Here is a 54,766-nt window from a genome sequence, read left to right as displayed (position 1 = left end):
ACGAAGTGACGCTAGTCGGGCGCGATCCGCACGTCCGGACAGTCGCCGAGTCAGGGCTGGTGCTGTCGAACCGCGTGGCGGACAGCGTCAACCCGGACGCCACGACCGACGGACGGGGGCTCGACGCCGATGTCGCCGTGGTAACGGTCAAATCCTATGACACCGAGCAGGCGGCCAGAACGCTCGAAACGGGATCGTTCGACGCCGTGCTATCACTGCAGAACGGACTGGGCAACGAAGAACGCCTTGCAGCCCATCTCGACTGTCCGGTGCTCGCGGGGACAGCGACCTACGGGGCACGGTTGGTCGATCCGGGACACGTGGAGTGTACCGGCGTCGGTGAGATCGTGCTCGGACCGACAGAAGGCGGCGCGTCGACGCTGGCCGACCACGTCGCCGAAGCGTTCGATGACGCCGGCATCCGGACGCGCGTAGCCGGAGATATGCCCCGACGGCTCTGGGAAAAGTTGGCCGTCAACGCCGGCATCAACCCCGTCACCGCACTCGCTCGCGTTCGAAACGGTGCGCTCGACGGCGGCCCGATCGGCGGCGTCGCTCGGAGCGCTGCTCGGGAAACGGCGCGAACCGCCCGTGCCGAGGGCGTGGAGTTGTCGGACGACGCCGCGCTCGAAGCGCTCGAAACAGTGATCGAAACGACCGCCGAGAACCGATCGTCGATGCGACAGGACATCGAGACGGGACGCCGTACCGAGGTCGACGCCGTCAGCGGGGCTGTCGTCGACCGCGCGGCCGATCACGGACTGGACGTGCCGACCAACGAGACGCTCGCGGGGCTGGTGCGAGGGTGGGAGCGAAGCCAAGGGCTCCGAGAGGAGAGTTACCAATAATCAAGCAGGTGCTGCGCCACTGGCATCGAAGAGAGAGGGGAGAAAACGCCGACGCGGCGCCGATCAGAACGGGGCCTGCGGGCCTTCGTCGGAGTCGGCGTCGTCCTCGGAAGATTCACCGGGGAACGACGGACTCATGCCGCCGCCACCGCCCATTCCACCGGACTCGCCGGTGTTGGCGTGGACCTGCTCGATCTCGGGGATCTCCTTGACCATGCGGCTCTTGATAGCCTGAATCGTCATCGGGGAGATGCCACAGCCGCTGCAAGCGCCGCCCAGCTGGATCGAGACTTCGCCGGTCTCGCGGTCGAGATCCTGAATCGCCGCGTTGCCGCCGTGCATCTGGATCTGGGGGAAGTTCCGGCGCAGGAAGTTCGCGACGCGATCTTCGAGGTCGTCGCCGTCGTCGGACGTGTCCGTGCTCATGCCCGGAGGTTGGTGGCGACCGGTCTTAGGCCTTTGGTCTCCGGTGTTGGTAGTGCGAGCAAGCCATCGAGAGTCACGAGGGCCACGCTTAGAGACAATGCAGAATATACGCGCTCATCCGGCTCTACGTCGCCTCACCTCGTGGTTCGTCGCTACGACTGGTCCTGCGTTCTCCCGGTGGGCAGCATGGGAAACGGCTGAGTCGCATACGCGGCAGCGGGGTTTTCGCTCACACTAGTGAAAGATAAAAATCATAAATTAATAACGCTTAATGATTATGTGTGGATCTTCGGTATGGTAACATGTATGTACGAGATGAACGGGGAGGAGATCTTCGTCATCGATGGGCACGTCCATCTGTGGGACGCCCGGACGGAGAACATCATTCACGAAGGGGGAGAGCAGTTCATCCAGTGCTTCCACGACTATCACACTGGATTCACACCGGAGGAGGAGCAATGGGAGATGGAGGAGTACCGCCATTACGGCGCCGACCGGATGACCCGAGATCTCTTCGGGAACGCCGCGGCCGATATGGCGATCTTCCAGCCGACGTATCTCTCCGAGTTCTACGACGAGGGGTTCAACACGACCGAGCAGAACGCGGAGCTGGCCGAGAAATATCCCGAGCGGTTCGTGCTCAACGGGAGTTTCGATCCACGTGACGGTGACGAGGGACTGGAGTACCTCGAACACCTCAGCGAGGAGTACGATATTCCGGGCGTGAAGCTATACACCGCAGAGTGGCGCGGCGACTCCAAGGGATGGCGTCTCGACAGCGACGAGGCCTTCGAGTTCTTAGAAAAGTGCGCGGAGCTCGGGATCGAGAACATCAACGCGCACAAAGGGCCGACCATCCGGCCGCTGAACCGCGACGCATTCGACGTCAAAGACGTCGACGATGCGGCGTCGTCGTTCCCCGAGCTCAACTTCATCGTCAATCACGTCGGATTGCCGCGTCTCGATGACTTTTGCTGGATCGCCGCACAGGAGCCCAACGTCTACGGCGGACTCGCGGTCGCCTCAGCGATGTCGACGAATCGCCCGCGGAAGTTCGGTGAGATCATGGGCGAACTGCTGTACTGGCTCGGGGAAGATCGCATCCTGTTCGGCTCCGACTACGCGCTGTGGAATCCCGACTGGCTCGTCGAGACAGTGATGAACGCCGAACTCACCGACGAGCAGAAAGACGAGTACGGCGTCGAACTCGACGCCGACGTGATGAAGAAGGTCATGGGCGAGAACGCCGCACGGCTCTACGACATCGATATCGAAGAGAAGAAACGACAGTTCCGTGACGATGCGATGACCGAACGATTCGATCTGGCCGACCACTACGCTGGCAGCGCGGGGGCAGCCGATTGATGTCCGGTGGACGAACCGACGACACCAGCGATTTGGCGGCCGGTTCGACCGCCAACGGCGTCAGCGATCCGGCTGACGGTTCGGCGCGAGTCTCGGCGGTGAGACGCCGACTCGACCGCGTCGAGGACCCGGAGTTGGCACGGTCGATCGTCGAACTCGATTACATCGACTCGATCGGGATCGACGACGATCGGGTCCACGTCCGGTTCACACTACCGACCGCGTGGTGCTCGCCGGCGTTCGCGTGGATGATGGCAGCGGACGCCCGCGACGAGGTCGAGGCCCTCGAATGGGTCGGGGAGAGCCACATCGAACTATGCGACCACATGCACGGCGAAGAGATCACCACGGGCGTGAACGACCGCGACACGTTCGACGAGACGTTTCCGGATGCTGACGGCGGCGTCGAAGCGGTCCGAACAGCGATCGCCGACAAAGCCCGGATGGCACGCCAGCGTGATGCGATCAAGACGTTGTTGGAGGCGGGACTCACCGTCGAGCAGATCGTTGCACTCGAGCGGTGTGATGTGGCATTGACAGGCGAAGAGGCCCACGTCGATCTCGGCGGGTTATCGGTCGTCACCGATCGGGAGCCGATTGCGGCCTACTTGCGACGTGCCCGCGATAGCGGCCACGTGACGGCTGTCGACGACACGCTGTTCCTGACGCCGGAGGGCGACCCGATCGCTGCCGACCGGCTCGACGTGGTCCAGAAGCGCTCACGGCTCGCCGACGTGAACATGGACGGGCAGGGAGCAGTGTGCGACGCGCTCAACCGTGCTCGTCACGGTGCGGACGGGCCGGAATAAGCGCGGCGGCGGCATCCTTTCTACGGCGACCGAGGAACGAATCTACTGGAGAGGCCCAAGACCGCGTAGTCCGCCACCGATAGCGCCTGTCGTTCCGTCTTCGGGCGGTTCGCCGTGGCCTTCTTTCTCTAATCCGTGGCGACCACGATCCGCCCACTCGTCGCAGCACCAGCCACAGTCGGGGCACGTGCCGTCGTCCCAGTCGAAGGGCTCGCCACAGCCGAGACAGGCGGTATCCGTGTTCATACGTCGGATTATGCACGAAATGCTAAAAAGTATGCATGGCACGGCATCCGTCGAAGCCCCGTGGACGGCGACAGTTCGGGCGACGAACAAGCTGTGAACCGCCTCGGGGTCAAGCCCCGAGACTTCCCGTGGTTTAGTCGGACACTCCCATCCGACCATCGGCCTGATAGCCTCGGGCGGTCGGGTGGGTCACGGTCGGGGCGTCCACGGCCCCCGATGCCCGCCGTCGCACCTTCTGAACTTGAGGAAGGCTGTTGAGAGCGGGCACATTCCACTTCTGATGCTTCTTGATGCTTTTCACGGCGATGTTGACGCTTGCACCACGGTCGCTGTGGCCTTGATGGGAACAGTCCTTGCACTTGAACCGCTTCTTGTTCCGATTCGCCCGTTCCGTATGCCCACATATCGGACACCGCTGACTCGTGTACTCAGGATTAATCCATCCTGTCGGAATGCCCTCGAACGATGCTTTGTACGACGTACAGAACTGAAGGGCGCGGAACGGGAGGTGATGCAAGCGTCGGTTCATCCGAGTGCCGTAGTCGATACTGTCGCGCATCTCTTTGAGGTCTTCAAAGACGATGCACGGCTTCTCGAACTGCTGGCTCCACTCCACGATGTGCCGAGATACCTTGTGGAGTCTGTCACGGACAAACCGTTCTTTGTGCCCTTCGAGCGTGTCGTGGGTACTGTCTTTCCCCGCGTTCTGGACGCGCTTCCGCATCGTGAAGTAGCGGTGGCGCTCGAACTTGATTTCAGGGAAGCCAATAACTAATGTGTCCTCGACACCATCCTCAGAGAGTGCAGTGAGAGCCACGTTGTCCTCGTTCACGTCCACGCCGACGACCGTTCGTGAGTCCAGCTTGCCTCGAACGGTCTGCTCGGTGTTGGTGACGTTGACGTGCAACTCGGCGTTGTCGTTGTGGAACAAGGCTTCTGCCGTCCCAATCTTCCACCCGTCGCTTTCGAGTGCGCTCTTGAGAATATCGAGGTGAACGTCACTCCCTTCGAGGACGCCCTTGACGTGGTTGTACGGTTTCGCGCTGATTCGGAACGCCACGTCGCCATCGTCGGTGAGCGACAGATTGTACCCCTCCTTGTAGTTCGCTCGGAGCGGGTACGCGCCGTCTTTGGTGTGGCTCGGCAGTCCGAAGTCGTCGTACTCGTAGTAGTTCTCCATCGCGCCGAGAGCCTTCGCAACGATGCGCTGAGTCGTGTTCTTCACGAGGTGGGCGTCGTCGGCCACGCGGTCAGGAATCGCGTTCCAGTCCACGCCTTCTTTGGCGAGACGGATGGTTTCGTTGTACACTCGGCGGGCTTCGAGCGTGGCGTCGTACAACAGGCTCTCGTTGTCACTCTGGATATTGAGTTGGAAGTCCAGCGTCTTGACGAGAGCCTGTGCGTCGGTCATTCTTCGTCTTGTTCGGTGGGTTCTGTGGTTCGGACGACTTTCACGTCGGCTCCACGCCAGCGTTTGGGGACGGTGACGTGGGCACTGTTCCCGAACGGTTTGACTTCACCGTCGAGAACTTCCTCGCCGTCGATTTCAAAGCGATTCGCCATATCTGAGTATATCCTTTGGATATACTTAACTGTGCTGGTGGAGTGGGTACGATATGGGCGAGAAGCGGTCGAACCACACGGTGTACAACGTCAACTACCACTTCGTGTGGTGTCCCAAGTACCGACACGGCATCCTCGAACCAATCGAGAACTCGTTGGAAGCGAGTTTCCGCGACGTGTGCGACAAGTACGGCTACGAGATACTGTCGTTGCACATCTCCCCCGACCACGTACATCTGTTCCTTTCTGCCCACCCGAAACACGCGCCAAGCGAGATTGCACGGACTGTCAAGAGCATTACGGCGCGAGAGATGTGGGGCCAGCACGAATCGTACTGAGAAGAATATCTGTGGGGTGGTGGATTCTGGGAGCAATCGTACTACATCGGAACGGCAGGACAGGTATCAAGCGAAACGATTGAACGGTATATCGAACGAACAGAACACGTCTAAGTGTCGGCTTCACCCTTCGGGGTCAAGCCCCGAGGCACTCGCCTTGTTTATCTGTAGACCGCGACTCGGCCACTGCCCCGGTCGCAGGAGTCACCACTCGCTGGGCACTCGGCGATTCGGTGCGGACATCGATCTACAGCCGGATTGCTGCGAAAGCTCGCCCTCGGCGAACGCATTCGGAGAAACGTCGGTGATTCTAGCTGCATCTCGGCTGTCGCTTGCTGGAACAGTGCTAGGCTACCGACGGTCGGCGGGACGTCAGTCCTCGAACTCGAAGACGCGCTGGAGTTCGGCCTCGATCTCGTCGACGTACCGATCCATCGTCGCCTCGAACTTCTCGCGGTCGACCAGAACCGCGGTCAGCCGGTCGTAGGGGTCCTCGGGGAGTTCGATCCGAAACTGGCCGTCCCCTTCGTAGAACGGCTCGCTCTCGTTGAGCACCTGCTGGTCGATGCCGTGAATCAACTGGGAGTCGTACTCGTCGTTCATCGTCTCGAACGCGTTCTTGTAGGCGCGCTGGAGTTCGGGGAAGTAGTTCGCGTACTTGTCCTCGAACTGCTCGGCGTCGAACTCGGTCATGGTCGGCCGAACGGGAGAGACACACAAAAGTCAGCCGAATAGCGATCGTGACAACGGCGTCCAGTCAGGAACTGCATCTGTCGGGACAAACGGGTGCAGACAAGTAATAAATCACATAGCGCGATATAAAACTGTGCCAAGTAGGGTTGGGACTACAACGAGTGCAGCGGGGCTGTGATGTGTAGTTCGGACAAATAAGACTCTGACCTGCGTTTTCGACGCAGACGAACTCAAGGCGAAGGTGGTCGAGAATTCGAGAGATGATGACTTCGGGAAGTCCTATCGTCAGTCGTCTTCAGCGGGCGTGTTGGCGGGCGCGGTGCCGAGCTTCCCGGTTGTAGCACCAGTCCAGTCGAACTCGCGCTGGAAGTACAGGGCGACATTGACCAGCGCAAGAAGCACCGGTACTTCGATAAGCGGGCCGACGACGGTTGTGAACGCGACGCCGGAACCGACGCCGAACACCGCAACAGCGACCGCGATTGCGAGTTCGAAGTTGTTCGAGGCGGCGGTGAAGCCGATGGCCGTCGTCGTCGAGTAGTCCGCGCCGATACCTTTGCCCATCCCGAAGCTCACGAGGAACATCACGACGAAGTAGATCGTCAGCGGAACGGCGATCAGGAGCACGTCACCGGGCGAGGCGACGATATTCTCGCCTTGCGTGGCGAACATCACGACGACCGTAAACAGTAACGCGACGAGCGTGAGTGGGTCGATCTTTGGGACCAACTTCTCGTCATACCATTCCTCGCTCTTGGCTCGCGTGCCGACGTACCGGGTCAGGAACCCGCCGGCAAAGGGGATCCCAAGGAAGATAACGATCGCTTGGAACACCTGCATCGGCGTCACGTCGAATGTCTCGATGCCGGCGACGAGCGTCTCCATACCGAGCAGCGGCGGGAGGAATAGCCCGAAGAACCAGACGTACACCCCGTAGGTGATGATCTGAAAGAGACTGTTGAACGCGACCAAGCCGGTGACGTACTCGGTCGATCCTTCCGCGAGTTCGTTCCAGACGAGGACCATCGCGACACACCGGGCCATCCCGATGAACACGAGACCAAGGAAAAACTCAGGGCGGGCAGGCAGTCCGGGCACGAGCCCGCTGAAGAAGATCACAGCGAGCCCGAACATGAGCGTCGGGCCGATCAACCAGTTCTGAATGAGGCTCACTCCGAGGACACGCCAGTTGCTGAACACCGCGCGAAGCTGTGAGTAATCAGCTTTCGCCAGCGGAGGATACATCATTGCGACGAGGCCGATTTCGACGAGATGGAAGTCCTGAATCGGTTGGGTTACCGACGGAGCAACGAACCCGAGTCCCACACCGACAGCCATCGCACCGAGGATCCAGACAGTGAGATACTTGTCGAGGAAGTCCATCGACCGCGGGTCACCACAACTCTCGCAGCCACAGTCGGGGCCGTGGTCGTGGGCGTCGACGTTACTCATCGGCGACCCTCGGTTTTCGAGCAGCAAGGAGAACAGACTCCGTCGAGGAGTCGCTCGTTTTAATCACTCGTGGTCACCGCTTGTTCGATGTCGTCGAAAAGCGCACTCACACGATCTCGGATCTCATCGCCGATTTCTCGAACCCGGGCGGGTTCTTTCCCGTCGGGATCGTCCAGCGCCCAATCTCGGATATCGACCTCGGAGTCGTCCGCATCGAGTTCGAGTGTCGAACAGCCCATCGTAGCGACGTAGTCACACGACTCGAGTTCGTCGGTGGAAATCCGTCGCGGCGTCCGATCAGAGAGATCGAACCCCTCCTCACGCATCACCTCGACGACGGCTTCGTGCACGTGCTCAGCAGGATGGGTGCCGCCGGTGAGAATTTCGATGGCGTCATCGAGACCGCGACGCCCCCGCTCGCGTTCGGCGAATGCGGTCGACATCTGTGATCGCCCGGCGTTCTGGACGCATATGAACGCGACACGAACCGGTGTTTCAGTCATCGATCACCCTCTCGCGTCTCGTCGAGAGCAGTCAGAAGCGCTTCGGCCCGGCCGGTCGTCTCGTAGTATCGCCAAGTACCGTCTTTTCGTCGCGTGACGAGCCCGGCGTCGTAGAGGTCCGAAAGGGCGTGACTGATCGCACTGTCACTGACATCGACGATCGGGTTGATCTCGCAGACGCACAGCTCCCGATCTGCGGCCTTCAGCAATCGGACGATATTGTATCGTGTATCGTTCCCCAATGTCTTGAGTGCGGTGAGGTCGGCGTCGGGGTCGGTGTGTGCCTCCGATTGATACGAGCGTAACGAATCGAGCCGTTGCTCTAAGTCGGCTTCGCAGCAGTCGCCGCTTTCCTCGGAGATGAGCCGTTCGAGTCGGTCCGTTTGCGATCCCATAGATGATTGATTGAGCAATCGTTCATATAACTGTACCGAGATCGAGAGGGCGGTGCAGTGTAGCGCTAAACAACCCTAAGGAACTTGCCGTAACACGCGGTGGGGCAATCAGTCTCAGCGACCGGGGACCGGGATTCTGTATAGCAATATGCGATACACAACGATGGAGGACAGTACAGTCTGACCTAGTCCGAAAACCGGCGACGGCGCGTGCTACGGTCGAAAAAAGGCGGCAGAGCCATTGCGAAAATGGCTCCCGAGAAGAGTAGAAAGTTCAGCTAGGCGTCGTCTTCGTCCTCACCGCGACGCCGCGCCGCGAGCGCACCGCCGGCCGCACCGACGAGACCGACGCCGAGACCGAAGCCGGGGAGGCCGCTATCGGAACTCCCGTCGTCGGAGCTCCCGTCGTTGTCCGAGCTGCTTTCGGAGCCGCTGTCGTCGGAGCTGCCGTCATCCGAACCGCCGTCGTCGGAACTGCCGTCGTCACTGGATCCTCCGTCATCCGAGCCACTGCCATCATCGGAGCTACCGTCGTCAGAACCGCCGTCGTCCGAACTGCCGCCGTCGGAGCTGCCGTCATCCGAGCCGCCATCGGAGCTACCCCCGTCGGAACTCCCGCCGATCGAGAGGTACGGGACGGACGCTTTGGCGTCGCTGGAGTACGACAGCGCGTCGCTCTGGCTGGTGCCTTCGGGCGTGACGAGGTCGATAATTACGGGCGCGTTGTCGTTTTTGGCGCCGCCGAACGACCACTCGCCAGCGCTCTCCTTGAGCGCGCGGATACCGCCGGTGCCGTAGCCGTCCCAGCCGGCGACGATCGGGACGAGGCTAGCACTCTCGAGATAGCCGATCACGGACTGGGGAATCGACACCCGGATCGTACTGGCGTCGGTCGTCGAGATGGACACGTCCTCGCTGACGACGTTGCCGCTTGCATCCTCGACGACGGCAGGAACCTCGCTCGGGAACGGCGTCACCATCAAGCGGTGGTGGTAGTTGGACTCGAGCGTCGCGTTGATGCCCTTCCGCATCTCGGTCGAACCGCCGCTGCCGTCTGGGTTCTTGAAGTACACTTGGAGCACTTGGTGAGAGAACCCGTTCGCGCCGTCCCAGTTGTTCGTGAGTTCGCTGTGGAACGAGAAGTCGAACGTGTATCGGTCGCCGTCGGTGCCGATGGTGAACGACGCCAAGTCGAGTTCGCCTTCGGGAATCTCGCTGCTCGTCGGGTACGTGTAGTTCCCGGGTCCGGCGTCGTCGCCCTGGGGATCTTCCCAAGACGCGATCGCACTCGACTGTGCGGCCGTCGTGGAGACGCCCGTAACCGCCAGTCCGCCCGCTGCAACCAGCCCGCTCAGGTACTGTCTTCGGTCCATGATACCACACTCCCAAGATGAGCATAAAAATATTATGAATTATTTCGACACAGATGCAGCAGCAACGCCGGTGAGCACGGAAGACAGGTGCGGGTCAGGACTCGGTGCTGTCGTCGCCGGTGACGGCAGCGAGGCCGTCCTCGGCGTCGAACTCGCGGGCGTCGTCGGAGTCGCCGGCGTCAAGTTCGGGACCGGTTGCGGGCGGCTCGTCGGCTTCGAGAACGGCCACCGTTTCGACCTCGAACTCGATCAGTCCGTCGTCGCGTTCGGTCGGCGAGAGCTCGGCGTCGGTCAGCAGATCGGTCGTCTCGACGTACGAGCCGAGGCGCACGGTGCGAGAGCCCTCCGCGAAGTTGAGGACGACGACGACGCGCTGATCGTCGGCGACCCGCGAGAACGCGAGCACGCGATCGGACTCGGAGTAAAACGGGACGCGCTCGATGCCGGCGTCACTGCCAAGCGCCGGAATCGACTTGCGTGCGTCGACGAGCGAGCGGTAGAAGTCGTACAGCTCCTCGTCGAACTCGCCCCAGTTCATCGGATCGCGGTAGCCCTCCAGACCGGTTTCCTGCCCGTAGTACAGCATCGGGTTGCCGGGGAGCGTGAACGTCGCGGCGCCGGCGGCCATCTGGGCTGCCCGGCCGTGCTCGGCGAGGAAGCGATCGAGGTCGTGGTTCTCGGCGTACTGGAGGAAGGGTCGATACGAGGGGACGCCGACGTTCGCGCGGCGTTCGACGGCGTCGAGCACGGCGTCGGCGTCGCCATCGGCAGCCATGCCGAGCGCCTCGTGGAGGCGGTCGTCGTGATGGATGTGGAACTCGCCTTCCGAGAAGTCCGCGAAGTACGGCACCGACTCGTCGAGCATCAGGAAGTCCTCGTCGACCGACTGGACGCGATCGTACACTTCCTTCCAGAACGAGTGCTGGACGCCCCACGCCACGTCGCAGCGGAACCCGTCGACCTTGTCGACCCAGAAGTCGACGATCGACAGGACGAACTCCCGGACCTCGGGATTCTCGTAGTTGAGGTTCGGGATGTTGCTCCAGCCGAAGTACGTGTCCGGAACGAGTTCGTCCTCGTCTTCCCAGCGGTACCAGTCGCGGTAGCGCTCGTGGTCCTCGTGGTCGGGGTCAGAAGCGGCTTGGAAGAACTCGTGGCGGATCGACGTGTGGTTGACCACGAGATCGAACACGACCTTGATGTCGCGTTCGTGGCAGGCGTCGACGAAGGCCTCGAAGTCGGCCATCGTCCCGAGTTCGGGATCGACCGAGAAGTAATCGAGCGCGTCGTACCCGTGGGGGCCGCCCATGTCGTCGTCGGTGCCGAAACTGCTGTAGGCGTCGACGAAGGGCGTCAGCCAGAGCGCGTCGACGCCCAGTTCGTCGAGGTGATCGAGATGCTCGGCCATCTGGTCGAACGTCGGATCGTCCTGATCGGGGAACCGGCGGGTGAAGATCTCGTAGAAGACGGCGTCGTCGAGCCACGACGGCGGGTCGTAGGGACGTTCGACTGACACCGAGTCGCCGTCGGGAACCAGCCGGATCGAGTCGGCGACGCTGTACCGGCGGCCGGCGGCGACGGCGTGGATCCGAACCGGCTCGTCGATCTCGGCGGCCGAGAGGACGCTGCCGGCGTCGGTCAGCGCGTCCCGGTCGCGGTCGTCGACGTACAGCTCCACGTCGATGTCGGGATCGAGCTGGGAGTTGGCCGGCGGCGTCGTTGCGGTGGCAGTGAGCACGACCTGCTCGCCGACCACGTCGGCGTCAAGTTCGACGCGAGGTCGCGGGTCGTCCTCATTTTCGGGGGGAAACACCCGGACGGTCAGTTCGTGGCGCCCGTCGTCGGCGTCCAGCGCGAGCGTGTACTCGCCGGGAACGTCGGGATCGAAGCCGACGATCGGGTCGTCACCGACGGTCGCCTCGCTGTCGGCGGGCGCGTCGACGACGGACCACGAGTAGGTCGCGTCGGCGACAGGGTTCCGCGGCGCCAGCGCGTCGCGGTCTTCCTGATCGTTGCCGTTGGGATCCTCGATCGTCTCGTTGACGGCCACGAACTGCGGCGGTCCGGGATGTGAGGACGGCGTTGCGTCGTCGACGGTCGCCTCGTCGGCGTCGGGACGCCGCCGACCACCGTCGGCGATCGGCACGTCGACGAGCGAGTCGAGCGTGGCGACGTGCGTACTACGTCTCATGTCCTCACACCACCTATCTGAGTATAAAACATTCACGAAGTATTATTTCTTCTAATTTTAGACAGATTCCAATGGGATCGGCGTCGCTACCGGACGACGGCGGCGAGACAGGAACGGAGACAGCGTCGAGACGCGTCCGGGGAACATAGGTGGGTCGGGCCCGAACCCGGACCCATGACCGACGAGCAGACCGACGACGACGCCGAATCGACGGTTCGATGCTGGCTGGTCGAGCGCTCGTTCGACCAGCGAAACCTCGTCACGCTGGTGTACGCGACGCCCGACGGCGAGCGCTACCAGCAGCGCGAGCTATCGGCCCACGCACTCTCCCAGATCGACGTGACCGCCGCCAAAGCGGTGCCAGAGGGCGACCTCGAATCCGTGGAGGACGACGACCAACGCGAGCGCTACGCCGCCGAGGTCGCCACGATGGCCGAGGAGCACGAACCGGACGAAGAGCTGTGATCGGCCGACGAAGGACATAAGCGTCGATGCCCTGAACCCGAAGCCATGGCAGCGATCGAACTGGACGGCGTGACCAAGCGCTACGGCGCCGTCACGGCGCTGTCGGGGCTCGATCTCGCCGTCGAGGAGGGCGAGATCTTCGGCTTTCTCGGGCCCAACGGCGCCGGAAAGTCGACGACGATCAACGTGTTACTCGACTTCGCGCGCCCGACCGAGGGCGTCGCGCGAGTGTTCGGGCGCGACTGTCAGGCCGAGCCGGTGGCCGTCCGCGAGCGCGTCGGCGTCCTGCCCGACGGCCTCAGCGTGTGGGACCGGCTCACCGGCCGTCAGCACGTCGCGTTCGCCTGCGAGTCCCGCGAGAGCGACGCCGACCCGGGCGCGATCTTAGAGCGGGTCGGCCTCGCTGATGCCGCCGACCGGCCGGCCGGCGACTACTCGAAAGGGATGGCCCAGCGCCTCGCGCTCGGGATGGCGCTGGTCGGCGAGCCCGACCTACTGATCCTCGACGAACCGACGACCGGGCTCGATCCCAACGGCGCGCGTCGACTGCGCGAGGTGCTCCGGGAGGAGCGCGATCGGGGCGCGACGATCTTCTTTTCGAGCCACGACCTCGGGCAGGTCGAAGCGATCTGCGACCGGGTCGCCATCCTGCACGGCGGCGAGCTCGTCGCCGAGGACACGGTCGAAGGGCTGGGCGACGCCGCCGGCCGGGGCGCTCGACTCCGAGTCACGGTCGATCGAGCCGACGACGACGCGGTGACAGCCGTCGAATCGGTCGACGGCGTCGCCGCGGTCGACCGCGACGGCGACGCGCTCGTGGTGCGCTGTGACGCCGATGCGAAACAGGCCGTGATACGGACGCTCGAAGACCACGGCGTCGCAGTGGCAGACTTTCGGACCGAAGAAGCATCGCTCGAAGCGCTGTTCCGACAGTACACGGAGGGCGAGGCGTGAGCTGGCGCGTCGTCGCACGCAAGGAGGTCAAAGACGCCGCGCGATCACGCGTTCTGCAGGGGCTCTCGGGCGCGATGGCGCTGATCGCGCTCGCGCTGATGGGTGTCTACATCGCGGCGCCGCGGCTGCTCGGCGCGCCGGCCGGCAGTGCGTCGTTCCAGACCTTCGTCGCCGTGCTCGGCCCGGCGTCGGCGTTCGTGCCGATCATCGCCGCGATGCTCGGCTACAAATCGATCGCCGGCGAGCGCGCGAGCGGGAGCCTCGCGCTGTTGCTCTCCCAGCCCCACAGCCGGGACGACGTGGTCGTCGGCAAGTTCGTCGGCCGGACGGTCGTGCTCGCAGTACCGGTCGTGCTGGCCTTCGCCGCCGGGTTCGGCGTCGTCGTGGTCGCGTTCGACGCCTACTCCATCGTCGGCTATCTGGGCTTTCTGGGCGCGCTGTTGCTCGTCGGGATCGCCTACGTCAGCGTCGCCGTCGCCGTGTCGGCCGCGACCGCGTCGCCGACGTGGGCGGCCGTCGGCGTGCTGGCGTACTATCTGGTGTTCAAACTGCTGTGGGGGGCGCTCGTGCTGGCGTCGAACGCGATCGCAAATCGGCTGACGACCGGCGAGTGGGTGCTTCAGGTCGGCGGGTTTCCGGAGTGGGTCAACATTCTGTTCATGCTCAGCCCGCACAACGCCTACCAGCTCGTGCTCCGTGACCTCGTGCTGACCGAGTATCCGCCGGTCTGGTACGCCGAGCCGTACATGACCGCGTGGACCGGCGCGATCGTGCTGGCGCTGTGGACCGTCGCGCCGCTGACGATCGGGCTCTGGCGGTTCGACGCCGTCGATCTGTAGGGGCGCCGAGCAGCTGGACAGTCCGGTGACGCCGTTACTCGATGTCGATACCACGCTCTTCGAGCAACTCCTCGAACTCGGCTTCGTCGATGACCGGGACACCCTCGTCGTCGGCGTCCGATCGCTTCGACTGCCCCGGATTCTCCCCGGCGACGAGGTAGTCGGTGTTGCCCGAGACGCTGCTGGTCGCCGAACCGCCGTGGTCCTCGACGAGTGCTTGGGCCTCGCTGCGGGTGTGCTCGGAGAGGCTGCCGGTGAACACGACCGTGAGTCCGGCGAGTTCGTCTCCGCCCTCCACGTCGGCGTCCTGCGGGTCGACGCCGTGGTCGCGCAGGTCCGCGACGACCGCTCGGTTCGCCGCCGAGTCGAAAAAGTCGCGGATCTGTCCGGCGACGACCGACCCGACATCGGGCACGGCTTCCAGCGCCTCGGCGTCGGCGTCGATCACGGCGTCGAGCGTGCCGAACTCGCGGGCCAGTTCGCGGGCCGTCGCGGCGCCGACGTGGGGGATGCCAAGCGCGGCCAGAAAGTCCGCGAGCGGGGGCTCTTTGGTCGCGTCGAGTTCCGCCAGCAGGTTCTCGGCGCTGCGCTCGCCCCAGCCCTCCAGCGCGACCAGTTCGTCGGCGTCGATCTCGTAGAGATCCGCGACGCTGTCGGTGAGCAGGCCTTCGTCGATGAACTGGCGGACCGTGCGCTCGCCGAGCCCCTCGATGTCGAGGCCGTCGTCGCCGCCGTAGTGGACGACCGACTCGCGCAACTGAGCAGTACAAGCTAGCCCGCCCGTACAGTAGGCCATCGGGCCGTCGCGCTCGATCGGACTCGAACAGACCGGGCAGGTCTCGGGAAACTCGAAGTGGGACTCGCCGTGTACCTCGTCCTCGACGACCTCGGCGACCTGCGGGATCACGTCGCCAGCGCGCTCGACGCGGACTTTGTCGCCGACATCGACGCCGAGATCGGCGATCTCCTCGGGGTTGTGCAGGCTGGCCCGCGAGACGGTGACGCCTCCCACGTCGACGGGGTCGAGCAGAGCGACCGGGGTCAACCGGCCGGTACGGCCGACCTGCACAGCGATTTCCCGAACGGTCGTCACCTCGGTGCGGGCGGGGAACTTGTAGGCGAAGGCCCACCGGTAGTGGCGGGCGGTGGCGCCCAGTCGCTCGCGCTTGTCGGCGTCGTCGACCTTGATCACGATGCCGTCGATCTCGTAGTTCAACTCGTCACGACGCTCTAGCATCTCCTCGCGGTACGCGAGGGCGTCCTCGATCCCATCGACGCGCTCGGTGTGCTCGTTTACTTTGAGGCCGTACTCCGGCAGCGCCTGATCCTCTTCCCAGCGGGTCGCCCAGCCGTCGCTCGAATCGAGCACCTCGAAGAAGAAACAGTCAAGCGGTCGGTCGGCGACGACGGCGGGGTCGTGCTGGCGGATCGTCCCCGCGGTCGCGTTTCGGGGGTTTGCGAAGGGGTCCTCGCCCCGCTCGACGCGCTCGCGGTTGTACGCTTGAAACGCGTCGCGGGGCATGAACACCTCTCCGCGGACCGCGAGGAACTCGGGGGGATCGCCGGACAAGACCTGCGGGATCGACCGGATCGTCCGGACGTTCCGGGTGACGTCGTCGCCCTCCTGCCCGTCCCCGCGCGTTGCGGCCCGGATCAGCCGGCCGTCCTCGTAGACGACCTCGATCGAGACGCCGTCGAACTTCGGCTCGCAGACGTATTCGACGGGACCGACCTCGCCGCGGACGCGCTCGTCGAACTCGTAGACCTCTTCGGCGTCACCGCTCTGGTCGATCGAGAGCATCGGCGCGACGTGCTCGACGGTATCGAACTCCTCGACCGGCTCGCCGCCGACCCGCCGGGTCGGACTGTCCTCGTCGTCGAGGTCGAACGCCGCTTCGAGCGCTTCGAGCCGGGACAGCAACGCGTCGTAGGTCCGATCGGCGATCACCGGGTCGGACTCGACGTAGTAGCGCCGGTCGTGGTGCCGAATGGCTTCGCGGAGCTGTTCGGCCTGCTCGCGGGCCGCAGTTGCCGAGAGCTCCTCGACCGACTCGAAGTCGGTCGGCGGCTCTCGCAGAAACGGGTTCTCGTCGAGGTCGGACGCCATTTGGCGGCCGTACTCGCGCGGCGTCAAAAAATCCGGTCATCCGTCGGTAACGGCTCGGTTGCCGCCGCGTTCGGATTACTGGTGTGAGCCGGGCGAGTGTAGAGGTAAATTAGATAGCGCTATATCGAATCGGGCGCAGCGGCGTCAGCGGCGTCCCAATCGGCCAGCGCCTCGGGGCGATCGTTCGGCGTTATCTGTCCGATTAGATACCACAAAATTGTTTATTTAGTTCTAATCCGTTAAATATAAATTTAATTTGTGTGCAGAATATATTGAAATCATGTTCGGGAGAGGAGAAAAAAGCACGACAGGAGCCGGTTATAAGCGACTGCTTCGGCACGGCCTTGGAAAGGCCGGAAGGTACCACAGCGACAGAAACCGAGCGGGGATCAGCGGATGCTGAACCGGAACGGGCAGCTTCTGCACGACTGCTACAACCTGTTCGTCAGTTGCAGCCTGTACCTAGTCGTCAACTCGGCGCTCATTCTGGCTATTTCGGCCATCGCACTGGGGGAGCCCCCGACAGCGGCGGGCGTGGGGTTCGTGACGATGGGGGCGCTGACCGCGTTCGTGTACATCGTCGACCGGCTGCTCATTACGGACGAGGACCGGATCAACAACCCCGACAGGACCGCGCTGGTCGAAGCGTACGAGCGAGAGTTGCTGGGCGCCGCGGCGGCGGCGTTGCTCCTGTTCGAGCTCTCGCTGTTCGTCGCGGCGCCGCCGGTCGACGCTGCCAGGTTGGCGACCGTCTTACTCGGCCACGTCCCGCTGGCCGTACTGGCTCTCTACGACGAGATCAAGACGGTCTCGGTGCCGCTGGACTCGTGTGCGGTCGCGTTCGCGTGGGCGTACCAGATCGTGTTTATCTTCGGTCGGATCGCGTCGTACCCGCTCGGACGCCGAGAGGGCGCAGTGCTGTTTTGCTGCTGGTTCCTGATCGTCTTCGCGGGACTGGAGATGCGAAACGCGAAAGACATCGAAGGCGACCGGGAGGCGGGCAAGCAGACGCTCGCCTGTCTCGTCGGGAAGCGGTCGACGAAGCGCCTCGGCATCACGCTGAAAGCGCTCGGCGCTCTCGTGCTCGCCGCCGTCTCGGGGAGCCTACTGGTCGTGGCGCTGCTGCTGGCTCATCTGGCGTCGCTGCAGTTCTACGGGACGCTGGAGACGGATTTTCGGTCGAGAAGCGGCGACGTGAGCGCCGGATAGTCCACCGCCGAGGGCAGACGAACGTCCCGGCGAGGGCGGTGACGAGGTCAGTCGTCGGTCGATGCCGCGCGAGCCGATGCGTACGAGCCAAGCGCCGCGAGCGCGGCCGCCTGCGTGGTCGCGTCGGTGCTGTAGCCGGGGCCACCGAAGTTGTACATCACGCGGTCCGGCGTCCACGCGCCGGTCGAGTCTTGCATCCGAAGCAGATAGTCGATCCCGTCCTGAATCGCGGGATTGTCCGGCGAAATGCCGGCGTACAGCAACGCCTGCAGCGCCCAGCCGGTCTGGGTCGGCGTCGAGTCGGCAGACTGGTACGGAACGTTCCCCGGCGTCGATCTGGCGGGGTCGTATCTGGTGGCTTCTCCCCAGCCGCCGTCGTCGTTTTGCTGCTCGATCAGCGACTGGGCTGCCGCTTGGACGTACTCCCGGCTCGGATCGACGCCGACGCGTCGCAGGCCACCGAGCACGCGGGCCGTCCCGTAGGTGAACCCCTGCGCCCAGACGCCGAGCCACAGGTCGTTGTCCGCGGTGGCGTCCGTGAGATAATCGACGGCATCACGCACCGCCTCGCTGTCGCGAACCGTGTGCCCGCGTTTACCGAGCGCGGCGAGCGCACCGCCGGTCACGTCGGGCGAGGGAACGTACCCGAAAAAGACTCGGTAGAGCCCATCTCCGACCCGCGAGCGGATCGTCTCGGCAGCGGCGTCGTCGAACGGCTCGTAGTCGGTCGTGTACGCCGACCAGCTTCCATCCCGGTTCTGTACGTCGAGCAGGAACGCCGTCTGTTCGTCCAGCGCCGGACCGGCGAACGCCGACAGCGCACTGATGGCGAGGCCGGTGTCGTCCCAGTCCGAAAAGGCGTGTGGCATGTAGCCCCATCCGTCGCCGTGGTGACGCCGGAACGGCGCGGGCGAGCGATCCAGTTCGGCGTCGACCGGATTCACGTCCACCTGCGGCGTGCGCGCCCGGTAGAGCCACCGGGCTGCGTCCCGAAGGAGGGGATCCGACGGCGACAGCCCCGATTCGAGCAGCGCCTCGATCACGAGGCCGGTGTCCCAGACGGGCAGACGCCAGATCTCGACGCGTCCGGCCTCAGTCACGCGGTTGTCGGCGAGCCAATCGACGGGAAGCCGGACCTCGTCGTCCGAGAGATCGAATCCGCGTTCGGCGAGGGCCAGAGCGCCGAAGATCGTCGTCGGCGACGTGTTCCAAGCGCCGTTGGGCAGTCGGCGGCTCCGAAGCACGTTCTCGAACGCGTCTGCGAGCACCTGCTCGTCTTCCCCGAGCGGGTCGTCCCGCGCCGCGGCGCCGAGCAGGAAGTACGCCGAGAGCGGGCCGATGTGGATGGGCCGGCTCATGTTCTCCCGAGCCGAAATCGCCGTCCCGTCGAACGCCGGGGTCAGCGACAGCAGGCGACCGATTTCGACCGGCCGGTCGGCCGGGAACAGCTCGTCGTAGGCGTAGCGATCGGACAACAGCGCGTAGCAGAGGCGGACGCGGAACCGCTCTGACACCCGCACGCCGGCGTCGTCTCGGTCGTCGGACGGAAGCAGCGAGTGGCCCAGCCGGTCGATTTCGTCTTGGATGTCCTCGATCACAGCGGCGTGGTCGGCGTCGTCGATCAGTTCGAAGAGCAAGAGCGCGCTGAAGTTGGTTACGGCGTCGCCCCAACCGCCGTCCGCGGAGCGGCGGTCGAGCAGATGGCCGATACACCGGTCCCTGATCGCCTCGCGCGCGCCGACTCGTTCCAGCAAGAGGGCGTAGTAGGCCGTGTATCGCAGGTCGCCGTACTCGCCGTAGCCGACCGTCGTATCCCAGTGGGCAAAATCGCCGTCGGTCGCGGCGTCGCGGAGATACGACCGGGAGCGTTCGATGGCCTGCCGAACGGCGTCGTCGACCGCCGACTGTTGTCCGGCCGCGGGTGTCGTTACGAACGGTGCGGCGGTCAAGCTACCGAGAAACGATCTCCGGCCATGATTCCAGTCCATGATGCGTGCAAATATCTCTGCAACAAATAGACCTATCGAAACTGCCCGGAGTCACAGTCGTGCCAGAGACGCTGGAAGTGCTGAAGGGACCGCATCTGAGCATCCAGTTATTTATTCTCCATCATAAGATTAAATAGAATAATAGCAAAATAAAACCTCATGTCGGATGCAAAATCAGTCCATACGCCGGCACGAACACCGGTGTTCGGCCACGGGATCGAGTACGCGCGCGACCCGATCAGCGCGATCGAAAAGTGGGGACAGCAGGACGACATCGTCAGGTTGGAGTACCCCGGCCAATCGTTCTATCTCGTCACCGGACCGGCCCAGATACAGGAGATACTGGTGAAAAAACACGGGCAGTTCACGATCGGCCCCGCCCAGCGCGCGAGTTTTCAGGGGATCACCGACCACGCGGTGAACATGTCGACCGGCGACGACTGGCAGCGACGCCGGAGAGCGATCAACCCGGCGTTCACCGGCGACACCGTCGAAGCGTATCGAGAGCGGATGATCGCGGAAGTAACCGCGTCCATCGACGCTTGGGACGACGGCGAGCAGTTCGACCTACACAAAGAGATGCGCGTCTCGACGATGCGGATGCTCGCCGACACGCTCCTCGGAATCGACGTGCGCGGCGACGAGGACGTGATCATCGCCGCCTCGGATTCGCTCATCGATCGCGCGAACTTCCGCCGCCTTGGTCGATATCTCCCCGACTGGATCCCGACGCCGACGGACCGGCGCTTCGAGAAAAAGGTGCGGGCGCTGAACGACTACGTCGGCGAGTGCATCGAGAAGCGACGCCAAGGCGAGTCCGGCGAGGACGTGTGTTCGCTCCTGCTGGAGGCCAGCGACAAGGGCGTGCTCTCGGAGCAAGAAGTCAGGCACAATCTGGTCGGGTTGTTACTCGCGGGCACCTCGTCGCCGGGCGGGTCGCTCACCCATGCTTGGCGCCTGCTGGACGAGCATCCGTCGGTTCGCCGGTCGCTCGAAGCCGAGTACGAGGCGGTCGCCGGCGATGACGGGCTCGATCCCGAAGACATCGACGAACTGGTCCAAACGCGAAACGTGATCACAGAGACGCTCAGGCTATACCCGCCGACGGTCGGCGTCAATCGAGAGGCCACGGAGCCGGTCACCATCGGCGGGTACGAGTTCCCCGAGGGAACGCAGTTCATCATGCCACAGTGGGTGCCCCAGCGCGACGAGCGGTTCTGGGACGACCCCGAGGCGTTCGATCCCGGTCGGTGGGAGCGCGACGCCGACAGGCCGCAGTTCGCGTACTTCCCCTTCAGCGGCGGGCCGCGGTTCTGCCCCGGAAAGAAAGTCGCTCGACAGGAGATGATCATCGCGCTGGCCGAGATGGTCGGCAACGTCACCCTCGACGTCGAGGTCGACGGCGAGATCGAGTTCACGCCGTCGATGACGCTCCGCCCGAAGACGAAACACCGCGCGACCGTTCGACGGTAGATCGAACGAGTCGCCTATTTTTGTCGTCCGAACGCTGACAGCACAGCGACGCCGCGACGGCGTCGCCGCAGATCAGTCGTTCCCGACGGGCATCGACGACGCCGTCGCGTCGTGGGTGCCGGCAACGTACCGATCCCAGAGCATCAGCAGGCTCGGCTGCACGTACAGAGCGCCGAGGAACGAGTAGACGACGCCGAGTGCGAGGACGAACCCAAAGTGACGGAGCGCGGGCAGCAGCGCGAACGATAGGACGCCGAACCCGATCGCCGTCGTGACGGCGCTGCTCAACAGCGCGCTGCCACTGCCAGTGACCGTCCGGACGAGTGCCTCGGCCGGCGAGGCGTCAGCCCGCTCCTGCCAGTAGCGCTCGCTGACGTGGATGGCGTAGTCGACGCCGATCCCCACTGTCACGCTGCCGACCATCGCCGTGATGAGGCTGATGGGGATGCCGAGCGTGGCCATCGTGCCGAACAACCACGTGACGCTGAGGATCACCGGGACGAGCGTGATCGCGCCGAGTGAGAACGATCCCGCCGTCAGCCGGAAGACGGCCATCAGGATCAGCAGAATGGCGACGATCGTCAGCGACAGGCTCTCGATCAGCGTCGTCGAGAGCCGGTCGTTGAGCTGTTGCTCGATGACGAAGCTCCCGGTGGCGACGGCCTCCAAGTCGTCGTTGTCGTCGACCTCGGCAGCGGCATCCGACACCGCAGCGACGGCTTCGGACCGGTCGACGCTGCCGTCCGTGCTGATCCGAACTTGCATGGCCGCGTAGCTGCCGTCGTCGGCGCGGTCGAGCGTCCGGGCCGCGCGATCCGGCGCGGCGGCGTGGAACTCGTCGTAGAGCGATTCGAGATCCCGGTCGGGGACGCCGTTCCCGGAGCTATCGGCGGCTTGGAACGTGGCGTTGAACGACTGGTTCTCCCGGGCGACCGAACGCATCTCCGACAGCGGGGAGAGGATCGCCGGCCCGCCGCGCGGGGCTTCGTACACCGTTCCCGACTCCACCGCGGCGTGGTGGGCGTCGGCGACGCGTTCGAGCGTCTCCGGGGTAGTCACGTCTCCGGTCACGAAGACGTACCCCTGCCGGTCGGGCGACTGGAACGTCGAGTAGATGTACTGGCGGTCCTCTTTGAGCGAGTAGTCGCTCGGCTCGATGGCGTCCGGGAGATTCTCGGTGAACTCCGGCGGATCGTCGCCCATGAATAGGTCCTGCTGGGCGGACATCTGGAGGCCGGTCGCGCCGTAGGCGGCGGCGCCGGTGAACAGTCCAGTCACGACCAGCAAGACGAGCGGCGCGCGGGTGGCGATCGTCGCGCCGGTGTCGAGCAGGCGTCGTAGCCGGCCACCGGTACCCGGGAGCGAGGGCGTCCGGTCCCAGCCCCGGCGCGCGAGTAGCGGTGTGATCTCGACTTTGAGCGCGGGGATCAGCCCGCCGAAGACGACCAGCGTCGCGGTGATGCCGATTGCAGTGACGAGGCCGAACGTCCGGAGATCGGCCATCGGACTGGTGTAGTTCGACAGGAAGCCGATGACCGTCGTCGCGGTGATCAGTGCGAGGGCGGGGCCGAGGTCTGCGAGCGCTTCGCGCATCGCCGAGCGCACGCCGGCGTCCGAGCGGTGGCGCACCTCGCGGTAGCGCATCGTGACGTGGAGCGCGAAGTCGACCGAGAGGCCGATCAGGATGATCGGCGCGGCGATCATCAGCGGGTTGAACATGATGCCGAGCCAGCCCATCGCTCCCATCGTCCAGATCAGCGCCACGGCGATGCCGACGACGCCGAGCAGCACGTCGACCGGGTCGCGGTAGGCCAGCGACAGCGCGACGAGGACGAACAGCACGGCCAACGGACCGAGGATGCCGAAGCTATCCTGAATGACGGTATCCTGTTCGTAGTTCACCAGTCCGGCGCCGTAGAAGTAGTAGCGCTCGTCGTCCGCTCGATCGGTCGCCAGCGATCGAGCGACGCCCAGCGCCTCGGAGATGTCTCCTGAGAGTCCCGCGGCCGAGCTGACCTGCCCGTCGGTCGCCTGCGTCAGCACCATCATGCGGGCGTCAGCCGTGGTCGCGCCGGCCCGGTAGCTCTCGGGGAGCAACTGGTACGCCCGGCGAGTCGCTTCCGAGGAGCTCTCGGGGTCGAGGATGCGCCCGACGACAGCGGAGACCTCCGACGCGTTCATCGACTCCAGTTGCTCGATCTGGTCGTCGATCGTGGGGTCAGGCCAGTCGTCGGAGCCGTTCGCGGCGGTCAGCCCCTCGGACTCGTTCCAGCCCTGAAGATCCGTCTGCGTGACGGTACCCCGACGCTCGGCCTGAATCGCGGCTCGGGCGACGATATTTTCGATGCCGACCACGGGCGAGTCCTCGACGAGAGTCGCGTTGACCGTCCGATTGTCGTGTAACGTTTGCTGGTATCGCAGCGTCCGCAACAGCGAGTCACGCGAGAGGACGTTGTCGTCCTCGTTGCGGACTGCGATCACGGTCGTCGTCGACGGTACGTCCCGTTCGTCGAATCGTTCCCTGATCTCGGCGTTGGCCTCGGCGGCCTCGCTATCGCCCGAGAGCCCCGAGACCGCCCCGGCCTGCTCGATTCCGACCAGTCCCGGGGCCAGCGCGGCAGTGACGAGCAACAGCGCGAGGACGAGTACGCGACTGTGCTCCGTAACGGCCGCTGTAACGCGGTCGATCCGCGACATCAGGCCGCCACCGTCCCGTCCGGGTCAGGGCGACGGACAGCCACGAAGGAGTTTCGAGCGGGCGGTTCAGTGCGACGATCGGTCCGCCGGCAGGCGGAGGCGCGGCAGGGAGGACCGGCCACAGTCACAACGATCATCGGAGGAAACTATCTCCAAGACAAGAGTTAAAACTGTTGTATCTTCTCCAAATATAATTAGTTGAAGTGAGTAAATAATATGCGTGCGGCGAGCTTCCGCGAGGAACGCAGACAGTCGGTACGGGTGCAATCGAACGCGGCGTCGATCACCCGAGCGGCGTGAGTGCGAGAACGGTCAGCACCGAGATGCTTCCCAGCGTCAGTCCGACTGTCGTCTCGAGAGGCGAGAGATCTTCGATCGTGAGCGCGACGGGCACGCGGATCGCAAGCACCACCAGTAGCGGGGCGAGCCGGAGATCCTGTAGCGTCAGAAACACGAACAGAGCCGTCGGGAAGATGACGCCACCCGAGAGGTTGAGGACGCGTCTCGCCGGGAGCCACAGCGCCACGGCGACGCCGGAGACGAGACCGAACCCTTGCACGACCGCCGGCCAAGCGTTGTAGCTCCAGACGCCGTAGATCACCGCGGCGACGACGAACAACAGGCCGCCCTGAATCTCGTTGATCGTTCCGTCTTCGAGCGGGACGAACGGCTGGTACTCCACGGCCATCGCGCCGAACCACCCGCCGAGTGCGATGCCCAGCGCCGCGAGCAACTGCGCCGACAGCGACGCCGACGAGTCCATCGTCCACCCGAGATAGACGATGAACGGAAACGCCGTCGGAAGAAGAAAGCGAGGCTGAGTCATCAGGTCGAGTGCTTTGAGTGGCGATACCTCCGAGAGAGAGCCGGCAGAACTGTTTTCTGTAACCATCGGTTTGGACACCGTGCAAGAATATTCCGAGTAGATAACTTATAATTTAAGCGGTTTACAGACAGATGTAGATGCGCAGGTGTCCGCCGAGCCGACGGATCGAAACACTTTCTTGCTGAGAATATAGAAAGAAAATATGAGCCACGGCGTGGGAACGGCAGGAGAAGAGCGTGTCACAGAGGCGATCGGTGCCGTCCTACCGACGACGATCGACGAGCAGTACCTCGCAGAGACGTTCGGAGCGGCGACGTACGAGTACGATACGGAAGCCGTCCAGCGATCGCTATCGGACCCGGTCTGGGAACTACTGGACCGCGGCGGAAAGCGGTGGCGCGCGACGGTGTTCAGAACGCTGGTCGAAGGGTTTAGAGCGGATCCCGAGCCGTACGCGCCCTACGCCGCCGTGCCGGAACTGCTCCACACGGGAACGTTACTCGTCGACGACGTCGAAGACGGGGCGTCGATGCGCCGCGGCGAACCGGCGATCCACGAGCAGTACGGAGTCGACATCGCGCTGAACGCCGGCAACGCCCTGTACTTCCTGCCGATGACGATTCTGCGCCGGAACCCCGGCGACGTGGACGGCGACACTCGACTGGCTGCCTACGAGATGATCATCGACGAGCTCAACCGAGCGCATCTGGGCCAGAGCCTCGACATCCACTGGCACAACGAGCGGGAGATCCGGATCGACGAAGCCCGGTATCTGGAGATGTGTTCGTGCAAGACGGGCAGCCTCGGCCGACTCGCCGCCCGGCTCGCCGCGATCCTTACCGAACAGCCGCCGGCGGCCGAACGTGCCGTCTCGAACTGGGCACGAGACCTGTCGCTGGCGTTCCAGATCAGCGACGACGTGCTCGACATCGAGAGCACGCGCGGGGCAGTCGAGGGGTTCGGCAAAGAGGCGGGCAACGACATCCGGGAAGGCAAGAAGACGTTGCTGGTCATCCACGCCGCCGAACACGCGCCCCCCGAAGACGTTGCGAGACTGGAAGCGATTCTCGACGCGGGGGACACCGACCGCCGAGAAATCGAGGAGTGTATCGACATTCTGGACGAATCCGGGAGCATCGACTACGCTCGCCAGCGGGCCCGCGAACTAAAAAATCGCGCACTCGATCATCTCGACGCCGTCGATCTCGACGCCGACGCCGCGCGCGAACTGGCCGCGTTCACCGAGTTCGCCGTCGAGCGGGAGGTGTAGTGCGGTGGAGATCGAGAGCCGACCCGCGGCGTCGAACAGCGGGATCCGACTCCCAACAACCGACAGCGACAGCAGGTCCGCGTGAGTTCACATGCGTGAGACAATCGAGCGCGTGTTCTACGAGTACCTGTACGGTGACTGGGAGTCGCTGACGCGCTGGGGCTGGCTCTACGCGCACGCGTCGATCCTGCTGGCGACCGCGCTGGTGGGGTACACCTACGCGCACGAGCGCTACGTCCTGACGCTCCTGCTGGTGCCGGTGCCGATGGTCTACTTCTACAAGCGCTACGAGAAAGCGAGGACCTACACAGTCCACGCAGAGACGGACAGCCACGAGGAGTGACGGCGTCGAAACAGCTACCGCGAGGACGGAAGCGACGGCGCGTCGTCTACCGACATCGAGATCCAAGCGCCGTCGGCCGTGATGTCGGCGATGACGAACCGCTCGTCCTCGCCCTCACCGTCGACCGAGCCGACGATTTCGCTCGCGCCGTGCGACGTGTCGCTGTAACCTGCCGTCGACATATACATAATTATCTTTCACACATGTATAAACCCGTCGGATTCAATTGTGCCTGTAGATAGACCGATATCGCCCGTAGATCCCATGCAACAGCCGTCAGACGCAAGCACGTCGAGAGCGACAGCGGTGTAGCGGCCTCGGTCAGCGGTGACGAAGCGGGCGCGAGACGCCGACGCCACAGGGAGTGAGCCCGACCCACGAAGCACGGCCTTTATGACGGATTTGGACGTACCGCGTGGTATGAATGTGTCCGACGCGATGACGCCGCGGTCCGAGCTCGTCACGGTCGAGCTGCCCGGTAGCCGCGACGACGCCCTGGAGTACCTGCAGGACCGCGAGTTCTCCTCCGTGCCGGTCGTCAAACCCGGCGACGACGGCGAGGAGTACCGCGGACTGATCTCCCGAGAGAGCCTGATCGAACAGCCCGACGAGGACCAGCTCGCGCTGCTGATGGACGAAGTGCCGACGGTGACCCGCGACGCCGCCATCGAAGAGCTGGCCGCGCTGATGGTCGAGGAAGGCGCTCGACGCGTCCCCGTCGTCGATGGCGAACTCGAAGGGATCGTCACGATCACCGACGTGATCCGAGCGATCGCAACCGGCGATGTCGACACCGACGCCGAGGTCGGGGCGCTTGCAACTCGAGACGTCAACACGACCTTCGCCGGCGCGCCGCTGGTCGTCGCCATGCGCGAGCTCTACTACGCCGGCGTGCCCTACGCTGTCGCGCTCGACGAGGAGGGCGAGCCGGCCGGTATGCTGACCGAGGTCGACGTGCTCGACGTGGCCGAGATCGTCGAGGACGAAGAGCAGACCGGCAACAGCTTCGCCGATCAGGACGACGACTGGATGTGGGAGGGCATCAAGGGCGTGGGCAGCCGGTCGATGACCGTCCGGAACGTCGAACTACCCGAGGGAACGGTTGCCGAGTTCATGACCGAGGACCTCGTGACCGTCTCGGAGGGCAAGTCCGCGCAGGACGCCGCCCAGCTGATGATCACCGACGACATCGAGCAGATCCCGCTGGTCTCGGGCGGCGACCTCGTCGGCATCGTCCGGGACATGGATCTGCTGGAGGCGCTGTATGAGTGAGAGCACGGCCGAGAAGCTCGTCGAACTCGCCAAGCGACGGGGCTATTTCTTCCCGTCGGCCGGCGCGTACGGCGGCGTCGCCGGCTTCTACACGTTCGGTCCGCAGGGCGCCGCGCTCAAGCAGAACGTCGAAGACGCGTGGCGCGAGCGCTTTGCGGTCCGAGAGGGCCACCAAGAGATCGACGCGCCGACGGTGATGCCAGAGCCCGTCTTCGAGGCCTCGGGCCACCTCGACGGCTTCGACGACATGCTCGTCGAGTGCGCCGAGTGCGCCGAGAGCCACCGCGCCGACCACCTCATCGAGGACAACACCGACATCGAGGAAGCCGAATCGGTCCCGATCGAAGAGGTCGAAGACCTGATCGCGGAGCACGATCTCGTGTGTCCGTCCTGCGGCGCCGAGCTGGCGGGCGAGCCGGTCGAGGACTTCAACCTCATGTTCGGCACGAACATCGGCCCGGGCTCGTCGTCGCCGGGCTACCTGCGTCCCGAGACGGCACAGGGTATCTTCGTCGAGTTCCCGCTGCTGTCGGAGTACGCCCGCAACCAGTTGCCCTTCGGCGTCACGCAGATCGGTAAGGCCTACCGAAACGAGATCAGCCCGCGCAAGTCCGTCATCCGGACCCGGGAGTTCACACAGGCCGAACTCGAACTGTTCGTCGACCCCGAGGGCGAGGGCCCCGACCTCTCGCGCGTCGAGGACGTCGAGGTGCGCCTGTACCCGATCGGCGAGCAGGAAGACGAGGGGGGCGAGCTGATCGAGACGACGATCGGCGAGGCCGTCGACGACGGCACGCTCGCCAGCCCGTGGATCGCCTACTATCTGGGCGTCGCACAGGAGTGGTACGAGCGCGTCGGCGTCGACGCCGATCGGTTCCGGTTCCGTCAGCACCTCGCGGGCGAGCGCGCCCACTACGCCAGCGACTGCTGGGACGCCGAAGCCGAACTCGACGGCGACTGGATCGAGCTGGCCGGCTTCGCCTACCGCGGCGACTACGACCTCTCGAAACACGCCGAACACTCCGACGAGGACTTCACCGTCTTCCAGCAGTACGACGAGCCGGTCACCGTCGAGCGCGCGACGGTCGATCCGGACATGAGCTACCTCGGCCCCGAGTTCGGCGGCCAAGCGCAGGACGTTGCCGACGCGCTGGCCGATTTGGCCGAGGCCGATCGGTCGGCGTTCGAGGACGAGGAGGTTTCCGTCAGGGTCGACGGCGAGGAGGTCTCCGTCCCCGTCGAGAAGACGAACTTCTCGGTCGACGAAGTGACCGAGTCGGGCGAGCACGTCACGCCCCACGTCGTCGAGCCCTCGTTCGGCGTCGATCGGCTGCTGTACACCGTCCTCGATCACGCCTACGCCGAGGACGAGGTCGGCGGCGAGGAGCGCACCTACCTCGCGCTCGACGCCGAAGTCGCGCCGACGACCGTCGGCGTGTTCCCCCTGATGGACAAGGAAGGCCTCGGCGAGCGCGCCCGCGACCTCGCGGCGGACCTGCGCGCGGCCGGCCTGTCGGTCAACTACGACGACTCCGGCGCGATCGGCCGGCGCTACCGCCGACAGGACGAGATCGGCACGCCGTTCTGTGTCACCGTCGACTACGAGACCCTCGAAGACGGCACCGTCACGGTGCGCGAGCGGGACTCGACCGAGCAGCTTCGAGTGCCGGTCGACGATCTCGACGAGACGCTAACCGCACTGCAGGACGGCGACATAACGTTCGACGAGGTCGACGGCGAGCCGGTCGAGGAGGACTAACGAGCGATGGCCGACGAGATCAAGCGACGCCTCGTACACATCAGCGGGACGGGGATGCCCGCGTTCTACCTCGCCGGCATCTTCAGCTGGCAGGACCTCCAGTTGTTCTTGCTGATCGGCAGCGGCGTCGCCGCCGTGCTGGAGGTGATCCGCCTTTCGTTCGGGCTGGACTGGTGGATATACGACAAGCTCACCCGCGAGTACGAGCAGGACAACCCCGCGGGCTACGCGCTGTACATGTTCAGCCTGACGGTCGTCGTCATGCTGTTAGAGCCCGACATCGCCATCCCCGCGATGTTGATGCTGACGCTCGGCGACCCGATCAGCGGCGTGCTCGGCAGCGACGAACTCCGCGCGATCAAGCGCCCGCGCGTGCTCGTGACGATGTTCGGCATCTGTCTACTGGTCGCGCTGCCGTTCCTGACGCTGTCGGCGGCGCTGTTGGCCGCCGCGGCGGCGACGGTGGCCGACGGCGTCAAGCCCCGCATCGCCGGCTTCGTCATCGACGACAATCTCTCGATCCCGCTGGCGGCCGGACTCGTCGGCTGGTTCGGCGTGACGTTCCTGCCCGCGCTGGCCTGACGCCGGGCACAGGGTTCGGAAGAAAACGCGGTGTAACTGCCGACCGTTCGACCTTCTGTCGCTGAAACGGAAATTGTTGCCTTGAATAGCACGTTTAGTGCGTTCGGCGGTCGAATCCTTCATGAATGAAAAAACAATTACTCGTGACCGACTTCCTCGACAGAGCCAGAACGTACTACGGCGATTACGAGGCCGTCGTGGGTACCGACGGCGAGCGCTTCACGTACGACGAGTTCGGCGAGCGCGTCGACCGGTTCTCGGCGGCGCTGCAGGCCCGCGGCGTCGAGAAGGGCGACCGCGTCGCGGTGCTGGACCCGAACACGCACTATCACCTCGAAGCGGCGTTCGGGGCGATGCAGTGTGGCGCTGTCCACGTCCCGCTGAACTACCGCCTCGAACCCTCTGACTACGAGTACCTCCTCTCGGACTCGGGGGCCAGCGTCGTCTACGCCGACTACGAGTACGCCAGCAAGATCGAGGCGATCCGCGACGAGATTCCCGCCGAGGTCTTCGTGACGAACGACCCGGCGCCGGTCGAGGGCGACTGGATCGACTTCGAGTCGTTCCTCGCGGACGACCCCGACGGTTACGAGCGCCCGGAGATGTCCGAGGACGAGATCATCACCATCAACTACACCTCGGGAACGACCGGCGATCCGAAAGGCGTCTGCCGGACCCATCGAACGGAGTCGCTGCACGCCCAGCTGGTGACGATCCACCACCACCTCACCGACGACGACGTGTACCTGTGGACGCTGCCGATGTTCCACGTCAACGGCTGGGGCCACATCTACGCCGTCACCGGCCGCGGCGCGAAACACGTCTGCACGCGCGGCGTCGACGCCGAAGCCGTCTTCGATGCGATCGACGGCGAGGACGTGTCCTTCCTCTGTTGTGCGCCGACCGTGCTGACGATCCTCGGCGAGTACGCCGACGAGCACGACCCGGCGTTCAGCGGCGACAACCCGGTCCGCGTGACCGCCGCCGGCAGCGCCCCGCCGAGCGCGACGATCCGAGAGGTCGAAACCGAGTTCGGCTGGGAGTTCACCCAACTGTACGGCGCGACCGAAACCGGGCCGCTGATCGCCACCTCCGACGCCAACCGGCTGATCCCCGACGAGGGCGGGCTCCGCTTCTCGCTGAAACAACGCCAAGGCGTCGCCCCACTGGGAACCGAACTCCGTGTGGTCGACGACGACGGGGAGCGGGTTCCACGCGACGACACCACCATCGGCGAGGTGGTCGTCCGGGGCAATCAGGTCATGGAAGAGTATTGGGAGAAGCCCGACGAGACCCACGCGGCGTTCAACGACCGCCTCGAAGGCTGGTACCACACTGGCGACCTCGCCGTCGTCAACGAGGACGGCATGATCTCGATCAAGGACCGCAAGAAAGACATCATCATCTCCGGCGGCGAGAACATCTCCTCGGTCGAATTGGAGGACACGCTGTTCGACCACGAGGCCGTCGGCGACGTGGCGGTCATCCCCGCGCCGTCCGAGAAGTGGGGCGAGACGCCGAAGGCGTTCGTCGTCCCGGACAACGGCGATCCCGAAAATCCCGGCGTGACCGCCGACGAGTTGACCGCGTACACCCGCGAGCAACTGGCCGACTACAAGATCGTCCACAGAATCGAGTTCGTCGACGAAATCCCGAAGACTGCGACCGGGAAGATCCAGAAGTACGAACTGCGAAAGCGCGAGTGGGACGACGAGGACCAGATGGTCGGGAAAGGGTAGCGAGTCCGGGCGCAGCGTTCAGTGAGACGCACGTGACGGGTGTCCCGTCTCATCGCCCACTTTTTACGAGGTTGACGAGCGTACGCGCAAGGCCGCCCAGCGTGAACTCCTCCGGCGCGACGCCGAGTTGTTGGAGCATCCCGAACTGGTCGATGTTCTCCCACGTTTCCACTGCTCGTCCGTCCTCGTCGTAACGGGTGAGGAAGGTTCCGGACACGCGCACCGTTCGGCCGGTCGGCTTGAGCCCGACGAACTCCCCTGTGTGCGTTCCGGTCATCACCCAGTGACCAGCGACAGCATCTCCCTCGACGATAACCGGTCCGAAGGTGAATTCGGCGTCCGGGAAGCCGTTGATAAGTTCCCGTTGCATGTCTTTGTACTCGGCGTTCGTCAGGTCCGTCCCGTCAAAGTGACCGACCCAGTCGGATGCGTGGTAGTCGTCGATGAACGCGAGATTGTGCTTTTCGTGGACCTCGTCGGCCCAGCGTTGTGGAAGCCGTCGGCGCTCTTCGATCGTATCTGTCCGTTCTGCGGTCATTGGCACTCCTCCCCTCTGCTAATAAGACGTGGTAGGATCTAAGAAGCGCCTTGCCAGAATCTAACGGACGTAATTAGTCCTGTTTTGCTTCGAGTTCTTCTACTCGCTGTTTCAGTTCCTCTACCTGCTCTTCAGTGTCGTCCCCCGTATCGCGGTTGATGAGGGCTACGAGACCGAGGAATACAGGGACGGTACCGATCACGAGGAGGAGGAAGAAAAACCACATTTCAATTCTCGCGCGAAAATAGTTGTATATTTAACTTATTTCTTTTGCTTAGTACGGACGTGTACTGATCAGTTGGACAGTCAGAACGACCCGAAAATCCGGCAGCCCAAGCGCAACCGCCAGCCCTCACTCCGCGGCGTCGGCGAGATACGGCTCGGCGATCGACCAGAGCCGATCGGCGTACTGCATCAGCACGGTGCCGAGAATGCTCATGACGAGCACGTAGCCGACCGTGAGATCCGGGATCGTCTCGGTCATCACGGTCCCGGTGCCGGCGGCGGCGATCGTCGCCGCGATGATCAGCGAGAACTCCCCGCGAGTGACCATGCTGGCGCCGACCCGGAGCGACCGGCGTTCGTCGAGGTCGTAGACGCGACCGCCGAGATAGCCGCTGACGAGTTTCGTCGGCGTCGTCACGAGGACTGCGAGGACGAGCACGGCGACCAGCATGGGATCGGCAAAGACGCTCGGATCGGTTCCGATGCCGACCCAGAAGAAGAAGACGGCCGCAAAGAGGTCCCGGACGGGCATCAACAACTCTTCGATCTCGTGGACGTGATCGGTCGAGGAAAAGCCCATCCCGACGAAGAAGGCCGCGACGGCCTCGCTGACATCCAACAGGAGCGCGAGGCCGGCGACGAAGACGACCAGCGCCACGGTGCGAAGCACCGTCGCTTCTTGGGAGTCGACCGCCAGAAAGCGCTGGAACAGGTCCGAGCCGTAGAAGACGCCGCCCAGCAGCACACAGAGGAAGCCGACGGCGACGCCGATGTCGATCGCCGCGTCGGCGACGCTGCCGCTCCCGACCACGATGGCCGAGACGATCGCCAGATACAGCGCGATAAACAGGTCCTCGAAGACGAGCGTTCCGAGGATCGGGTTGCTCTCGTCGTTGGCGATCCAGCCCAGATCGATCAGCGATTTGGTGATCACCGCGCTGGAGGAGATGTAGACGATCCCGCCCAGCAGGACGGCTTCGATGGGCGACCAGCCGATCGCAAGCCCCAGGAGGACGCCGACGGGGAAGTTGATCCCGAGGTCGATCGCGCCGGCGGTGCTGATCCGCTCGCGGCTGGCGAGCAGGCGGTCGATGCTGAACTCCAGTCCGAGGAAAAACAGCAAGAAGACGATCCCGAGCTCGGCGCCGAGTTCGACGAAGACGCTCTCGGCGACGTAGGGCTGGCCGATCGTCAGCGAGCGCTCGCCGACAGCGAGAGTCAGCGGGGCGAGCCGCCCGAGGACGTGCTCGCCGACGAGCATCCCCCCGACGATATAAAAGGGGATGACCGACTGGCCAAGCCGGTCGGCGATCGTCCCGGCGAGCGCGAGCGTGACGAACAGCGCGCCGATCTCGATCAGCGGCGTCGCCGCCATTAGGCTCCGTCGGCGTCAGACCGCTCGTCGTCCGACGCGATCCCGGCATCGGCATCGTCGAGCGCCGCGTCGCCGGCCGCGAGCCGTTCGAGTTCGGTATGACTCTCCCGGTCGCCGATCGAGACGAGCGTGTCGTCGACCCGGAACTCCACGTCCGGCGGCGGGTTCTGGATCGTCTCGTCGCCGCGCTGGACGGCGATAATCGAGGCGCCAGTGCGCTGGCGGACGCCCGATTCGGCGAGCGTCGCTCCGACCAAATCGGACTCGTCGGTGACTTTCGCCCACTCGATCAGCGTGTCGTCGTCGAGGACGGTGCTGATCTCGTCGTCCCGGATCGGCTGGAAGTACGCCCCCTCCATGATCGTCCCGACCTGCCTGGCGAGCTTGTCCGACAGCTCGAATAGCTTCTCCGAGTCGGCGTCGGGCGCCTCGCGGACGAACAGCTCGCGCTTGCCGGTGTTGTGAATCACGATCACGAGCTGTGCCTCCCCGTCGAGGTCGACCTCGAACTTCTTGCCGACCCCAGGGAGGTCGCTCTCGTAGATTGCCATACCGGCACATGGGTGTAACTCGGCAAAAGAGTCGTGGTCCGGCGCTCACTCGACGCCGTCGCGCGGGCGAGACTCACGGCTCGTCGAGTCGGACTCGGACGAAGATAGATCGTCGCCGAACGTCAGCGTCCGCTGGGGGAACGGGATCTCGATGTCGGCGTCGGCGAGCGTCCGATGGATGCGCTCGTTGAGTGCGTCGCGGGCGGGCGCTTCGCGCGCCGGGTGGTGGATGAAGGCGCGGCACTCGAACTGCAGCGCCGAGTCGCCGAACTCGCGGAAGTGAACGCGCGGGCGGGGGTTGTCGAGCACTTCCTCCTCCGAGCGCATCGCGTCGAGCAGTGCCGCCTCGACGCGGTCGAGATCGCTGTCGTAGGCGACGCCGACGGGCACTCTGATGCGCTTGTAGCGCTGGGGCGCCGACTCGTTGGTGACGTGGGTCGAGTTCAACACGGCGTTGGGAATCGTCACCTCGACCCGGTCCAGCGTCACGATGGTAGTCGCCCTGAGTCCGATGTCTGTGACGGTCCCTTTCTCGCCGGAGTCGAGCACGACGAAGTCGCCCGGTTTGTACGTGTCGTCGGCAAAGAGCGCGAGCCCGCCGACGAAGTTGGCGATGGCATCCTGAGCGGCCAGTCCGATGACGATGCCGACGACGCTCGCCGACGCCAGAAGGGGCGTCACGTCGACGCGCCAGACGTTAAGCAGTGAGAAGAGGGCGACAAGAACGACGACCGCGGACCAAACGTTCGACAGTACGGGCGCGACCTCCGAACCGGGCGCATCCTCGCTCAGCCGATGGAGCAGTCGGTGACCGAGCCGAACCGCGGCGACGCCCCAGACGACGACGAGCGCGGAGAGCAACGCGCCTTCGAGATAGAAGCCAAGCATCGGAAGTTCCGCAATCCGGACGGCGACGTAGACGCCGCCGAGAACGAGCGTGCGCGCGATCGGCGTCGACAGCACGTCGAACAGCAGCGCCGGGAGCGATGCGCCGGTCTCGTCGACGTACCAAGCGACGACCGATGCGAGCAGTTTGAGCGCGATCGCCGCAGCAGTCGTGGCCGCAATGACCAGCAGTATCAGTGGAACTGAGCCCAGACTTGCGAGGGCCTCGGGAAGCGCGAGCGCGAAGGCGGTATCGGCGGCGATTGCGGCTGGCGATTGCACGTCCCGTATTTCCACGCTGGAGTACTAATTCACCAGTCCCGGTCCGGTGACATACCAGCCAACGATCGGGCCCGTTCCGGCCCCGCGACCACTTTCACCGCGCTGGGCGAATCCTTAACCGGCCCGGTCCCGAACCGCCTCCAATGGCCGCCACGGACGACGAACCCGCCCACGTGGACCACCCCCTGCTCGCGCCGGCGTTTCTCGAACGGCGCCTCTACCAGCTCCAGCTCGCCGGGACCGCGACGGACGATCACACGCTCGTCTGCCTGCCGACCGGACTCGGTAAGACGACGGTAAGCCTGCTCGTGACCGCCAACAGACTGGAAAGCGTCGGCGGCAAGTCGCTGTTTCTCGCGCCGACGAAGCCGCTCGTCCAGCAACACGCCGACTTCTACCGCGAAGCGCTGGAGATCCCAGACGAGGAGATCGTCGTGTTCACCGGCGAGGTCAGTCCCGACGACCGTTCGGCGCTCTGGGAGGAGGCGACGATCGTCATTGCGACGCCACAGGTCGTCGAGAACGATCTGGTCGGCGGGCGCGTGAGTCTCCGGGACGTGACGCATCTCACCTTCGACGAGTGCCACCGCGCGACCGGCGATTACGCGTACAACTACATCGCCGAGCGGTACCACGCCGACGCCGCCGATCCCCTCGTCACGGGGATGTCGGCGTCGCCCGGCGGCGACGAGGAGGAGATTCTCGAAGTCTGCGAAAATCTCGGCATCGAGGACGTGGAGGTGATGACCGAGGAGGACGCCGACGTGGCCGAGTACACCCACGACACCGAAGTCGAGTGGGAGCGCATCGACCTGCCCGAGACGATCACCGACATCCGGGACGCGCTGAACGACGTGATCGAAGACAGGCTGGAGAAGCTCAAGGAACTCGGCGTGACCAACAAGCGCAGCGCCGACCTCTCGGAGAACGACCTCCAGTCGATGCGCGCCGAGTTGCAGAAGCTGATGAACAACGACCAGTCGGAGGGGTACAAGGGGATGTCCGTCCACGCCGAGATCCGGAAGCTCCGGACGGCCGTCACCTACGTCGAGACTCAAAGCGTCGAAGCCCTAGAGCGGTACTTCGAGCGTCTGCGCAACGCCGCCCGTTCTTCGGGCGCGTCGAAGGCCGACCAGCGTCTCGTCTCCGATCCGCGAGTCCGGACGGCGATGCAAGACTGCGCGTCCTACGACGATCTGCACCCGAAGTTCTCCCGAACCCGCGTCCTGCTGGCTCAGACGCTCGGCATCGAGGACGGCGAGCGCGTGATCGTGTTCACCGAGTCGAGAGACACCGCCGAGATCCTCACCGAGTTTCTCTCGGAGAGCTTCGACGCCCGGCGGTTCGTCGGGCAGGGCGACCGCGAGGGCAGCGACGGGATGACACAGAAACAGCAACAGGAAACCCTCGACGCGTTCCGGAACGGGGAGTTCGAGGTGCTCGTCTCCACGTCGGTCGCCGAGGAGGGGTTGGACGTGCCGGAGGTCGACCTCGTGCTGTTCTACGAACCCGTTCCGACGGCGATCCGGTCGATCCAGCGGAAAGGACGAACGGGCCGGCAGGACGAGGGCCGCGTCGTCGTCCTGCTGGCCGAGGACACCCGCGACGAGGCGTACTTCTGGATCTCGCGCCGGCGCGAGCAACAGATGGAAGACGAACTCCGCGAGCTCAAAGGGATCACCGACGATATCGAGGAGGAACTCGACGACAGCCAGCAACAGCTCGGCGACTACGCAGGCGAGTCGGGAGGCGGTGGATCGACGAACGCCGGTGAATCAGCCGCCGACGGCGGGAGCGACCAGCCCGGTCTGGCGGACTTTACGGGTGCAGACAGCAGTTCGGACAGCGACGAGAGCGGCGACGACGCCGCGGCGTCATCGGCGTCCGACAGCGATTCGACAGCGGCGTCCAGCAGCGGTTCGGCGTCCAGCGGCGACGCCGAAGCGGCCGAACCCGACGAAGACGCCACAGTCGCAACTGCCGAACCGGACGACGACGGCACGATCGAGATCGTCGCCGACCAGCGCGAACTCGACGCCAACATCGCCCGCGAACTCTCGAAGCGCGAGGACGTCCAGACGAGACTGGAGACGCTGGAAGTCGGGGACTACGTGCTCTCCGATCGGGTCGCCGTCGAGCGCAAGGCCGTCGACGACTTCCTCGATACCCTCACCGGCGGCGATCGGTCGCTGTTCGAGCAGGTCGGGGACATGAGCCGGCACTACTCCCGGCCGGTCGTCGTGCTGGAGGGGGAGGGCCTCTACGAGAAACGGGACGTACACCCGAACGCGATCCGGGGCGCGCTGTCGAGTCTCGTCGTCGACTTCGGCGTCAGCGTACTCCGAACCGAAGACGAGGACGACACCCGCGAGCTGTTGGCGGTGATCGCCGGGCGCGAGCAGGAAAACGAGGACCGAGAGGTGTCGATCCACGGCGAGAAGCAGTCGAAGACGCTGGCCGAGCAACAAGAGTACGTCGTGGCGTCGATCGCGGACGTTGGGCCGGTGACGGCCAGATCCTTGCTCTCGGAGTTCGGTACCGTCGAGGCGGTGATGACCGCCCGGAAAGACGATCTGCTGGAAGCCGAAGGCGTCGGGGACGTGACAGCAGATCGGATTCGGGACGTGATCGGCAGCGAGTACGTCCCCGACGGGCGATAGCTGGACCGTTCCGTCCCGACTCAGCAGGTTTCGGCGCCGTTGCCCGAGTACAGGATTTCGAGAAACTCGTCGGGCGTGACCGCGACGGTGACTAAGTGACAGGTCTCGGGATGCGGTTCGTCGAACACGACCGTCTCCGGGCCGCCGCCGTCGATCGCCGCCTCGACCGTGTACTGGTCGACCTCGGCGGGCCAGTCGCGGGCGATATCGACGCCGGTTGCCCCCTCGTCGTCCGCCCCGTCGAGCGTTCTGGTGGTGGTGAAGACCGTCTCGCCGTCTGCCTGCAGGTCGACTGCGATCTCGTGGGACTCACCGTGGCCGTTTCGCAGCCGCATCGCACCGATCGTCACCGGATCTTCGGCTTCGGCATCGGCCTCCGGCGAGAGACAGCCGGCGGTGACGAGGCCGATTCCGACGCCGAGGAGTTCTCGTCGATCCATCTGTTCGAGCCGAACACAGCAGCACACAAAAAATGTAGCGAGGCTCAAAAGGGCAGAGTCGGGTCGTCATCACACGCGACAGCACCGTTGGTAACCGCTGGGGCAAACACCCTTATCTCCGCACGACATAGTGTGAAGGTAACATGCAACGCTCCGCGTCCGGCCGCGGCGCCCCGCCCGGTCCCGACGGCATCCCGCTACTGGGCAACACCCGTGAGTACGTACAGGACCCGCTGGCCTTTTTCGAGGATCTGGCCCGCGAGTACGGCCCGGTTGCGGCGTACGAGATCGGCGGCGAGCAGTTCGTGCAGGTGAGCGATCCCGAACTGGTCCGGCGCGTGCTCGTCGACGACAACGACGCGTTCGTCAAGGGCGAGCAGTTTATGGAGACGCTCAAACCGGTGCTGGGCGACGGTCTCCTGACCAGCGAGGGCGAGCTCTGGCGCTCGCAGCGCCACACCGTCGAGCCGTCCTTTTACCCCGAGATGCTGGCGTCGTACGCGACTGAGATGACCGATGCGACCGAGCGCGCGCTGGCCGACTGGACGCCCGGCGAGCAGCGAGATATCCACGAGGACATGATGAGCCTCACCGTCGAGATCGCCGCGCAGGCGCTGTTCGATGTGGACATCCGGGCACAGGAAGAAGCGATCGGAGAGGCGTTAGAGACGGTGATGGACCGGGCCTCGTCGTCGATCCGGCGGCCGGTCGACGTGCCGCGGTGGGTGCCGACGCCCGGAAACCGGCGGTTCAACGCGGCGCTGGACGACTTGCACGCCGTGGCCGAGCGCATCATCGAGAAGCACGAACGGGCTGGCGGCGACGCGAGCGATGTCGTCTCGCTCCTGCTGGCCAGCGACGACGACCTGCCGCGCGAGCGCATCCGCGACGAAGTGATCACGATCCTGCTCGCGGGCCACGAGACGACCGCGCTGGCGCTGACCTACGCCCTGCACCTGCTCTCGGAGAATCCCGGAACACGCGACCGACTGCAGGCCGAACTCGACGACGTGCTCGGCGGCCGGCCGCCGACGGTCGAGGATCTCGACGACCTGCCCTACACCGAGCGCGTCATCGAGGAAACGATGCGGGTCTACCCGCCCGTCTACGACCTCCTCCGCGAGGCGACCGAGGACATCGAGATGGCGGGCTACCGGATCCCCGAGGGCCGGACCGTCACGTTCCAGCAGTGGGTGCTCCACCGCGATCCTCGGTTCTACGACGACCCCGAGCAGTTCCGCCCGGAGCGCTGGACCGACGAGTTCCGCGAGGACCTGCCGGCGTTCGCGTACTTCCCCTTCGGCGGCGGGCCGCGGCGCTGCATCGGCGACCGGTTTGCGATGCTGGAGGCGCGGCTGGTGCTGGCGACGATCTGTCAGGAGTGGACGGTCGAATCGGCCGTCGCAAATCTCGGCTTCAGGCCGTCGATCACGCTGCGGCCGGACGGGCCGGTCGAGATGGTGCCCGAGCGACGGTAGACGACACGTCGGCGACGACCCAGCAACGCCGGATACCGGCTGATTCCGTCCTGACCCAGCCATTCAAACCCGTCGGGCGCCTACCGTAGGACATGACCGAACAACTCGAACACGCGACGTTCGGCGGAGGCTGCTTCTGGTGTGTCGAGGCCGCGCTGAAGCCGCTCGACGGCGTCGAGGCCGTCACGTCGGGCTACGCCGGCGGCCACGCGGATAATCCGAGCTACAAGCAAGTCTGTCGGGGAACGACCGGCCACGCCGAGGTGGTGCAGGTCGCGTACGATCCCGACGAAATCAGCTATCCGGACCTGCTGGAGGTCTTTTTCACGATCCACGACCCGACCACCGAGGACCGCGAGGGGCCCGACGTGGGCTCGCAGTATCGGTCGATCGTCCTCTATCACGACGACGAACAGCGTGAACTCGTCGAGACCTTTGTCGTCGAACTCGAAGAGTCGGGCGCCTACGACGACTCGATCGTCACCGACATCGAGCCACTGGAGACGTTCTACGAGGCCGAAGAGCACCATCAGGACTACTTCGAGAAGAATCCACAGGACGCCTACTGCCGGATGCACGCCGCGCCGAAAGTCGAGAAGGTCCGCGAGCAGTTCACCGGTCGAGTAGCGAAGTAGCCAAGCAGTCGCCGCTGCCCGGTTATCGCCGCAGTGCGTCGAGCGCTTCGGCAGCTTCGCGGGCGGCTTCGAGATGCTCTTTCGCGCGGCGCGGATCGTCGGTCGTCGCCGCCGCGCCGGCGAACCGGTTCAAGGCAGTGACGAGCGCCGCGTCCGCGTCGGCGAGGTCGCCGGCCGACGCCGGGGACTGGTCGGCGCCGCGTGACGCCGCCGTCGAGCCGTCCGACGCATCCGCGGGGGCCGGTGACGATCCTGTGTTGGCGTCGGCCTCACGTCGGCCGGCGTCGACCGCACGGCGTCCCGACGCCGCGGCGCGGTTGGGCTGGGTGTCGGCATCAGTGGGCTGACGCTCGGTTGCTGTAGGCTGGGCGTCAGCGGCCCGAGCGTCGGCGGCCGATTGCTGGGCGTCAGCATCGGCGGATTGTGCGTCTACGCCAGCGGACTGTGCGTCCGCAGCAAGAGTCGAACCGTTGGCAGCACCGGTGGTGGCAGCGTTGGCGTTAGCAGCACCGGCGTCGGCGGCGTTGGCGTCATCTCCGTTCCCCGCCTCTGCCCCGTTCCCCACCTCCGCCTCGCGCTGGGCCGCCGCGTTGCAGGTCGGGCAGAACTCTTGGCCGTTCTGCCGGAAGATCGGGTCGCCACAGCGGTCGCAGTGCTGGTTCGTCATCGTCGCGCCCTGCAGGAGCAACTGACTCATGCGCTGGGTGTCCTCGCGGTCGGCGTCGTCCTCGCCGTACTTCTCGCGGAGCTTCTCGCGCTCGGCTTCCTTGTCGAACTCGCTCATATCCGGTAGGAGGGGTCGCGCGGACTAAAAAACCAGCAAGTTCGCAGGTCAGTCACGGGTGAGCGCGTACGCCAGCGCGACCGGCAGTGCGTAGACGACGTGACCGACGAGCGTGATCAGCGTCCCCGGAATTGCGAGGTTCGGGAACGGCGGCGCCATCGGGAACCCGACGGCCTGCAGCCATAGCGGCATCACGATCACCGGAAGCAGCGTCGTCAGGACGCCGTAGCCGACGCCGAGCGATGCGGCGCCGCGCAGCGTGTGAGCGTAGTCGTCGAGTCCGGCGGCGCCGACGAGCACGACGAACGCCACGCCGAGGACGACGCCGTGGAACTGGTGGAACGCCCAGCCGACCGCCGGAGCCGGCCCCGAGAACCCGTACATCGCCGGGATCGCCATTGCTAGGATCGGATCCGGAATCACGTACTGCATGATCAGTCCGAACAGGATGCTACCGACGAACCCGCCGACGGCACCCGCGGCCAGCCGGGTCGTCGTCACGTTCGGGAGCGGTGCGATCGTTGGTGTGGTATCTGTTGCCATACCTACGTGGAGAGTCGCCGTCGAGTCGCAAGAACCCGTCTCGGTCGTGTGGCTTGGTCACACGATAGGGAGAGAGTTATATCGTCGAGAGGCGAATGTCGAGAGACAGAATGCGGCAAGATAGCACGCCCCGTCCGAAGCTTTAACCGGCGTCGCGCGGCCAGTTTAGGGTGTATGACCAAAGTTAGCGTTGTCGGTGCGGCCGGAACGGTCGGCGCCGCGGCGGGGTACAACATCGCGCTCCGGGACGTGGCCGACGAAATCGTCTTCGTCGACATCCCCGATAAGGAGGCCGACACCGTCGGGCAGGCCGCCGACGCGAACCACGGCGTCGCCTACGACTCGAACACGACGATCCGGCAGGGCGGCTACGAGGACACCGCCGGCTCCGATGTCGTCGTCATCACGGCCGGAATCCCGCGCCAGCCCGGCCAGACACGAATCGATCTGGCGGGCGACAACGCGCCGATCATGGAGGACATCGGTTCGTCGCTGGCCGAGCACAACGACGACTTCGTGACGATCACGACCTCGAACCCGGTCGACCTGCTGAACCGCCACCTCTACGAGACGGGCGAGCGCGCCCGCGAGAAGGTGATCGGCTTCGGCGGCCGGCTCGACTCCGCGCGCTTCCGATACGTGCTCGCAGAGCGCTTCGACACGCCGGTCCAGAACGTCGAGGCGACGATTCTGGGCGAGCACGGCGACGCGCAGGTCCCCGTGTTCTCGAAGGTCCGCGTCGACGGCGCCGATCCCGAATTTAGCGACGAGGAGAAAGACGAGATTCTCGAGGAACTCCAAGAGAGCGCGATGAACGTCATCGAGAAGAAAGGCGCGACCGAGTGGGGACCGGCGACCGGCGTCGGCCACATGGTCGAGGCCGTGCTTCGGGACACAGGCGAGGTACTGCCCGGATCGATCGCGCTCGACGGCGAGTTCGGCCACTCGGACGTGGCGATGGGCGTCCCCGTCAAACTCGGCAGCGACGGCGTCGAGGAGGTCGTCGAGTGGGACCTCGACAGCTTCGAGCGCGAGCAGCTCGGCGAGGCCGCCGACAAGCTCTCCGAGCAGTACGAGAAGATCGAGTAAGACGCCACACGGCGCTCTCGACGTAGTTCGGAACGGCGGTGCGCACTACTGGACCGAGATCACTGTTCGCGTCGGAGCGGGCGGTCCCGATCGACTGACGGCGTCGACTCGGACACGTCGGCGTCGACGAACTCCGCCCACTCGGTGACGTGGGTTCGCTTTCGGCTCATGGGCTTCACCTATGCGAGGGTGCAACACGATTTGTTATAATCTTTTTGTCGGTGTTCCTATGATTTGGCGTGCTCAAGGAATCAGCTGTTCGCCGTCGTCGTCGTACACGACGATAGCGTCGACCGGACACGAGCGGGCGGCGAACTTCGCGTCGAGTTCGGCGTCGTCGGGCACTTCGCGGACGAACACGTCGTCGTCGGTCTCCTCGCTGTCCGCGAGATTGGCCTTGCCGGCGTCCTCGTCTTTCTCGAAGGCGTCCCATTCGGCGACGCACTGGAACATCCCGATGCAGGTGTCGCGGTCGAACTCGACTTTCATACCGCGTGGTTGGCGCGAGGGAACCAAATGGATGACGGAGCGCGAGACGGGATCAGTCGGCGGCGACGCCGACGACCCATCGGCGCCGTGCCGTCGTGACGCCGAAGCCAGCCTGCCGCCAGCCGACCCCACGACGGAAGTTTAAACCACAGGAGGGGCCAACGGAGGGGTAATGGAGACTGCGGAGCTAGAGCGCGTCCCGCCGGGCTTCGTCGAGTACCTGCAGGCCCAGGGGATCGAGGAGCTGTACCCGCCCCAAGCCGAGGCCGTCGAGGCGGGCGTCACGACGGGCGAGAACGTCGTGGCGAGCGTGCCGACCGCCAGCGGGAAGACGCTGATCGCCCAGCTCGGGATGCTCTCGGCGATCGATCGGGGCGGCAGAGCCCTGTACATCGTCCCGCTGCGCGCGCTGGCCAGCGAGAAGAAGGCCGAGTTCGAGGCGTTCGAGGACTTCGGCGTCTCGGTCGGCGTCTCGACGGGCAACTACGAGGCCTCCGGCGAATGGCTCGCCGAGAAGGACATCGTCGTGGCGACCAGCGAGAAGGTCGACTCGCTGGTGCGAAACGGTGCCGGCTGGATCGAGGACATCGACTGCGTCGTCAGCGACGAGGTCCACCTGATCGACGACGCCTCACGGGGGCCCACGCTGGAGGTGACGCTGGCGAAACTCCGCCAGCTCAACCCGAATTTGCAGACGGTCGCGCTGTCGGCGACAGTCGGCAACGCCGACGAGATCGCCGACTGGCTCGACGCCGAACTGGTCGACTCGACGTGGCGCCCGATCGACCTCAAAAAGGGCGTCCACTTCGGCAACGCCCTCCACCTCGACGACGGCACCCAGCGCGAGCTGCCGACCCGGAAGTCCGAGAAGCAAAGCGCCGCTATCGTCCGGGACACTTTAGAGGACGGCGGCTCCTCGCTCGTGTTCGTCAACTCCCGGCGGAACGCCGAGGTCGCCGCCCGACGGCTTTCCGATGTCGTCGAGCCGAGCCTCTCGCCCGAGGAGCGCGAGCAACTCGAATCGGTCGCCGCCGAGATCCGGGACGTGTCCGACACCGAGACGAGCGACGACCTCGCGGCGGCCGTCGAGCGCGGCGGCGCGTTCCACCACGCCGGTCTCGCGGCAGAACACCGCTCGCTCGTCGAGGACGCCTTCCGCGATCGACTGCTGAAAGTCGTCAGCGCGACGCCGACGCTCGCGGCCGGCGTCAACACCCCGAGCCGTCGGGTGATCGTCCGGGACTGGCGCCGCTACGACGGCACCGCCGGTGGGATGCAGCCGCTGGACGTGCTGGAAGTCCACCAGATGATGGGCCGGGCCGGCCGGCCGGGGCGGGATCCCTACGGCGAGGCCGTCCTGCTCGCCAGCAACCACGACGAACTCGACGAGCTGTTCGACCGGTACGTGTACGCCGAGCCCGAGCCAGTGCGCTCGAAGCTCGCCGCCGAGCCCGCCCTTCGGACCCACGTGCTGGCGACGATAGCAAGCGGGTTCGCACGCTCTCGGGACGCGCTACTGGGCTTTCTCTCGGAGACGCTCCACGCCAGCCAGACCGACGACGCCGACCAGTTGGAAGCGGTCGCCGACAGCGTGATCGAGTATCTCGAACGCAACGAGTTCATCGAGCGCGGAGAGAGCGCGAGCGAGGACGTGGAACTCTCCGCGACCGGCCTCGGCCACACCGTCTCGCGGCTGTATCTCGATCCGATGAGCGCCGCCGAGATCGTCGACGGCCTGCGCGACGCCGCCGAAAACGACCGGACGCCGACGCCGATGGGCCTCTATCACCTCGTTGCGCGGACGCCGGACATGTACGAGCTATACCTCAAATCCGGCGACCGCGAGGAGTACACCGAACTGGCCTACGAGCGCGAAAGCGAATTCCTCGGCGCGATGCCGAGCGAGTTCGAGGACGTGCGCTTCGAGGACTGGCTCGCCGCGCTCAAGACCGCGGATATGCTCGAAGACTGGGCCGAGGAGGTCGACGAGGATCGGATCACCGAGCGGTTCGGAATCGGCCCAGGCGACGTGCGCGGGAAGGTCGACACCGCCGAGTGGCTGCTCAACGCGGCCGAGCAGCTCGCCGCCGACCTCGATCTCGGCGTCTCGCCGGCGATCCGCGAGGCGCGCAAGCGCGTCGCGGACGGCATCAAAGAGGAGCTGCTCGAACTCGCCGGCGTCCGAAACGTCGGCCGCAAGCGCGCTCGGAGGCTGTTCGACGCCGGTATCGAGACCCGCGCCGATCTGCGAGAGGCCGACAAGTCGGTCGTGCTCGGGGCGTTGCGCGGCCGTCGGAAGACCGCCGAGACGATCCTCGAAAACGCCGGCCGGCGCGATCCCACACTGGAGGACGTAACGGCCGATCAAGACGCACGGGCCGCGGTGGAGCGTTCCGACGACGGCGGCTCAGGAGCAGGCGAGGACGACGCGAGCGCGGACGCCGACCAAGCGAGTTTGGGTGATTTCTGATGGAGGAAGCGTACTGATGTATCTGCTCGAAGGACAGGCGACGATCGAGGATGTGGACGACACCGTTGCCGAATTAGCGGCTATCGGGGACGAGCACGACTGTACGGTACAGGCGTTCGACGCGCGCTATCTCGCCGGACGCGAGCACCTCGAACGCGCGGTCGAACTGGCCGACCGGGCGATCGAGCGCGGCGAGAACGTCGCGCGGGACCGAGGCGTCGAGATCCTGCTGTACGCGGCGGGCCGACGCCAGATCGACGACGCGCTGGCGATGGGCGTCGACGCGGGCGAGACCGACGTTGCGGTAGTGATCGACGGCGTCGCCGAGGACGGCGAGCGCGACGACAGGACGATCAGCGCGAACGACGCCGACGCGACGGCGCGCGAAGCCGACGCCGCCGCGGCGGTCCGCGAGACACTGGCGATCGAGGAGCACTCGACCATCGGCGTCGAGCACGCCGACGAGGCGCTCGTGCGGGAGTTTTTCGAGATCACCGAGGCCGAACTGTCGGCGACCGGTGCCGACCTCGCCGATGTGGTTCGAGAGCGGGTCGCGCTACTCGATGTCGAAAAATAAGCAGGCAGTGGCTGGGGGCAGTCAACTAGTCAGGTCGCCGCCTTGGCGTCGTCGAGCCAAGTGGGCTGTTCGACCGTCACGGAGCCGTACTCGAAGTCGAAGTCGGCCGAGACATCGGCGCCCTGATCGATCGATAGCGAGTGGATGCGGCCCTCCGTATCGACGACCAGTTCGATCGAGACATCGCCGCTACCCTCGATGGAGCCGTCGCCCGTGTAGGTCAGCAGCGTCGCCGACCCGTCCTGCGAGACCGACGTGGCGGTGAGGTTGGTCGCCGAGAGCGTCGACTCGAACTGCGCGATCGACACCTGCGCGTACGCGTCGGGACGGCTGGCGACGTACTGGACGTTCGAACCGTCGTCGATCCGGGTGTACGTCGAGCCGTTGGCGGTGCGATACACCTCGACCGAGCCCGCGAGTTCGAGTCTGGAGAACTCGGTGCCGGCGTCGTTGTCGACGGTCGAGTTCAACACGAGTTCTTGGGTTTCGTCGCCGGCGTCGACCCGGATCGACGCCGACGCTTGGTAGCCTGCGGCGTCCGCGATCGCGGCGTCGTGGGTCGCCAGCGCTTGGCTCGCGTTGGTGAGACCGGTCTGGGCGTAGCCGTCGGGGTACGCGACTGTTTCGAGCGTCGGTGCCTGCTCGGCGTCGTTCGGATCGTCGCTCGTCGAACTGTCGTCGCCCGGCATCGCGCCGCTACAGCCCGCCAGCGCGACGAGGACGACGACCGCGACGATCGCAAGGTGACGGCGCATAGACGACAAAAGGGTACCGGCGCGACAAACGCTTTTGGGCCGATAGCACGCAGTGAGAGACGATGGCACGGCTCGAAGCCCCAGTCGGGATCGGCGATCGGACGCTCCAAAATCGGCTCTACCGGGCGCCGCTGCTGGAGTGTGCGGGCAACGGGCCCGAGGCCGTCGACGCGCTGATCGAGGACTTGGAGCCGGCGGCCGCTTCTGGCGCGGGGCTGCTCTGTCAGGGCGCAACGATCGTCCGAGGCGAGGGCGGGTGTGCGGCCCCGGGGATGACGCGCGTCCACGATCCCGAGTTCGTCGAGCAGTTAGCGCGGCTCACAGAGCGGGTCCACGACCACGGAGCGAAGATAGCGATCCAGCTCGAACACGGCGGGCTGCGGAGCATGGAGGTCTGGCACGCCGGCTATCGACAGTCCCATTCCGGCCTAGAGCAGTTGGCCGTCTCGCGTCCGCCGTGGCAACTCCGAGCGCTCGACCGGCTCGGACTGGTCTCGTTCGACCCGCACGTGCTCGACACCGCCGAGGTGTACGGGCTGGCTGCCGACTTCGGCAAAGCCGCCGCCCGGGCGGTCGACGCGGGCTACGACGCGATCCACCTCGCCGGCGCGAACATGGGCGTCGTCCAGCAGTTTCTCTCCCCGTTTTACAATCGGCGGGACGACGAGTTCGGCGGCTCCCGGCGCGAGCGCGTGCGGTTTCTCGAACTCGTCCACGACGAGATTCGCGCCCGGGCGGGCGACGTACCCCTGCTGACGAAAGTTCCAGCCGAAACGGCGGCGCCGCGACTGGTGCAACGGCATCTCGATCTCGACGACGGCGTCTGGATTGCCGAACACCTCGCAGACTACGGCTACGACGCCGTGGCGCCGGTCCGCGCGAACGTGACGTGGGACATGAGCATCGTGCGCGGCGAGTATCCCGGCCGCGCGTGGGAGCGCGAGGAGTTCGCCGACGGCTACGCCGACGCCTTCGGCAGTCGCTATCGGGCCCGCGCGGTGGCGGCGCTCAATCGACTGCAAGCGCGTCGATTCGAGTTCGAACCGGCGTGGAACGAGTCGTTCTGTCGGCGGGTGCGCCGCCGTGTCGACGTGCCGGTCATGCTGGAGGGCGGCGTCCGCGAGCGCGGCCAAATGGACCGCCTGCTCGGCGCGACGGGCGAGGAGCCGGCCTGCGATCTGGTCGGGATGGCCCGGCCGTTCTACGCCGAGCCGCGGCTTCCCGCGCGGCTGCTGGACGCCGAAGCGCACAGCGCTTCGAGCCCTCGTTCGCAAGCTCACGAGGACGCCGAAGAACAGTACTCTTCGAGCCCTCGTTCGCAAGCTCACGAGGACGCCGAAACGCGAGCCGTCTGCGAGAGCTGTAACAACTGCACCGTTCCGCAAGTCACCGGCGCACCCGGCGTCTGTCGGACGCCGTCGGTCCTTCGGCGTCGCGGCGAACTGGAGAAGCAAGGAGCGTACGAGCGGGACGCCGACGATTGAGCGTCGAACCCGTGCGTGACGCCACAGCCGCGCCGAGCGACCGCGCTGCACCCGAAACGCTTGTGCTGTCGGCCCGAATCCGGACGAGCATGCGCGTCAGCGTCGTCGGCGGCGGAGCGGTCGACGAGTCGGAGTACGAGCAGGCCCGCGAGGTCGGTCGAGTGCTCGCGGAACGGGGCCACACGGTCGTCTGTGGCGGCCGAACCGGCGTGATGGAGGCGGCCTGTCGGGGCGCCCGTGACGTTGGGGGTGAGACCATCGGCATCCTCCCCGGCGAGGATCGGCGAGTTGCGAACGAGTACGTCACGACGCCGATCGCCACCGGGCTGGGCAACGCCCGGAACGTGCTCGTCGTGCTCAACGGCGACGCCGCGATCGCAATCGACGGCTCGACGGGCACGCTCTCGGAGATCGCCCACGCGCTCGATACGGGGCGGCCGGTCGCCGGGCTCGGAACGCACGACGTGCCGGGCGTCGAGGCCGTCGAGACGCCGGAGCGAGCGGTCGAGTACGTCGAATCGTCAGTCTGAGGGCGGGCGTCGGATGATGCCGACGCCGCCGCGGCGTCTGTCGCCGGAGCCGGCAGTTTCTACACCCCTCGGTCTGAACCGCTACGACGATGGAGACTCGCCACCGGATCGTGGTCGGGGACGCCCGGTCGATGAGCGATCTCGACGACGATTCGGTCGAGCTCGTCGTGACCTCGCCGCCCTACCCGATGATCGAGATGTGGGACGGACTGTTCGCGGAGCTATCGCCTAGCGTCGGCGAGGCGCTCGACGAGGGCGACGGACGCGAGGCCTACGAGTTGATGCACGAGGCCCTCGACGCCGTCTGGACCGAGATTGAGCGCGTACTGGTCGAAGGGGGCATCGCCTGCATCAACGTCGGCGACGCGACCAGAACCGTAGACGGGAGTTTTCGCGTCTACCAGAACCACGCGCGAGTGATCGAGGCCTTCGAGGAACTCGGATTCGAGCCGCTGCCGGACGTGCTTTGGCGCAAGCCGGCCAACAGCGCCGCGAAGTTCATGGGGTCGGGGATGGTGCCGCCCAACGCCTACGTCACGCTCGAACACGAGTACATCCTCGTGTTCCGGAACGGCGCCGAAAGCCGGAGCTTCGATCCCGGCGCAAAGCGCCGGTACGAGGCGGCGTACTTCTGGGAGGAGCGCAACCGCTGGTTCACTGACGTGTGGGAGGACGTTCGCGGCGAGCACCAAGCGCTCGCAGGCGAGGAGTTACGGGACCGATCGGCGGCCTATCCCTTCGAGATTCCCTACCGGCTCGTGAACATGTACTCGGCGTACGGCGACACCGTGCTCGACCCGTTCTGGGGGACCGGCACGACGACGCTGGCCGCGATGGTCGCCGGCCGGAACTCCGTCGGCGTCGAGATCGAACCCGAGTTCGCCAGCGCCTTCGAAGAGCGGGTCGCCGCGGCGCCGACGATCTCCGAGCGCGTTGCGAGCGATCGACTTGCCGCACACCGCGAGTTCGTCGAGCGCGAACGGGCCGACGGCGGCACGTTCGACTACGAGGCGACCCACTACGACGTGCCGGTGCGCACCAAACAAGAACGAGACATTCTCTTGCGGGCCGTCGACGACGTGACCGCTACCGAGGAGGGGTATCGGGCGTCTCACGTCGCCGTCGAAGGGGAGTAGGCGGTCCGCACTTAGCCTGCAACGGGCCGTAGTCAGCCTGCAGCGATCCACAGCCAGCCCGCAGCAGCCCGCACCGGCAACCAGTCTGCAACCAACGCATTTTGTCGCCGTCGACGTACCGACCGTATGGACGCACAGAGTCGGCCGTCGCGCCGTCGGGTGCTCGCGCTGGTCGGCGTCGGGACGGCCGGCGTGGCGGGCTGTCTGAGTGACGGCGGCGCGACGGCGTACGGCCCGCAAACCGCCGTCGATCTGACGGGCAACGGGAGCCTCGACAACGCATCGACCGCGAGCACCCAACAGGCGTTCGCCTCGACGACGCCGAACTCGGCTGCGATGCGCGTCGACGGGCTGGAGCTGCTCGACCACGAGCCGGTCGCGGCCGGCGGATACAAGGGATTGACAGTGCGAGGCCGGGTTCGCAACACGAGACAGCGCCCGATCGGATACGTCGAGGTTCGGACGCGCTTTTACGACGCCGACGGCACCCAACTTGGGACGTACCTCGCATCGACGAGCGATCTGGCCGCCGACACTGAGTGGGCCTTCGAGGTGGTGGTGCTGGAGTCGCCGGCCGACGTGGCGTCCTACGACGCCGGCGCGTTCGGCGTCCCGCCGTGACTCGAAGCTATTTGAGCCTCCCGCCGCTAGAGGAGAGCAGATTGATGCGTGAGACAGCCGAGCAGCCGTCGGACCGGGACGACATCGAGACCGCGATCGACGCGGACGACCTGCAGGTGACCTACGCCGACGGCACCGAAGCCGTTCGGAGCGTCTCGCTGACGATCCCGCGCGGCGAGTTCTTCGGCTTCCTCGGGCCGAACGGCGCCGGCAAGACGACGACGATCAAGGTGCTGGCGACGCTGCTCGACGCCACCGGCGGCGGGGTTCGGGTCAACGGCTTCGACGCCGCCGAGAGCTCGCGAGCGATCCGCGAGTCGATCGGCTACATGGCCCAAGAGACCAGCGTCGACGAGGAACTCACCGCCCGCGAAAATCTCAAGTTCGCCTGCGAGGCCTACGGCGTCCCGCGGGGCGAGCGGGCGGACAGGATCGACGAACTGCTCGATCTCGTGGACCTCGCGGAGGTGGCCGACAAGCGGTCGGAAGACTTCTCCGGCGGGATGAAAAAGCGTCTCGACGTTGCGACGGCGCTGGTCCACCAGCCGCCGCTGGTCTTTCTCGACGAGCCGACGACCGGGCTCGATCCGAAGGCACGCAACAAGCTCTGGGAGTACTTCCGGGCGATCAACGACCGGGGAACGACGATCTTCCTGACGACCCAGTACCTCGAAGAGGCCGACCAGCTCTGCGACCGGCTGGCCGTGATCGCCGATGGCGAGATCGTGGCGACGGGCGAGCCGGCCGAACTCAAGCGCCGCGTCGGCGGCGAGATCCTCGACATCGAGCTAGCCGATAGTCAAGACGCCGCCGACGCAGAGGAGGCCGCTGCAGTCGTCCGCGAGGCCGACCTGCTCGGCGCCGACGCGACGATCGACCCGACCGAGGAGGGGCTGCAGATCACGTCGCGGCAGGCCCGCTCGCGCGGGACGGACGTGCTGGTCGCGCTGCGGGACGCAGGCATCGGCGTCACGGGATTCAACGTCCGGGCGCCGACGCTCGACGACGTGTTCCTCGCGATTACCGGGGAGACAACTGGCGAGGGCGAGGACGCGGCGGCCGCAACCGCTCCCGACGACCCGGTCGCAGGCGAGGTGAGCGACGAATGAGCGACGCCGACAGCAGGACGGACGGGGGAACACAGCCCGAAAGCAGCGTCGAGGCGGCGACGCCGGCGCCGATCGCGCGCTCGGGCAACTCGTTTCTGGGTGACGCGTGGACGAACTTCAAGCGCTGGAACCTGAAAGCGGTCCGCAACCCGTTCGTGCTGGTCGTCTCGCTGGTCCAGCCGATCATCTTTCTGATCCTGTTCACGCAGGTGTTCGGCGGCGTCGCGACGCAGGCGATCGGCCGGGGCGGGGCGTCGATCACCTACGAGACGTACCTCGTGCCGGCAATCGCGATCCAAGTCGCGCTCGCGGCGGCCGCGACATCGGGCGTCGGGCTGGTCAACGACATCGAGAGCGGGATGTTCGAGAAGGTGCTGGCGACGCCGATGAACCGGACCGCCGTGTTCCTCGGCAAGACCGCCGCCGAGGTGCTCCGCATCGCCGTCCAGATCGGGATCATTCTCGGACTGGGAACGCTTCTGGGCGCCGAAATCGCGACCGGCATTGCGGGGGCGCTCGGCATCATGGCCGTCGGCGTCCTCTTTTCGCTGTGGTTCGTCTCGCTGTCGAACGCGCTTGCCGTCGTCACGAAGGATCAAGAGTCGACGATCATCGGCGCGAACCTGCTGCAGTTTCCGCTTTTGTTCGTCTCCAGCGCCTTCCTCCCGCTCGACTCGCTCCCGGATTGGATCCAGCTCGTCGCGACGTACAACCCGGTGACCTACGGCGTCGACGCCGCACGGGCGATCATGCTCGATCGGGACGTGATGACGGTGATCGAAGTGACTCGGTTCGGCGGTATCTGGGACACGCTGGTTCCTGGGCTGGCCGTCCTGCTGGCGCTCGATCTGCTGCTCGGCGGTCTCGCGGTGTACCTACTCGGGCGGGCGTCGAGTTCGTCCGTGCGCTGAACGCCGGTGTCGGGCCACCCTCTCGACTGCCCACCCCTCACGTACATACGTAGGAGTGTTGCCATATCACACGTCGCATGAAGTTCACACGAGAGGAATCACTCACGCGACTGGAGGAATCGGTCGAAGACGGCGACCCGATCGTCGGCGCGGGTGCGGGAACCGGCATCTCGGCGAAGTTCGCCGAGCGCGGCGGCGTCGACCTGCTGATCATCTACAACTCCGGGCGCTACCGGATGAACGGGCGCGGATCGCTCGCGGGGCTGTTGCCCTACGGTGACGCCAACGAGATCGTCGTGGAGATGGGCCACGAGGTGCTCCCGGTCGTCGAGGACACGCCCGTGCTCGCGGGGGTCAACGGCACCGACCCGTTCCGGGACATGGCGGTGTTCATCGAGGATCTTCGACGCCGCGGCTTTTCCGGCGTGCAGAACTTCCCGACAGTGGGGTTGATCGACGAGGACAGCCAGTTCCGGCAGAACTTAGAGGAGACCGGAATGGGCTACGACGCCGAAGTCGAGATGATCCGGGAGGCCAGCGAGCAGGGGATGCTCACCTGCCCGTACGTCTTCAGCGAGGACGACGCCAGAGCGATGGCCGAGGCCGGCGCCGACGTGATCGTCTCGCACATGGGGCTGACGACCTCGGGCGACATCGGCGCCGAGACTGCACTCGACCTCGACGACGCCGCCGAGCGGGTGCAGGCCCACCACGACGCCGCGAAGGAGGTGAACGAGGACGTCATAGTGATCTGTCACGGCGGGCCGATCGCGTGGCCCGACGACGCCCGGCACGTCCTCCAGAACACGGAGGGCGTGGTGGGCTTCTTCGGCGCCTCCAGCATCGAGCGCCTGCCGACCGAGGACGCGATCGAGAATCAGGCCCGCGAGTTCAAGGAGATCGATCTCGAATGAGCGAGACCGACTCCGGGCGCTTCGTCGCGCCGGAAGACGTAGAGAGTCAGGTGTTCGACTGGGGCGTCCTGAAGTGGCTGAGCACGCCCGAGGTGACCGACGGCGAGCGATTCAGCGCCGGCGTCGTTCGGCTCGAACCCGGCAAAGGCCACGAACGGCACACCCACCCCGACAGCGACGAGATTCTCTACGTCATCAGCGGGTCGGGCGAGCAGGAACTGGGCGACGAGACGCGCGAGATCGAGGCGGGCGAACTGGTGTTCGTCCCCGAGGGCGTCGAGCACGGCACGGTCAACACGGGCTGGGAGACGCTCGTCCTGCTGGCGGTGTACGCGCCGCCCGGCCCCGAGGACGTGCTTCGGGACCTGCCGGACTGCGAGATCGTTCCGCCGGGAGAGTTGCCGGCGCGGAACCGCCGGGAAACGGACGGCGGGGAGTCGGTGGGCAGCGAAGCCGAGGGCGGGGGTGACCGACCGTGAGCGTCGTGATCGTCGGGACGCTCGACACCAAAAGCGAGGAGATCGGCTTCGCCCGGGACGTGCTCGAAGAACAGGGCCTCG

General features: G+C 65.5%; 54 protein-coding genes and 1 pseudogene (2 of these 55 cut by a window edge). 30 read left to right on the top strand and 25 right to left on the bottom strand.

Going from position 1 to position 54,766, the window contains the following annotated elements; all coding sequences use genetic code 11:
- On the top strand, positions 1 to 848 hold the 3' portion of the coding sequence (locus CRO01_RS11420; protein ID WP_097009287.1) for a ketopantoate reductase family protein. 67 nt of this gene lie to the left of the window's left edge; the window shows 848 of its 915 coding nt (coding positions 68–915); its start codon lies beyond the left edge, outside the window; it ends in the stop codon at positions 846 to 848.
- 63 nt (positions 849 to 911) lie between these two features.
- Here CRO01_RS11420 and CRO01_RS11415 read toward each other — a convergent pair whose 3' ends face one another.
- Positions 912 to 1,274, bottom strand: coding sequence for a NifU family protein (locus CRO01_RS11415; RefSeq protein ID WP_097009286.1), 363 nt, complete (start codon positions 1,272 to 1,274; stop codon positions 912 to 914).
- Positions 1,275 to 1,580: 306 nt separating this feature from the next.
- On the opposite strand from CRO01_RS11415, the gene CRO01_RS11410 reads away from it, so the two are divergent.
- Entirely contained in the window at positions 1,581 to 2,639 is a 1,059-nt protein-coding gene (locus CRO01_RS11410) for an amidohydrolase family protein (RefSeq protein WP_097009285.1), read from the top strand.
- On the top strand, positions 2,639 to 3,448 hold the full coding sequence (locus tag CRO01_RS11405; protein WP_097009284.1) for an iron-sulfur cluster assembly protein: 810 nt from the start codon (positions 2,639 to 2,641) through the stop codon (positions 3,446 to 3,448). The genes CRO01_RS11410 and CRO01_RS11405 overlap by 1 nt, the downstream gene beginning before the upstream one ends.
- A gap of 42 nt (positions 3,449 to 3,490) precedes the next feature.
- On the opposite strand, the gene CRO01_RS11400 is transcribed toward CRO01_RS11405, so the two are convergent.
- From CRO01_RS11400 to CRO01_RS11390, 3 genes are all read right to left on the bottom strand, one after another.
- Positions 3,491 to 3,694: a hypothetical protein gene (locus CRO01_RS11400; protein ID WP_097009283.1), complete on the bottom strand. Its 204-nt coding sequence runs from the start codon at positions 3,692 to 3,694 to the stop codon at positions 3,491 to 3,493.
- A gap of 133 nt (positions 3,695 to 3,827) precedes the next feature.
- The gene (locus CRO01_RS11395; protein WP_097009282.1) at positions 3,828 to 5,105 is read right to left on the bottom strand and encodes an RNA-guided endonuclease TnpB family protein; all 1,278 of its coding nucleotides are present in this window, start codon (positions 5,103 to 5,105) and stop codon (positions 3,828 to 3,830) included.
- Complete coding sequence (locus CRO01_RS11390) at positions 5,102 to 5,257, bottom strand: DUF2080 family transposase-associated protein (RefSeq protein WP_097009281.1); 156 nt, start codon at positions 5,255 to 5,257, stop codon at positions 5,102 to 5,104. Before CRO01_RS11390 ends, CRO01_RS11395 begins: the two co-directional genes overlap by 4 nt.
- 53 nt (positions 5,258 to 5,310) lie before the next feature.
- On the opposite strand from CRO01_RS11390, the pseudogene tnpA reads away from it, so the two are divergent.
- Positions 5,311 to 5,709, top strand: a pseudogene (gene tnpA, locus CRO01_RS11385) (IS200/IS605 family transposase).
- Between the two features lie 258 nt (positions 5,710 to 5,967).
- Here tnpA and CRO01_RS11380 read toward each other — a convergent pair.
- From CRO01_RS11380 to CRO01_RS11355, 6 genes are all read right to left on the bottom strand, one after another.
- Positions 5,968 to 6,288, bottom strand: a complete 321-nt coding sequence (locus CRO01_RS11380; protein WP_097009280.1) for a DUF5783 family protein — start codon at positions 6,286 to 6,288, stop codon at positions 5,968 to 5,970.
- Positions 6,289 to 6,573: 285 nt separating this feature from the next.
- Positions 6,574 to 7,740 (bottom strand): ACR3 family arsenite efflux transporter, encoded by a 1,167-nt coding sequence (arsB, locus tag CRO01_RS11375; RefSeq protein WP_097009279.1) that lies wholly within the window; start codon positions 7,738 to 7,740, stop codon positions 6,574 to 6,576.
- A gap of 59 nt (positions 7,741 to 7,799) precedes the next feature.
- Positions 7,800 to 8,243 (bottom strand): low molecular weight phosphatase family protein, encoded by a 444-nt coding sequence (locus tag CRO01_RS11370; RefSeq protein ID WP_097009278.1) that lies wholly within the window; start codon positions 8,241 to 8,243, stop codon positions 7,800 to 7,802.
- Positions 8,240 to 8,638 carry an ArsR/SmtB family transcription factor gene (locus CRO01_RS11365; protein ID WP_097009277.1) on the bottom strand — a complete coding sequence of 133 codons (399 nt, stop codon included), beginning with the start codon at positions 8,636 to 8,638 and terminating at the stop codon, positions 8,240 to 8,242. The genes CRO01_RS11370 and CRO01_RS11365 overlap by 4 nt, the downstream gene beginning before the upstream one ends.
- A gap of 278 nt (positions 8,639 to 8,916) precedes the next feature.
- On the bottom strand, positions 8,917 to 10,011 hold the full coding sequence (locus tag CRO01_RS11360) for a glucodextranase DOMON-like domain-containing protein (protein WP_097009276.1): 1,095 nt from the start codon (positions 10,009 to 10,011) through the stop codon (positions 8,917 to 8,919).
- A gap of 94 nt (positions 10,012 to 10,105) precedes the next feature.
- Positions 10,106 to 12,202 (bottom strand): alpha-amylase family glycosyl hydrolase, encoded by a 2,097-nt coding sequence (locus CRO01_RS11355; protein ID WP_097009275.1) that lies wholly within the window; start codon positions 12,200 to 12,202, stop codon positions 10,106 to 10,108.
- 174 nt (positions 12,203 to 12,376) lie between these two features.
- Here CRO01_RS11355 and CRO01_RS11350 point away from each other — a divergent pair, with 174 nt between their 5' ends.
- Genes CRO01_RS11350 through CRO01_RS11340 form a run of 3 tightly spaced genes read left to right on the top strand, consistent with a single transcriptional unit; the run spans position 12,377 to position 14,460 of the window.
- The gene (locus tag CRO01_RS11350) at positions 12,377 to 12,667 is read left to right on the top strand and encodes a hypothetical protein (RefSeq protein WP_097009274.1); all 291 of its coding nucleotides are present in this window, start codon (positions 12,377 to 12,379) and stop codon (positions 12,665 to 12,667) included.
- A gap of 45 nt (positions 12,668 to 12,712) precedes the next feature.
- Positions 12,713 to 13,621, top strand: coding sequence for an ABC transporter ATP-binding protein (locus tag CRO01_RS11345; protein WP_097009273.1), 909 nt, complete (start codon positions 12,713 to 12,715; stop codon positions 13,619 to 13,621).
- Positions 13,618 to 14,460 (top strand): ABC transporter permease subunit, encoded by an 843-nt coding sequence (locus tag CRO01_RS11340; RefSeq protein WP_179747468.1) that lies wholly within the window; start codon positions 13,618 to 13,620, stop codon positions 14,458 to 14,460. The genes CRO01_RS11345 and CRO01_RS11340 overlap by 4 nt, the downstream gene beginning before the upstream one ends.
- Positions 14,461 to 14,494: 34 nt before the next feature.
- Here CRO01_RS11340 and ligA read toward each other — a convergent pair whose 3' ends face one another.
- On the bottom strand, positions 14,495 to 16,567 hold the full coding sequence (gene ligA / locus CRO01_RS11335; protein ID WP_097009271.1) for an NAD-dependent DNA ligase LigA: 2,073 nt from the start codon (positions 16,565 to 16,567) through the stop codon (positions 14,495 to 14,497).
- Positions 16,568 to 16,963: 396 nt separating this feature from the next.
- Between ligA and CRO01_RS11330 the strand changes: the two genes are divergently transcribed.
- Positions 16,964 to 17,776, top strand: coding sequence for a UbiA family prenyltransferase (locus CRO01_RS11330; RefSeq protein ID WP_097009270.1), 813 nt, complete (start codon positions 16,964 to 16,966; stop codon positions 17,774 to 17,776).
- Positions 17,777 to 17,823: 47 nt separating this feature from the next.
- On the opposite strand, the gene CRO01_RS11325 is transcribed toward CRO01_RS11330, so the two are convergent.
- Complete coding sequence (locus CRO01_RS11325) at positions 17,824 to 19,764, bottom strand: prenyltransferase/squalene oxidase repeat-containing protein (protein ID WP_097009269.1); 1,941 nt, start codon at positions 19,762 to 19,764, stop codon at positions 17,824 to 17,826.
- Between the two features lie 159 nt (positions 19,765 to 19,923).
- Between CRO01_RS11325 and CRO01_RS11320 the strand changes: the two genes are divergently transcribed.
- Positions 19,924 to 21,237: a cytochrome P450 gene (locus CRO01_RS11320; protein ID WP_097009268.1), complete on the top strand. Its 1,314-nt coding sequence runs from the start codon at positions 19,924 to 19,926 to the stop codon at positions 21,235 to 21,237.
- A gap of 72 nt (positions 21,238 to 21,309) precedes the next feature.
- On the opposite strand, the gene CRO01_RS11315 is transcribed toward CRO01_RS11320, so the two are convergent.
- Both CRO01_RS11315 and CRO01_RS11310 read right to left on the bottom strand, forming a co-directional pair.
- A complete protein-coding gene (locus CRO01_RS11315; protein ID WP_097009267.1) occupies positions 21,310 to 23,934 on the bottom strand; it encodes an efflux RND transporter permease subunit in 2,625 nt (874 codons plus the stop codon).
- A gap of 283 nt (positions 23,935 to 24,217) precedes the next feature.
- Positions 24,218 to 24,826, bottom strand: coding sequence for a hypothetical protein (locus tag CRO01_RS11310; RefSeq protein ID WP_097009266.1), 609 nt, complete (start codon positions 24,824 to 24,826; stop codon positions 24,218 to 24,220).
- 136 nt (positions 24,827 to 24,962) lie between these two features.
- Between CRO01_RS11310 and CRO01_RS11305 the strand changes: the two genes are divergently transcribed.
- Both CRO01_RS11305 and CRO01_RS11300 read left to right on the top strand, forming a co-directional pair.
- On the top strand, positions 24,963 to 26,030 hold the full coding sequence (locus CRO01_RS11305; protein WP_097009265.1) for a polyprenyl synthetase family protein: 1,068 nt from the start codon (positions 24,963 to 24,965) through the stop codon (positions 26,028 to 26,030).
- Positions 26,031 to 26,121: 91 nt separating this feature from the next.
- Complete coding sequence (locus tag CRO01_RS11300) at positions 26,122 to 26,373, top strand: hypothetical protein (protein WP_097009264.1); 252 nt, start codon at positions 26,122 to 26,124, stop codon at positions 26,371 to 26,373.
- A 14-nt stretch (positions 26,374 to 26,387) separates the two neighbouring features.
- Here CRO01_RS11300 and CRO01_RS16670 read toward each other — a convergent pair whose 3' ends face one another.
- Positions 26,388 to 26,555, bottom strand: a complete 168-nt coding sequence (locus CRO01_RS16670) for a DUF7556 family protein (protein ID WP_179747467.1) — start codon at positions 26,553 to 26,555, stop codon at positions 26,388 to 26,390.
- A 238-nt stretch (positions 26,556 to 26,793) separates the two neighbouring features.
- On the opposite strand from CRO01_RS16670, the gene CRO01_RS11295 reads away from it, so the two are divergent.
- From CRO01_RS11295 to CRO01_RS11280, 4 genes are all read left to right on the top strand, one after another.
- Complete coding sequence (locus CRO01_RS11295) at positions 26,794 to 27,645, top strand: CBS domain-containing protein (protein WP_097009263.1); 852 nt, start codon at positions 26,794 to 26,796, stop codon at positions 27,643 to 27,645.
- Positions 27,638 to 29,404 carry a glycine--tRNA ligase gene (glyS, locus tag CRO01_RS11290; RefSeq protein ID WP_097009262.1) on the top strand — a complete coding sequence of 589 codons (1,767 nt, stop codon included), beginning with the start codon at positions 27,638 to 27,640 and terminating at the stop codon, positions 29,402 to 29,404. The genes CRO01_RS11295 and glyS overlap by 8 nt, the downstream gene beginning before the upstream one ends.
- 6 nt (positions 29,405 to 29,410) lie before the next feature.
- Positions 29,411 to 29,986: a dolichol kinase gene (locus tag CRO01_RS11285; protein WP_097009261.1), complete on the top strand. Its 576-nt coding sequence runs from the start codon at positions 29,411 to 29,413 to the stop codon at positions 29,984 to 29,986.
- A gap of 125 nt (positions 29,987 to 30,111) precedes the next feature.
- On the top strand, positions 30,112 to 31,725 hold the full coding sequence (locus CRO01_RS11280) for a long-chain-fatty-acid--CoA ligase (protein WP_097009260.1): 1,614 nt from the start codon (positions 30,112 to 30,114) through the stop codon (positions 31,723 to 31,725).
- Positions 31,726 to 31,774: 49 nt separating this feature from the next.
- Here CRO01_RS11280 and CRO01_RS11275 read toward each other — a convergent pair whose 3' ends face one another.
- The 5 genes from CRO01_RS11275 to CRO01_RS11260 all read right to left on the bottom strand — a co-directional run bounded on the left by CRO01_RS11275 (position 31,775) and on the right by CRO01_RS11260 (position 35,581).
- Positions 31,775 to 32,263: an ester cyclase gene (locus tag CRO01_RS11275; protein WP_097009259.1), complete on the bottom strand. Its 489-nt coding sequence runs from the start codon at positions 32,261 to 32,263 to the stop codon at positions 31,775 to 31,777.
- A gap of 73 nt (positions 32,264 to 32,336) precedes the next feature.
- Complete coding sequence (locus tag CRO01_RS16665; RefSeq protein ID WP_179747466.1) at positions 32,337 to 32,489, bottom strand: hypothetical protein; 153 nt, start codon at positions 32,487 to 32,489, stop codon at positions 32,337 to 32,339.
- A 126-nt stretch (positions 32,490 to 32,615) separates the two neighbouring features.
- On the bottom strand, positions 32,616 to 33,863 hold the full coding sequence (locus tag CRO01_RS11270; RefSeq protein WP_097009258.1) for a cation:proton antiporter: 1,248 nt from the start codon (positions 33,861 to 33,863) through the stop codon (positions 32,616 to 32,618).
- On the bottom strand, positions 33,863 to 34,414 hold the full coding sequence (locus CRO01_RS11265; RefSeq protein ID WP_097009257.1) for a cation:proton antiporter regulatory subunit: 552 nt from the start codon (positions 34,412 to 34,414) through the stop codon (positions 33,863 to 33,865). Before CRO01_RS11265 ends, CRO01_RS11270 begins: the two co-directional genes overlap by 1 nt.
- A gap of 45 nt (positions 34,415 to 34,459) precedes the next feature.
- Positions 34,460 to 35,581 carry a mechanosensitive ion channel family protein gene (locus CRO01_RS11260; protein ID WP_097009256.1) on the bottom strand — a complete coding sequence of 374 codons (1,122 nt, stop codon included), beginning with the start codon at positions 35,579 to 35,581 and terminating at the stop codon, positions 34,460 to 34,462.
- Between the two features lie 143 nt (positions 35,582 to 35,724).
- Between CRO01_RS11260 and CRO01_RS11255 the strand changes: the two genes are divergently transcribed.
- Positions 35,725 to 38,241, top strand: a complete 2,517-nt coding sequence (locus CRO01_RS11255) for a DEAD/DEAH box helicase (protein ID WP_097009255.1) — start codon at positions 35,725 to 35,727, stop codon at positions 38,239 to 38,241.
- A gap of 20 nt (positions 38,242 to 38,261) precedes the next feature.
- Here the strand turns inward: CRO01_RS11255 and CRO01_RS11250 are convergent, their stop codons facing one another.
- Positions 38,262 to 38,681 carry a hypothetical protein gene (locus CRO01_RS11250; protein WP_097009254.1) on the bottom strand — a complete coding sequence of 140 codons (420 nt, stop codon included), beginning with the start codon at positions 38,679 to 38,681 and terminating at the stop codon, positions 38,262 to 38,264.
- A gap of 143 nt (positions 38,682 to 38,824) precedes the next feature.
- On the opposite strand from CRO01_RS11250, the gene CRO01_RS11245 reads away from it, so the two are divergent.
- Both CRO01_RS11245 and msrA read left to right on the top strand, forming a co-directional pair.
- Positions 38,825 to 40,159 (top strand): cytochrome P450, encoded by a 1,335-nt coding sequence (locus tag CRO01_RS11245; RefSeq protein WP_097009253.1) that lies wholly within the window; start codon positions 38,825 to 38,827, stop codon positions 40,157 to 40,159.
- A gap of 92 nt (positions 40,160 to 40,251) precedes the next feature.
- The gene (msrA, locus tag CRO01_RS11240; RefSeq protein WP_097009252.1) at positions 40,252 to 40,794 is read left to right on the top strand and encodes a peptide-methionine (S)-S-oxide reductase MsrA; all 543 of its coding nucleotides are present in this window, start codon (positions 40,252 to 40,254) and stop codon (positions 40,792 to 40,794) included.
- A gap of 22 nt (positions 40,795 to 40,816) precedes the next feature.
- Here msrA and CRO01_RS11235 read toward each other — a convergent pair whose 3' ends face one another.
- Both CRO01_RS11235 and CRO01_RS11230 read right to left on the bottom strand, forming a co-directional pair.
- Positions 40,817 to 41,578: an Sjogren's syndrome/scleroderma autoantigen 1 family protein gene (locus tag CRO01_RS11235; protein WP_097009251.1), complete on the bottom strand. Its 762-nt coding sequence runs from the start codon at positions 41,576 to 41,578 to the stop codon at positions 40,817 to 40,819.
- 48 nt (positions 41,579 to 41,626) lie between these two features.
- Complete coding sequence (locus CRO01_RS11230) at positions 41,627 to 42,121, bottom strand: hypothetical protein (protein WP_097009250.1); 495 nt, start codon at positions 42,119 to 42,121, stop codon at positions 41,627 to 41,629.
- Positions 42,122 to 42,295: 174 nt separating this feature from the next.
- Between CRO01_RS11230 and mdh the strand changes: the two genes are divergently transcribed.
- Positions 42,296 to 43,210, top strand: a complete 915-nt coding sequence (mdh, locus tag CRO01_RS11225; RefSeq protein WP_097009249.1) for a malate dehydrogenase — start codon at positions 42,296 to 42,298, stop codon at positions 43,208 to 43,210.
- A gap of 243 nt (positions 43,211 to 43,453) precedes the next feature.
- Here the strand turns inward: mdh and CRO01_RS11220 are convergent, their stop codons facing one another.
- Positions 43,454 to 43,699 carry a ferredoxin gene (locus CRO01_RS11220; protein ID WP_097009248.1) on the bottom strand — a complete coding sequence of 82 codons (246 nt, stop codon included), beginning with the start codon at positions 43,697 to 43,699 and terminating at the stop codon, positions 43,454 to 43,456.
- A 172-nt stretch (positions 43,700 to 43,871) separates the two neighbouring features.
- Here CRO01_RS11220 and CRO01_RS11215 point away from each other — a divergent pair, with 172 nt between their 5' ends.
- Both CRO01_RS11215 and cgi121 read left to right on the top strand, forming a co-directional pair.
- Positions 43,872 to 46,169, top strand: a complete 2,298-nt coding sequence (locus CRO01_RS11215; protein ID WP_097009247.1) for an ATP-dependent DNA helicase — start codon at positions 43,872 to 43,874, stop codon at positions 46,167 to 46,169.
- Between the two features lie 16 nt (positions 46,170 to 46,185).
- Positions 46,186 to 46,746: a KEOPS complex subunit Cgi121 gene (cgi121, locus tag CRO01_RS11210; protein WP_097009246.1), complete on the top strand. Its 561-nt coding sequence runs from the start codon at positions 46,186 to 46,188 to the stop codon at positions 46,744 to 46,746.
- A gap of 29 nt (positions 46,747 to 46,775) precedes the next feature.
- On the opposite strand, the gene CRO01_RS11205 is transcribed toward cgi121, so the two are convergent.
- The gene (locus tag CRO01_RS11205) at positions 46,776 to 47,501 is read right to left on the bottom strand and encodes a DUF7537 family lipoprotein (RefSeq protein WP_097009245.1); all 726 of its coding nucleotides are present in this window, start codon (positions 47,499 to 47,501) and stop codon (positions 46,776 to 46,778) included.
- Positions 47,502 to 47,563: 62 nt separating this feature from the next.
- On the opposite strand from CRO01_RS11205, the gene CRO01_RS11200 reads away from it, so the two are divergent.
- From CRO01_RS11200 to CRO01_RS11160, 9 genes are all read left to right on the top strand, one after another.
- Complete coding sequence (locus CRO01_RS11200; RefSeq protein WP_097009244.1) at positions 47,564 to 48,985, top strand: oxidoreductase; 1,422 nt, start codon at positions 47,564 to 47,566, stop codon at positions 48,983 to 48,985.
- An 89-nt stretch (positions 48,986 to 49,074) separates the two neighbouring features.
- Entirely contained in the window at positions 49,075 to 49,515 is a 441-nt protein-coding gene (locus CRO01_RS11195) for a TIGR00725 family protein (RefSeq protein WP_097009243.1), read from the top strand.
- Positions 49,516 to 49,604: 89 nt separating this feature from the next.
- The gene (locus CRO01_RS11190) at positions 49,605 to 50,651 is read left to right on the top strand and encodes a DNA-methyltransferase (protein ID WP_097009242.1); all 1,047 of its coding nucleotides are present in this window, start codon (positions 49,605 to 49,607) and stop codon (positions 50,649 to 50,651) included.
- 126 nt (positions 50,652 to 50,777) lie between these two features.
- Positions 50,778 to 51,272: an FxLYD domain-containing protein gene (locus CRO01_RS11185; protein WP_097009241.1), complete on the top strand. Its 495-nt coding sequence runs from the start codon at positions 50,778 to 50,780 to the stop codon at positions 51,270 to 51,272.
- A 44-nt stretch (positions 51,273 to 51,316) separates the two neighbouring features.
- Positions 51,317 to 52,381, top strand: coding sequence for an ABC transporter ATP-binding protein (locus CRO01_RS11180; protein ID WP_097009240.1), 1,065 nt, complete (start codon positions 51,317 to 51,319; stop codon positions 52,379 to 52,381).
- Positions 52,378 to 53,292 carry an ABC transporter permease gene (locus CRO01_RS11175; RefSeq protein WP_097009239.1) on the top strand — a complete coding sequence of 305 codons (915 nt, stop codon included), beginning with the start codon at positions 52,378 to 52,380 and terminating at the stop codon, positions 53,290 to 53,292. The genes CRO01_RS11180 and CRO01_RS11175 overlap by 4 nt, the downstream gene beginning before the upstream one ends.
- A gap of 77 nt (positions 53,293 to 53,369) precedes the next feature.
- Positions 53,370 to 54,206: a phosphoenolpyruvate hydrolase family protein gene (locus CRO01_RS11170; RefSeq protein ID WP_097009238.1), complete on the top strand. Its 837-nt coding sequence runs from the start codon at positions 53,370 to 53,372 to the stop codon at positions 54,204 to 54,206.
- Entirely contained in the window at positions 54,203 to 54,685 is a 483-nt protein-coding gene (locus CRO01_RS11165; RefSeq protein WP_097009237.1) for a cupin domain-containing protein, read from the top strand. Before CRO01_RS11170 ends, CRO01_RS11165 begins: the two co-directional genes overlap by 4 nt.
- Positions 54,682 to 54,766: the start of a Tm-1-like ATP-binding domain-containing protein gene (locus tag CRO01_RS11160; protein WP_097009236.1), read on the top strand. The gene runs 1,136 nt beyond the window's last position; 85 of the gene's 1,221 nt are visible here — the first part of the coding sequence; the start codon lies at positions 54,682 to 54,684; its stop codon lies beyond the right edge, outside the window. Before CRO01_RS11165 ends, CRO01_RS11160 begins: the two co-directional genes overlap by 4 nt.

It is taken from the genome of Natronoarchaeum philippinense (assembly GCF_900215575.1).
Taxonomy (GTDB): Archaea; Halobacteriota; Halobacteria; order Halobacteriales; family Natronoarchaeaceae; genus Natronoarchaeum; species Natronoarchaeum philippinense.
This window is presented reverse-complemented; position numbering and strand designations above follow the sequence as displayed.

What these genes read in the sequence shown, in the direction of transcription:
- CRO01_RS11180 (WP_097009240.1), top strand. Translation starts at nt 51,317, where the DNA reads ATGCGTGAGACAGCCGAGCAGCCGTCGGACCGGGACGACATCGAGACC.
- CRO01_RS11305 (WP_097009265.1), top strand. Translation starts at nt 24,963, where the DNA reads ATGAGCCACGGCGTGGGAACGGCAGGAGAAGAGCGTGTCACAGAGGCG.
- cgi121 (WP_097009246.1), top strand. Translation starts at nt 46,186, where the DNA reads ATGTATCTGCTCGAAGGACAGGCGACGATCGAGGATGTGGACGACACC.
- CRO01_RS11325 (WP_097009269.1), bottom strand. Translation starts at nt 19,764, where the DNA reads ATGGACTGGAATCATGGCCGGAGATCGTTTCTCGGTAGCTTGACCGCC.
- CRO01_RS11170 (WP_097009238.1), top strand. Translation starts at nt 53,370, where the DNA reads ATGAAGTTCACACGAGAGGAATCACTCACGCGACTGGAGGAATCGGTC.
- CRO01_RS11300 (WP_097009264.1), top strand. Translation starts at nt 26,122, where the DNA reads ATGCGTGAGACAATCGAGCGCGTGTTCTACGAGTACCTGTACGGTGAC.
- arsB (WP_097009279.1), bottom strand. Translation starts at nt 7,740, where the DNA reads ATGAGTAACGTCGACGCCCACGACCACGGCCCCGACTGTGGCTGCGAG.
- CRO01_RS11355 (WP_097009275.1), bottom strand. Translation starts at nt 12,202, where the DNA reads ATGAGACGTAGTACGCACGTCGCCACGCTCGACTCGCTCGTCGACGTG.
- CRO01_RS11250 (WP_097009254.1), bottom strand. Translation starts at nt 38,681, where the DNA reads ATGGATCGACGAGAACTCCTCGGCGTCGGAATCGGCCTCGTCACCGCC.
- CRO01_RS11190 (WP_097009242.1), top strand. Translation starts at nt 49,605, where the DNA reads ATGGAGACTCGCCACCGGATCGTGGTCGGGGACGCCCGGTCGATGAGC.
- CRO01_RS11220 (WP_097009248.1), bottom strand. Translation starts at nt 43,699, where the DNA reads ATGAAAGTCGAGTTCGACCGCGACACCTGCATCGGGATGTTCCAGTGC.
- CRO01_RS11350 (WP_097009274.1), top strand. Translation starts at nt 12,377, where the DNA reads ATGACCGACGAGCAGACCGACGACGACGCCGAATCGACGGTTCGATGC.
- CRO01_RS11205 (WP_097009245.1), bottom strand. Translation starts at nt 47,501, where the DNA reads ATGCGCCGTCACCTTGCGATCGTCGCGGTCGTCGTCCTCGTCGCGCTG.
- CRO01_RS11315 (WP_097009267.1), bottom strand. Translation starts at nt 23,934, where the DNA reads ATGTCGCGGATCGACCGCGTTACAGCGGCCGTTACGGAGCACAGTCGC.
- msrA (WP_097009252.1), top strand. Translation starts at nt 40,252, where the DNA reads ATGACCGAACAACTCGAACACGCGACGTTCGGCGGAGGCTGCTTCTGG.
- CRO01_RS11405 (WP_097009284.1), top strand. Translation starts at nt 2,639, where the DNA reads ATGTCCGGTGGACGAACCGACGACACCAGCGATTTGGCGGCCGGTTCG.
- CRO01_RS11360 (WP_097009276.1), bottom strand. Translation starts at nt 10,011, where the DNA reads ATGGACCGAAGACAGTACCTGAGCGGGCTGGTTGCAGCGGGCGGACTG.
- CRO01_RS11255 (WP_097009255.1), top strand. Translation starts at nt 35,725, where the DNA reads ATGGCCGCCACGGACGACGAACCCGCCCACGTGGACCACCCCCTGCTC.
- CRO01_RS11295 (WP_097009263.1), top strand. Translation starts at nt 26,794, where the DNA reads ATGAATGTGTCCGACGCGATGACGCCGCGGTCCGAGCTCGTCACGGTC.
- CRO01_RS16665 (WP_179747466.1), bottom strand. Translation starts at nt 32,489, where the DNA reads ATGTGGTTTTTCTTCCTCCTCCTCGTGATCGGTACCGTCCCTGTATTC.
- CRO01_RS11200 (WP_097009244.1), top strand. Translation starts at nt 47,564, where the DNA reads ATGGCACGGCTCGAAGCCCCAGTCGGGATCGGCGATCGGACGCTCCAA.
- CRO01_RS11400 (WP_097009283.1), bottom strand. Translation starts at nt 3,694, where the DNA reads ATGAACACGGATACCGCCTGTCTCGGCTGTGGCGAGCCCTTCGACTGG.
- CRO01_RS11415 (WP_097009286.1), bottom strand. Translation starts at nt 1,274, where the DNA reads ATGAGCACGGACACGTCCGACGACGGCGACGACCTCGAAGATCGCGTC.
- CRO01_RS11175 (WP_097009239.1), top strand. Translation starts at nt 52,378, where the DNA reads ATGAGCGACGCCGACAGCAGGACGGACGGGGGAACACAGCCCGAAAGC.
- CRO01_RS11410 (WP_097009285.1), top strand. Translation starts at nt 1,581, where the DNA reads ATGTACGAGATGAACGGGGAGGAGATCTTCGTCATCGATGGGCACGTC.
- CRO01_RS11245 (WP_097009253.1), top strand. Translation starts at nt 38,825, where the DNA reads ATGCAACGCTCCGCGTCCGGCCGCGGCGCCCCGCCCGGTCCCGACGGC.
- CRO01_RS16670 (WP_179747467.1), bottom strand. Translation starts at nt 26,555, where the DNA reads ATGTCGACGGCAGGTTACAGCGACACGTCGCACGGCGCGAGCGAAATC.
- CRO01_RS11390 (WP_097009281.1), bottom strand. Translation starts at nt 5,257, where the DNA reads ATGGCGAATCGCTTTGAAATCGACGGCGAGGAAGTTCTCGACGGTGAA.
- CRO01_RS11370 (WP_097009278.1), bottom strand. Translation starts at nt 8,243, where the DNA reads ATGACTGAAACACCGGTTCGTGTCGCGTTCATATGCGTCCAGAACGCC.
- CRO01_RS11235 (WP_097009251.1), bottom strand. Translation starts at nt 41,578, where the DNA reads ATGAGCGAGTTCGACAAGGAAGCCGAGCGCGAGAAGCTCCGCGAGAAG.
- CRO01_RS11265 (WP_097009257.1), bottom strand. Translation starts at nt 34,414, where the DNA reads ATGGCAATCTACGAGAGCGACCTCCCTGGGGTCGGCAAGAAGTTCGAG.
- CRO01_RS11395 (WP_097009282.1), bottom strand. Translation starts at nt 5,105, where the DNA reads ATGACCGACGCACAGGCTCTCGTCAAGACGCTGGACTTCCAACTCAAT.
- glyS (WP_097009262.1), top strand. Translation starts at nt 27,638, where the DNA reads ATGAGTGAGAGCACGGCCGAGAAGCTCGTCGAACTCGCCAAGCGACGG.
- CRO01_RS11310 (WP_097009266.1), bottom strand. Translation starts at nt 24,826, where the DNA reads ATGGTTACAGAAAACAGTTCTGCCGGCTCTCTCTCGGAGGTATCGCCA.
- CRO01_RS11275 (WP_097009259.1), bottom strand. Translation starts at nt 32,263, where the DNA reads ATGACCGCAGAACGGACAGATACGATCGAAGAGCGCCGACGGCTTCCA.
- CRO01_RS11280 (WP_097009260.1), top strand. Translation starts at nt 30,112, where the DNA reads ATGAAAAAACAATTACTCGTGACCGACTTCCTCGACAGAGCCAGAACG.
- CRO01_RS11165 (WP_097009237.1), top strand. Translation starts at nt 54,203, where the DNA reads ATGAGCGAGACCGACTCCGGGCGCTTCGTCGCGCCGGAAGACGTAGAG.
- CRO01_RS11320 (WP_097009268.1), top strand. Translation starts at nt 19,924, where the DNA reads ATGTCGGATGCAAAATCAGTCCATACGCCGGCACGAACACCGGTGTTC.
- CRO01_RS11185 (WP_097009241.1), top strand. Translation starts at nt 50,778, where the DNA reads ATGGACGCACAGAGTCGGCCGTCGCGCCGTCGGGTGCTCGCGCTGGTC.
- CRO01_RS11285 (WP_097009261.1), top strand. Translation starts at nt 29,411, where the DNA reads ATGGCCGACGAGATCAAGCGACGCCTCGTACACATCAGCGGGACGGGG.
- CRO01_RS11380 (WP_097009280.1), bottom strand. Translation starts at nt 6,288, where the DNA reads ATGACCGAGTTCGACGCCGAGCAGTTCGAGGACAAGTACGCGAACTAC.
- CRO01_RS11365 (WP_097009277.1), bottom strand. Translation starts at nt 8,638, where the DNA reads ATGGGATCGCAAACGGACCGACTCGAACGGCTCATCTCCGAGGAAAGC.
- CRO01_RS11195 (WP_097009243.1), top strand. Translation starts at nt 49,075, where the DNA reads ATGCGCGTCAGCGTCGTCGGCGGCGGAGCGGTCGACGAGTCGGAGTAC.
- CRO01_RS11230 (WP_097009250.1), bottom strand. Translation starts at nt 42,121, where the DNA reads ATGGCAACAGATACCACACCAACGATCGCACCGCTCCCGAACGTGACG.
- CRO01_RS11215 (WP_097009247.1), top strand. Translation starts at nt 43,872, where the DNA reads ATGGAGACTGCGGAGCTAGAGCGCGTCCCGCCGGGCTTCGTCGAGTAC.
- mdh (WP_097009249.1), top strand. Translation starts at nt 42,296, where the DNA reads ATGACCAAAGTTAGCGTTGTCGGTGCGGCCGGAACGGTCGGCGCCGCG.
- CRO01_RS11345 (WP_097009273.1), top strand. Translation starts at nt 12,713, where the DNA reads ATGGCAGCGATCGAACTGGACGGCGTGACCAAGCGCTACGGCGCCGTC.
- ligA (WP_097009271.1), bottom strand. Translation starts at nt 16,567, where the DNA reads ATGGCGTCCGACCTCGACGAGAACCCGTTTCTGCGAGAGCCGCCGACC.
- CRO01_RS11270 (WP_097009258.1), bottom strand. Translation starts at nt 33,863, where the DNA reads ATGGCGGCGACGCCGCTGATCGAGATCGGCGCGCTGTTCGTCACGCTC.
- CRO01_RS11330 (WP_097009270.1), top strand. Translation starts at nt 16,964, where the DNA reads ATGCTGAACCGGAACGGGCAGCTTCTGCACGACTGCTACAACCTGTTC.